Source organism: Phytohabitans houttuyneae, from assembly GCF_011764425.1.
GTDB lineage: Bacteria > Actinomycetota > Actinomycetes > Mycobacteriales > Micromonosporaceae > Phytohabitans > Phytohabitans houttuyneae.
The window spans coordinates 284,154-340,572 of sequence record NZ_BLPF01000003.1 but is presented as its reverse complement, the minus strand read 5'-3'; the positions used below and the strand labels follow the sequence as shown (position 1 = coordinate 340,572).

The following is a 56,419-nucleotide window of genomic DNA, read 5'->3' as shown; positions in this document are numbered from 1 at the left end:
AGGTCTCGGCGGGATCGCTGCCGCTGGCGGCGAGGTTGGCCGCCTTCCACTTGTCGGTGTTGACCGCGGCGTAGTCCTCGTTGATCTCGGTGAAGTTGAGCTTCTGCATCTCGGTCTGCGCGTTGACGCAGGCGGCGTCGTTGTAGCCGTCGGCGCCGCACGTCTCGCCGCCGACCATCTTGTTGTGCCCGGTCGAGGTGGCCAGGTCGTACATCCACTGCTTCTTCTGCTCGACGTAGAACCAGCCCATCCAGGACGGGTTGTCGTAGGTGCCCATGTCGTTGTAGTCGGCGAGGAAGCAGTCGTTGTGGAAGCTGACCCGGTCCTTCTGCGCCTGGGTGAGCGTGCAGCCTTCGGGGACGACGCAGGTGGTGGGCTCGACCATCTCCTTGATGTAGATCGGGTAGCGCATCGCGAGCGGGATGCTCGCCGGTGTGGTGTCCGCGATCCTCTTCATGATCCGGTAGCGGGCGGGCGCCTCCTCGACCGAGGACGGGTTGGTCAGGCCGCCGGTGTGCCATTCGCCCCAGGCGCCGAGGTAGCCGGTCTCCAGGTGCAGCACGACGTCGGCGTTCGCGCTGATGACGGCGTTGATCTGGGTGATGTGGCCGAGGATCCGGGCTTCGTCGACGTTGACGTAGCCGTCCCAGGTGTAGGCCGGCCGCAGGACAGCCTTCATGCCCGCCGCGCGGACAGCCGCCAGCCCGGACGCCAGGTTGTCCAGCAGGGCCTGTGGCAGCGGCTGGGTCTTGTACTTGTCCAGGTGCACGTAGCTGTGGATGAGCGTGTTGCCGTTGGCCTTGGCGCGGGCGAAGGTCCGGTCGAGCAGGTCGGGGTTGAATCCGGGGATCGTGGCGGCGTTGACGTAGTCGTTGACCGCCGGGTCGTTGATGATCTCGTATCTGTTGTGGTAGCCGCGTTCCGGGTTGGCGAACGCGGTGCCGAGGTCGGCCTCGTAGGTGACGGTGGCGGCGTGCGCGGGCGAGGCACCGACCGCCACCGCTCCCAGGCCGGCGAGCAGGACGGCCGCGGCGAGCGTGCGCAGGGTTCGTGTCAGCATTGTCCCTTCCCTCTACTGGAAGGTGATCTGGTCGATGGTGATGGTGGAGCTGCCGCCGTACCAGAAGCCCATCGCCAGCTGAGACGGCGAGTTGCGACTGATCCCGTTCGCCACCAACGGAATCCGGATGTCCTGATAGCCGGTGGTGATCACCGGACGGCCACCACCATCCACAGTGAAGTCACCGAACACCTTCGTCACCCCACCCAGCCCGAGGTTGAAGTGGGCCTGCTCTCCCCCGGCCGCACCCTTAACCCGCACCACCAGATAGGTGTAGCCGCTCAGATCCACCCCCACGTCAGAGCCGAACCAACCACAGTTGTTGTACCGCAAACTCAGGGCACCACCGCTCACCACACCCGAGCCGCCACCGTCCAGGAAGCAGTTGCCACCGGTCCACTTCCCCAGGTCATTCTGTGAAGCCGACGGATAGGCCGGGGTGCCGTCGAAGTTGTCCAGCACCAGTCCGGTCGTCACCGCGTTGGTCGTGACCGTGACGGTGTTGCTGGCCGCCGACCGGTTGCCCGCCGCGTCACGCGCCCGCACCGTGTAGCCATAACTGGTCGACGCGCCGAGACCGATGTCGGTAAACGACGTCCCAGTCGGACTGCCCACCAACGTCGACCCGCGGAACACCTCATAGCCCGTCACGCCAACGTTGTCCGAAGCAGCCGTCCACGACAACGACACCGACGTGTCCGTCTTGCCCGGCGACGACAGCACCGGCGCCGACGGCGCCGTGCAGTCCCCGGAACAACCACTCGTCGTCGCCGACACCGCAGCCGACGAACCGGACACGTTACCCGCGGCATCCACCGCACGCACCGCGTACTGATACGACTGACCCGGCGAACGACCCGAGTCCGTGAACGACGTACCAGACGGCGAACCCGCAAGCACACCGTCACGCCACACCTGATAACCCGTCACACCAACGTTGTCCGAAGACGCCGACCACGACAACGACACACTCGTGTTCGTCACCCCCGACACCACAAGACCCGACGGCACCGACGGCGCCACACAGTCACCCGTGCAGGAGCCGGTGGTCAGCGAGCCCAGGTTGACCCAGCCGTCGGCGCCCTGGTTAGTGTTGGCGAACGACAGCGGGATCGCCGGGCGCCACTGGTCGATGATCCAGTCGGTCAGCCGGCTCGCGGCGGGCCGGGCGCGCAGCACGTCCGGGGTGACCGCTTCGAGGGGGTTGCGGACCTTGAGCACGAGGCTGTACGAGCCGGCGGGAACACCAGCGGTGCTGAGGTTGGCCGAGAAGTTGACCGGGCGGCCGAAGTCCAGGTAGGTGGGGTCGGCGCCCACGCCCCAGTCGGGGAAGGCCCGGATCCGCAGCGGCTGTACCTGGCGCAGGTCCCAGCTCGTGTCCCAGGTCTTGACGATCGTGCCGGCGGAGTTGCGCAGGCCGATCACGGTGGTCCACGGGTAGTAGAACGGTGCGACGCCGTTGTTCTGCATCGTGACGCCGACCTTGAAGGTGCCGGACGCGGTGGCGTTGAAGTTGGCCTGCGGGATGTGCAGGTTGTAGCCCAGCTTGCGGACGCCCGCGGCCACCTTCGGGTCACTGGTGCTGTACCCACCGGCCCCGGTCTGGTTGATCATCCAAGTGATGTGGGTGAGCTCGGTGGCGGCGAGCACGTCGTCGACCTGCCCGGAGCCGCCGGGCCAGTTGGCGTACAGGCTCCCCTGGATCTCCGGGCGGGCCTCGCCGCCGATCGACTGGGTGACCCACCGGTTTTCGGTGCCGGTGTTGAGCTGGAGCTGGAGGAACGCGTCGTCCCAGCCGTTCATCGAGGCCGGCAGGGTCATGCTCTTGAGCTGGCCGCCGCGAAACTCCTTGTACGGCCAGGAGTCGTCGTGGAAGCCGATGTTCGCGTTCTCGGTGCCGGCGAGCGGGTAGCGGACCTCGAGCTGGATGTTGTCGAACGCGCTGTCGTACGCGCCGATGAGCGTGCGGATCGTGGTGTCGGTGGGCATCAGGTTGGGGTAGCCGTCGGCCGGGTCGCGGTCGTACGGCCAGGTGTGCCACTCACCCCACAGGCCGACCAGACCCAGCGACATGAACCCGACACGCGGGTCGGCGGTGCCGCCGGGACCGGCGTGGTCGTAGCGCTGGGCGAAGGCGTTGATGAAGCTGGTGAGCGCGGCGATGACGTCGGGGTCGTCGTAGTCGGGGCTGACCGTGCCCCAGAAGCCGTTGGTGCGCAGCGCCATCTTGCCGTTCAGGCAGGGCGGGATGCCGTTGCCGGGGTGGGTGCCGCTGCCGCCGGGGTACTCGACGTAGAAGCGGAACGCGACCTGCCGGCCCCAGACGGCGGCCTCGTCCAGCGCCTTCTCGAAGACGCTCCAGTCGAAGACCGAACAGCTGTTGGGGTCCTTCATCACCTCGTTGAGGGCGAAGTAGCTCCACACCAGGCCGCCGGGAAACTTCGTGGACAGGTTGTCGCCGGGGAACAGGTACGGCGCGATGCCCTTCAGCGGCTGGCCGATCGGGGCCTCGGCGTAGGCGTAGGTGTGGGTGGCGAGGCTCGTGTCGGGGCCGGGTCCTGCCGGCGGGCGGGTGGGTGGACCGGCGGGCGCCGCGGCCGCGCCGGTGGAGACCAGGACGAGGGCCGTTGCGGCCGCGGTGGTGGCGAGCAGCAGCTTGCGTACCGATGGCATGAACCGTGCTCCCTTCATCGGGTGGTGACGGTGCCGAGGTTGAGCCAGCCGGAGTGGTTGTCCTGTGCGGTGTTCGCGAAGCGCAGCGGGATGCCGCCGCGCAGCGGGTTCGCCACCCGCATGACGAGGTCGTAGTCGCCTGCGCGCAGGCCGCGGGTGTCGATGCGGGTGGACAGCTGCGCGGGGTCCTGGCCGGGCTGGATGCCGGCCACGCTCCAGGAGGTGTGCCAGCGCCGGACGATCCGCCCCTGGCTGTCGACGGCGGCCAGCTCGGCGGGCCAGTCGTAGTAGAACGGCGCGGCGCCGCGGTTGGCCACGCGCACCGACACCCGGTCGCGGGACAGGGCCGCCTCGGTGACGGTCAGCTCGTAGCCGAGGGACTTGGAGGCGGCCAGGGCGCGGAAGTACTTGTCGCCGGTGAAGCCCTCGCCGGCGAACGCCGCGTGGCTGATCAGCCAGGAGGCGTGGGTCTGCGCGACGGACTCGGCGTAGTCCTCGTACTGCCCGCAGCTGACCGGCTGGTCCCACAGGCAGGACTGGATCTCGGGGCGCAGCTCGCCGCCGATCGGCTCCTGGCGCCACTTCTCGGTGACGCCCTGGTCGATGAGGCGCTGCACGAAGTGCCACGACGTGGGTGGCAGCGTCTCGAACGCGAACGAGTCGTCGTGGTACCCGATCGCCAGGTCCTTGTTTTCCGGGCTCGGGTAGCGGGCCAGCAGCCGGGTCCTGTCGAACGCGGCCTCGTAGCGGCCGAGCAGGCTGGTGAGTATCTCGGTGCTGGGCATCCAGTTTTCGGGCTGGGTCCAGCCGTCGTAGGGCCAGGTGTGCCACTCACCCCAGAAGCCGATCAGGCCCAGGGTGATGAACCCGATGCGCGGGTCGCCGTCGTACCGGCGGCCGAGGGCGGTGACGAACGTTTCCAGGGCGGAGACGAGCCGCGGGTCGCTGTAGTCGGGGGCGACGCTGACCCCGTTGTTGCCGAAGTCGGGGTAGGGGCGGGTGAGCAGGCCCTGGTCCAGCAGGTACTGCGGGATGCCGGTGGGCTTGCCCGGGTAGTCGACGTAGAACCGGAAGACGGCCTGGTGGCCGCGGGCGGCCACGTCGTTGAGCTGCCGTTCGAGGGCGTCCCAGCGAAACTGCCTCGGCCCGGTCATGACGTCGCGAAGCGGCAGGTAGAACCACTCCATGCTGTACGGGAAGGTCTGGTAGCTGCCGGCGTACGGCATGAAGCCCTTGAGCGGGTTGTCGGCCGGCGCGGGCGCGTAGGACAGCTGCTTCCACTGTGGACCGGAGGCGACCGCGGGGGTGCCGGACGCGAGGGTGAGGGCCGCCAGCGCGGCGACCGCGAGGCGCACTGATCTTCTCATGGTGGGGTTCCTTCGGGGCTTCAGGTGACGGTGATGCGGTCGATGTCGGGTGCCCAGCCGGTGGGGTTGGCGATGGTGACCGTGTTGCCGCCGGCAGCGACGGTGACCGTGACGGTGGTGGAGCCGAGCGTGTCCCAGCTGCCGGTCGGGGCGAAGCTGACCGACTGGCCGTTCACGAGCGCGGTACGCGCCACGGCCGACAGGTAGTGGATGGTGACGCTCCGGGTGCCGGCGGGGACACCGTTGACGACAAGCGTGGCGCCGTTGCCGATGTAGCCGACCTTCGCGCCGCCCGAGCAGGCGCCGCAGGTGGCCACGACCGCGCCGCCGGTGCGGGTGTTGCCGGACGCCTCGGCCTCGTACGTGACGGGGGTGCCGCCGCCGGTGCCGACGGTGACGGAGCCGAGGCCGAGCCAGCCGTCGGCCTGCTGCGTGGCGTTGGCGAAGCGCAGCTTCTTGGCGCTGGCGCTCACCGCCTCGAGCGGGTTCTTGACCCGCATCACCCACTGGTAGCCGCCCTGCGCGACGCCGGACAGGTCGACGGTGTGCTGGAAGTACTGCCGGTAGCCGAAGTCGCGGTAGCTGGGGTCGGCGCCGGCGTTCCACTCGGGGAAGTTGCGGATCGTCAGCGGCTGTACCGTGCGCAGGTTCCAGGGTGTGTCCCAGGTGCGCACGACGGTGCCGGCGCTGTTCTTCAGGCCGAGGGTGACCGTCCACGGGTAGTAGAACGGGGCCACGCCGCTGTTGCCGATCTGCACGCCGACGCTTGTGGTACCGCTGGCGGTGTTCCTGAAGTAGGCATTGTGGACGGTGAGGTTGTAGCCCATGAGCCGGACGGCGGCGCCCACGTTCGCGTCGCCGGCCGGGTAGTTGCCGCTCTGCTCGTTGATCATCCAGGTGGCGTGCTCGAGCTCGACGCACGCCTTGAGGTTGTCGACGTTGCCGGCGCCGCCCGGCCAGTGCTGGAAGGCCGTGGCCTGGATCTCCGGCCGGACCTCGCCCCCATCGAGCTGGTGGTCCATTTGTTTTCGGTGCCGGCGGCGAGGGTGCGTTGCAGCTGCGCGTAGGAGGCGCCGCCCAGAGACGCGGGCAGGGTGACGCCCTGCAGCGGTGAGCCTTCCCGGTAGCAGAACGAGTCGTCGTGGTAGCCGATCTCGCGGCTGTTCGCCGCTCCCCCGGCCACGTCCGGGTACCTGATCTCCAGCTTGGTGGTGTTGAACGCACTGTCGAACGCGGCCACGAGCTGGGCGCCGTTGGCGTCGCTGGGCATGTAGTTGGGGCGCCCGTCGGCGGTGTCGCTGTCGTACGGCCAGGTGTGCCACTCGCCCCACAGCCCGACAAGTCCCATGTGGATGAAGCCGAGCCGGGGGTCGCCGTCGTAGCGGGCGCCGAACGCCGCGATGAAGCTTCTCAGAGCGTTGAGCAGGAACGGGCTGTTGTAGTCGGGATGGGTGACGTTCCAGTAGGTGTCGGCGCGGTTGGCGACGTTGCCGTTGAAACAGGGCGGGATCGCGTTGGCGGGGTGGCTGCCGGTACCGCCTGGATAGGTCATGTAGATGCGGATCGCGGCCTGGTTGCCATAGCCGGCGGTCTCGGCCAGCATGCTGTCCACGATGGACCAGTTGTACGCGGCGCAGTTCGACGCGCTGGTCATGATCTCGGACAGGCCGAAGTAGCCCCAGGTCAGCGAGTGGGGGTAGCCGGCGTTCTGGTTGGCGCCGGGTGAGTAGAACCTCGCCCAGCCCTTGAGCGGGTTGTCCAGCGGTCCGGGGGCCGCGGTCAGCGGGTGGACCTGCAGCGCCGGGTCGGGGCTGGCCGGTGGCGCGGGGCGTGGTGGCGGGCCGGCCGGTGCCGCCTGAGCCGGGACGGAGCCGGCGAGCACCAGGGCGGCGCCGGCGATGGCGGCGCCGAGTACGCGGAAGTTCATGACTGGTCACCCTCCTGGCGTTACCGAAGCAATACGAAGAGGTGTTGACAAAATTTCGAAGGACTACATCATTATTCGAGAGCGGGGCGGCTGGCAAGAGCCAACCCGGACACCGGATCAGAGGCGAGGATCGGACCAGAGGCGAGGATGAGGTCGACAAAACGGCGCGACGACCGTCGCGCGGCGTGGTGGTTCCTGCTGCCCGTGCTGCTCGGGTTCGCCATCTTCTACGGCTACCCGGCCGCCCGCGGCATCTGGTACTCGGTGACCGACTACACCATGCTCAACACGCCCTCGTTCGTGGGCGCGGACAACTACGTCAAGCTCGCGCACGACAGCCAGTTCTGGAACGCGCTGCTCGTCACGGCCTGGTACGTGGTGCTCAACATCGGGTCGCAGACGGTGCTGGCCCTCGGCATCGCGGCGCTGATGCACCGGCTGACCCGGTCGGTCGTGCTGCGCGCCACGCTGCTGCTGCCGTGGCTGGTCCCCAACGTCACCGTCGGCCTGCTGTGGATGTGGCTGCTCGACACCAACCTCGGCTTCGTCAACCACCTGCTCAACGCGTTCGGCGCGGGCCCGGTCGGCTTCTTCGTCGACGCGACCTGGGCGATGCCGTCCATCGCCGCCGTCAACACCTGGGCGTACACCGGCTACACCGCACTGCTGCTGTACGCCGGGATGCTGCAGATCCCGCAGTACCTCTACGAAGGCGCCGCCATCGACGGCGCCGGCGAGTGGCGGATGTTCCGCCGCATCACACTGCCCCTGCTGCGCCCGGTCCTGGCGCTGGTGCTGGTGGTCTCCCTGATCGGGTCGTTCCAGATCTTCGACACCGTCGCGGTGACCACGTTCGGCGGACCGGTCTCCGCCACCCGCGTCATCTACTACTACATCTACCAGCAGGCATTCACGTACTTCCACATGGGCTACGCCTCCGCCGCGGCCATCTGCCTCGCGCTCATCCTCGGCGTACTCACCGCGATACAGATGCGCCTGCTGCGCGCGTCCCGGTCGGATCTGGCGTAGGAGGCCTGACGCATGCGCCGCAAGAAACTCACCCCCGGCCGGCTGCTGGCGTGGGCCGTCCTCGTCGCGGTCATCGTGGTCACCATCTTCCCGTTCTGGTGGATGGTCCGCACCGCGCTCACCCCCGCCGCCGACCTCTACACCGACAACGCCGGCCTGCTGCCGCGCGACCCGACGCTCGTCAACTTCGCCCGGGTGCTCGGCCTGACCACCGAGGCCGAGGCGCGCGCCGCCGGCGGCTCCGGCGCGCACATCAACTTCGCCCGCTACCTGCTCAACTCGATCGTCTACTGCGGACTGATCGCGTCGTTCCAGACGCTGTTCTGCGCGATGGCCGGCTACGCCTTCGCCCGGCTGCGCTTCCCCGGCCGCGACCTTGTCTTCGCGATCGTCATCGGCGCGCTCATGGTGCCGCCGATCTTCACGCTCCTGCCCAACTTCATCCTGGTCAAGGAGCTCGGCCTGATGAACACGATGGCCGGCATGGTCGCGCCGACCATCCTGATGACCCCGTTCGCCGTGTTCTTCCTGCGCCAGTTCTTCCTGTCGCTGCCGCGCGACGTCGAGGAGGCGGCGATCCTCGACGGCAACGGCGCATGGGGATCTTCTGGCGGATCGCGCTGCCGATGAGCCGCGGCCCGCTGATCACCATCGGGCTCACCACCACCGTGTGGGCCTGGAAGGACTTCCTCTGGCCCTTGCTGGTCGGCCGCGGCGAGCAGAACCGCCTCGTCACCGTCGCACTCGGCGTCTTCCGGCAGCAGTCACCCAACACCCAACCGGACTGGACCGGCCTGATGGCCGCCTCGACGCTGTCCGTCATCCCCGTCCTGGTCCTGCTCATCTTCGTGGGCAAGCGGCTGGTCCAGTCCCTCAACTTCACCGGCAGCAAATGAACCCCGCACCGCTCCCATCGATTCCACCGCTCCCCAGAGAAGAGGAACCATGATTCGCAGATCACGCGCCGGGGCAGCGTTGCTGTCGCTGGCCGTCACGGCCGGCCTGGCCGCATGCTCCGAGTCCGGCGGCGGCGACTCCGGCGGAAACGTGACCCTCGACTACTGGCTGTGGGACGACAACCAGAAGGCGTCGTACCAGGCCTGCGCGGACGCGTTCCACACCGCCAACCCCACCATCACCGTCCAGATCTCGCAGTCGGCGTGGGACCAGTACTGGCAGAACCTCACCACCCAGCTCGCCGCCGGCGAGCCGCCGGACGTGTGGACCAACCAGGGCTCGTACTACCCGCAGTTCGTCACCTCGGGACAGATCCTGGACATCCAGCCCTATGTGGACGCCGACGGCGTCGACCTGTCCCAGTACCAGGCGGGCCTGGCCGACCTGTTCACCAAGGACGGCAAGCGGTACGGCCTGCCGAAGGACTGGGACACCATGGCGATCGTCTACAACACCGACCACTTCAAGGCGCAGGGCATCGACCCGGCCCAGCTGAAGGATCTGACCTGGAACCCCACCGACGGCGGCACCTTCCAGCAGGTGATCGCCAAGGCCACGGTCGACGCCAACGGCCGCAACGGCCTCGACCCCGCCTTCGACAAGACCAAGGTCAAGATTTACGGGTACCAGCCGGAGTGGAAGGACGGCTCGCAGGGCCAGAACGGCTGGGGCAACCTCGCCGCCTCCCTCGGCTTCACCTACCTGGACAAGAACCCGTGGGGCACGCAGTACAAGTACGACGACCCGCGGCTGGCGCAGACCATCGACTGGTTCAAGTCGTTGATTGCCAAGGGCTACAGCCCGCCGCTGGACAAGGCGTCGACGCTCGGCATCGACGCGCTGCTCAACGCCGGCAAGTCCGCGATGACCATCTCCGGCTCGTGGACGATCAACACGTACCTCGGTGACTCGGCGAAGGCGAAGTTCGCGTTCGCACCGCTGCCGGCCGGGCCGCAGGGCCGCAAGTCCGCGATCAACGGCCTCTCCGACGCGATCTGGGCCGGCACCGAGCACAAGGACGCCGCCTGGAAGTGGGTCAAGTTCCTCGCCTCGCCCGACTGCCAGAACATCGTCGGCGGCAACGGTGTCGTCTTCCCCGCCATCAAGGCGGCCAGCGACAAGGCCCTGGCCGCGCATCAGAGCAAGGGCCGCGACGTGCAGCCGTTCATCGACGAGGCCACCGCGCCCGGCGGCACCTTCTTCCTGCCCATCACCGAACACGGCACCGAGATCAGCCAGATCGTGCAGGACGCCATCCAGTCGTCGGTGCTCGGCCAGACCGACTCGGCCACCGCCCTGAAGAAGGCCAACGAGCAGGTCAACGCCCTCTTCAAGTAGGTAGCTCCCGGTTACGACTCCACCCGTCCCCGGCCCTCGCGGCCGGGGACGGGCTCTCAACCGCCAAGGAGAACAATGGCACTGCTCATCGCGCTCGCCGGGCGCACCTTCGCCCTCGAACACGACGGCCCCGGCAGCCCGCAAGCAGCCGACGGGGGCCTGATCCTACCCCCGGTCGGGTCGCCCTACTGCACGGACTGGGCGACGCCTTGTTCTACCGGCACGGGCAGAACTCGTGGAGCCCCTGCGGATGGCGGCGCCTGGCCGAGCCGCCGCTGCGCATCGCCGACCCGCGGCGCCGCGTCACCGCCGACGACGACACCTGGGACGACCCGGCCCGCCACCACTCCTCCGCCGTGGCTGCCATCGACGCCGGCGACGGCAACGTGCTGCTGCTCGGCGCGCTCGGCCTCGGCACGCCGCGGCTGTCCGCCGACCGCGACACCATCGCCGGCTGGTACGAGCACGGCGCCCAGCCGTGGTTCGCCGCGTACGGGCCGGAGGACGAGGTGTTCGCCGCGTACGCCCGGCAGCTGGCCGACCGGCTGGGCAGCCGCACCCGCCGCGCCGGCAACGTCTGGTGCTCCTGGTACGCGTACTACGAGACGATCACCGAGCAGCAGCTCGCCAAGGACGTCGACGACCTGCGGGGCCTGCCCTTCGACGTCGTCCAGGTCGACGACGGCTGGGAGCGGCTGGTCGGCGACTGGCAGCCCAACCACAAGTTCCCGTCCGGCATGCGGGCACTGGCCGACCGCATTACCGACGCGGGCATGACGCCGGGGCTGTGGCTGGCCCCGTTCATCGCGCTGCCGGGTTCGCAGCTCGCCCAACGGTACCCGTCGCTGCTGCTGCGGGACGCCCGCGGCGAGCCGGTGGTCGCGGGCCACAACTGGGGCGGCGGCTACCACGCCCTCGACCTGTCCCTGCCGGCCACCCGCGACTTCCTCGCCGAGCTGACCCAGCGGGTCGTGCACGAGTGGGGCTTCCGGTACCTGAAGCTCGACTTCGTCAACGCCGGCGCGGTGCCCGGGGTGCGCGCCGGCGGCGGCGAGCGCGAGCAGAGCTACCGCGACGCACTCGCGCTCATCCGCGAGGTCGCCGGAGACGACGTGTACCTGCTGGGCAGCGGCGCGATCCTGCTGCCCTCGCTGGGCATCCTGGACGGGCTGCGCAGCGGCCCCGACGTCGCGCCCATGTGGCAGAACTACGCCAGCGACGACCCCTCCGACGCCATGGCCCGCAACGCCGTCGTCAACACGCTGCACCGCCTGTGGCACCAGCCGCTGGCCGAGGTCGACCCCGACGTCGTGTACTTCCGCAGCCGGCTCAACCTGCTCACCGACCAGCAGCTGGCCTGGCTGCGCGACCTCGCGGACATCTGCCGCTTCCGCGCGGTCTCCGACCCGCCGAGCTGGCTGTCCCCCACCGAGCTGGAGGACATGGCCGGCTACCTGTCGGCGCGGCCGGAGATCCGGCGGCTGGGCCGGTACCGGTACACCGTCGACGGGCGGGAGGCCGACTTCACCGCGGCGATCTCACCGGCGGCGCAGGCCTACCCAATCTCCTGACAACTATTTGTAAAGATCGAAGCGTATTATGCGGAGCGTACCTGCCCGCAAAGCAAGGGACCGAACGTGACCGAACAGGCAACAACCGGGACGGACCTGCCGCGCCTGCGCGAGCTCAACTCCCTGAGCATCGTCCGCGCGCTGCGCGACCACCCGCCGTCCACCGTCACCGAGCTGTCCCAGCGCACCGGACTGTCCCGCCCCGCCGTCGACGTCATCGCCCAGGGGCTCGTCGCCGACGGCTGGGCCACCGTCCTGGAACCCGGCGCGAGCAGCGCGGTCGGTCGCCCCGCGCGCCGGTACCAGTTTCGCGCCGGGGCGGGCCACGTGCTCGGCGTCGACGTGGGCGTACACAAGATCCTGGCCCTGCTCTGCGACCTCGACGGCAACATCGTGCAGAGCGTGCGCCAGTCCGTCGACGCCGAAGCCGAGCCCGCCGAGCGCCTCGCCGAGCTCGACAACGTCATCGACGCCTGCGTGGCCAAGGCCGGCATGACGCCGCCCGACATCTGGGCCGTCACGGTCGGGGTCACCGGCGCCGTCGACAAGGACGGCCGGACCCGCTTCTTCACGCCGCTGCCCGGCTGGAAGAGCGTCGACCTCGTCGCGCACCTGGGCGACCGGTTCGCCTGCCCGGTCCTTGTGGAGAACGACTGCAAGCTCGCCGCCCTCGCCGAACGCTGGAAGGGCGCCGCCAGGGACGCCGACGACATCGTCTACCTGCTCGGCGGCATGCGTAACGGCGCCGGTCTCATCATCGACGGGGTACTGCGCCGCGGCTTCGGCGGCGCGGCCGGCGAGATCGGCGCGCTCAGGCACGTACGGTGGCTCAACGCCCCCGCCCACCTGCAAAACTGCCCCGGCGTCCCAGCCACCGTCAGCCCCGACGACGCCGCCGCCTGGGTCTTCAACGCCGCCCGCGAGGGCGACCGCGCCGCCCGCGGCGCCGTCAACCGCTACGTCAAGGACCTGGCGGTGGGCGCGGCCGCGCTCGTACTCACCCTCGACCCCCAGGTGGTCGTCTACGGCGGCGGCTTCTCCCGCTCGGCCGACCTTGTGCTCGACCCGCTGCGCAACGAGCTGCAACGCCTGTGCCTGCGCATGCCGGAGGTCCGCGCCTCCACGCTGGGCGCGGACTCGGTCGCGTTGGGCGCGCTGAAGCTTTCCCTCAACGAGGTGGACGCCCGCCTCTTCAGCGCCGGCCTCTCCGCACCGGTCGCCCCCCGCCGCGACTAGCGACCTCCGGGTCCGCGACCGCGCCGCCTTCGAAAAGCCAGCCCGACAAGCTCTGAGCTGCCGCGGTGTCCGCGGTGGTCCGGACCGTTGCTCCCGCGGCCTCACCCTCCGCGCCACCAGACCCCGCGGCCGACCGCTTCCGCCCTCGACGCGGTAGCCTGCGCGGGTTCCCACACGGCCGAAAGGGGATCGAGCCATGCATCCGCAGCACCAGCAGCCGCCCGCGGCGGCGCGGCGACGGCGGAAGGTGGTGACCGTGCTCGCGGTCGTCGGCGGCGTGCTCGGCTTGGGCCTCGTCATCGTCGCGGCGTTGGCGGTGCTGGGCGGTGGCGAGGAGCAGGGCACCGCCGGACCGCCCGCGGCGACCACCGCGACCACCACGGCCGCAGCCACCGTCGCGGCGGCTGCGGCGGGCGGGGTTCCGCCGGAGCCGGACCAGAAGACGTGGGACGCCTACATCGCCGACCTGAACGCCATCAGCCCGCTGATCGTCGGCGGCGACAAGCGCAAGGACGAGGAGAAGGCCGTCGACCGCGGCCGCGACCAGTGTGCGAACGTCGCCGACGGGTTTGACGACCAGAAGCTCGTTGACCTCGTGATCCAGCGGTTTACGTCGCCGGCGCGCCCGGACGGGTTTGACCGGTCGACCGCCACGAGGATCCTTCTCGTGGTGCGCCAGCACATCTGCCCGTCCTACTGACGCTCAGCGTTCCGCGGGCAGCCAGGCGTCGAGCGGGGGTCAGGTCGTGGCGGGCTGGGGTGCGGCGGGCTGGTCGAGGGGGGCGACGTCGTCGACGGCGAAGGCGTGGACGGTCAGGTCGGCGTCGAGGCGGACCTGGTACCCCATCAATGGGCCGGCCGCCGGCCAGCGGACGCCGACCACCGTGCCGGTGAGGTCGCGCGAAGGGCCGGACAGGACGCGGACCCGCGTGCCGGGTGGATGGCCCTCGTACGCGGCGACGAGCAGCGCGTCCAGGATGTGCCGGACGCCGTCGAGCGAGCCGCGCAGGCTCACCGAGCGCAGCTCGCGGCCGAGCGTCCGGGCCGCGTCGCGCACGCGCCAGTCCGCATTGGACTGACCGGCGGCGAGCGCGGCGTCGACGCGGGTCCACAGCCGCCACCTGTCGTCGTCCAGCAGCAGGCGGGCGGCGCGGTCCAGCGCGTCGCAGGTGATGTCGACGGCGGTCTCCTCGCCGAGCTCGGCGACCCAGGCCAGCTCGTCCGCCGAGGGGACGAGGGCCGGCGACTCGTGCGCCACCACGGCGTACAGCATGGCGAGGGTGGTCTGGCGGCCGGCGCCGTCGTACATGCGCTGTGCCCGCCACGGTGGGAACCGCTCGGTCAGGTGCGTGGCCCGCCCCAGCGGCAGGTCGGTGGCCAGGCGCGTGTCGGAGACCCGGGAGTGGAACGTGCGGTGTTCGCGCAAAGCGAACACCGACCGCCAGTGCTCGTCGATGCTGAGCGGCCGGACAGCGGGCGCGTCCTGCGCGTCGAGCAGGCGGGCGGCGACCGAATACGCCACGCCGAGCCGCGCCGCGAGCGCGCGGATCGCCCGCCTGCGGGCCCGATCGGGCACGGGTCGTCGTTGCTTGCCACCGGCCATCGCGGTCCTCCCTCGGCTCATCGTAGGCCCAAGGGCGGCAATGTTCGGGCCGAGCCATCAGGCCCTGAGCGAACGCCGGCGCGGCCCCGCGGGTACCCCGTTCGTTGTACGCTGGACCGGCAGCGCGCCTGCACGAGCGTAGCGAGGCCCCCCACGCGGGCCGCGCGTCGACGCCAAGAGGCTCTGACTCAGCGCACACCACCTCCGCCCTTGTCGTGCGCACACGTGCGTCTGTCGGGCGGGGTGCGTGGGGCCCCGCCGCGAGGACGTGAGAGTCGTGTTCGAGCGATTTACAGACCGCGCCCGTCGGGTTGTCGTCCTGGCTCAGGAAGAAGCCCGGATGCTCAACCACAACTACATCGGCACGGAGCACATCCTGCTGGGCCTGATCCACGAAGGTGAAGGCGTCGCCGCCAAGGCATTGGAAAGCCTGGGTATCTCGTTGGAGGGCGTCCGCCAGCAGGTGGAGGAGATCATCGGGCAGGGTCAGCAGGCGCCGAGCGGGCATATTCCGTTCACGCCGCGGGCCAAGAAGGTGTTGGAGCTGTCGCTGCGTGAGGCGTTGCAGCTCGGCCACAACTACATCGGCACCGAGCACATCCTGCTGGGCCTGATCCGGGAGGGTGAGGGCGTCGCCGCCCAGGTGCTGGTCAAGCTCGGCGCCGACCTCAACCGGGTGCGGCAGCAGGTCATCCAGCTGCTGTCCGGCCACGTGGAGAAGGCACCGGCCGGCGAGCCCGCCCCGCCCACCTCCACGGTGCTCGACCAGTTCGGGCAGAACCTCACAAACGACGCCCGCACCGGAAAGCTCGACCCGGTCATCGACCGGGACCACGAGATCGAGCAGGTCATGATCGTGCTGTCCTGCCGCACCAAGAACAACCCCGTGCTGGTCGGCGAGCCCGGCGTCGGCAAGACCGCCGTCGTGGAAGGGCTGTGCCAACGGATCGTCAAGGGCGAGGTGCCCGAGACGCTCAAGCACAAACAGGTGTACACATTGGACCTCTCGGCGCTGGTGGCCGGCTCCCGCTACCGCGGCGACTTCGAGGAACGCCTCAAGAAGGTGGTCAAGGAGTGCCGCACGCGCGGCGACGTCATCCTCTTCATCGACGAGATCCACACGCTCGTGGGCGCGGGAGCGGCGGAGGGTGCGATCGACGCGGCCTCGATTTTGAAGCCGATGCTGGCCCGAGGCGAGCTGCAGACGATCGGCGCGACCACCATCGGCGAGTACCAGAAGTACTTCGAGAAGGACGCGGCACTGGCCCGTCGCTTCCAGTCCGTCCAGGTCGACGAGCCGACGCAGACGCAGGCGATCGAGATCCTCAAAGGGCTGCGGGACCGGTACGAGGCACACCACCGGGTCACGATCACCGACGCCGCCATCGTCGCCGCGGCCACCCTCGCCGACCGCTACATCGCCGACCGTTTCCTGCCCGACAAGGCCATCGACCTCATCGACCAGGCGGGTGCGCGGATGCGGATCCGTCGGATGACGGCGCCGCCGGACCTGCGGGACTTCGATGAGCGGATCGCTCAGGTGCGCAGGGACAAGGAGTCCGCGATCGACGCGCAGGACTTTGAGCGGGCGGCGCAGCTGCGGGACAAGGAGAAGCAGCTGCTGGGTCAGAAGGCGCAGCGGGAGAAGGAGTGGAAGGCCGGCGACCTCGATGTGGTGTCCGAGGTTGATGACGAGCAGATCGCTGAGGTGTTGGCGAACTGGACCGGTATTCCGGTGTACAAGCTGACCGAGGAGGAGACCTCGCGGCTGCTGCGGATGGAAGACGAGCTGCACAAGCGGGTCGTCGGGCAGGAAGACGCGGTCAAGGCGGTGTCCAAGGCGATCCGCCGCACGAGGGCTGGGTTGAAGGACCCGAAGCGGCCTTCTGGTTCGTTCATCTTCGCCGGGCCGTCGGGTGTGGGTAAGACCGAGTTGTCCAAAGCCCTGGCCGAGTTCCTGTTCGGGTCCGAGGACGCGTTGATTCAGCTGGACATGTCGGAGTTCCACGACCGGTACACGGTGTCCCGGCTGGTCGGTGCCCCACCCGGGTATGTCGGCTACGACGAGGGTGGTCAGCTGACCGAGAAGGTCCGCCGGCGGCCGTTCTCGGTGGTGCTGTTCGACGAGATCGAAAAGGCCCACCCGGACGTGTTCAACACGCTGCTGCAGATCCTGGAGGACGGGCGGCTGACCGATGGTCAGGGCCGGATCGTCGACTTCAAGAACACGGTGATCATCCTGACCACCAACCTCGGCACCCGCGACGTCGCCAAAGCCGTCAGCTTGGGGTTCCAGGCTTCGGAGGACTCCGAGTCGAACTACGAGCGGATGAAGCAGAAGGTCAACGACGAGCTCAAGCAGCACTTCCGGCCCGAGTTCCTGAACCGGATCGACGACACGATCGTCTTTCCCCAGCTCACCCAGCGCGAAATGCTCCACATCGTCGACATCATGGTGGCCCGCGTCGAGACCCAGCTGCGCGGCAAGGACATGGGCCTCACGCTGACCGACAAAGCCAGGCGGTACCTGGCGACAAAGGGTTTCGACCCGTCGTTGGGCGCGCGGCCGCTGCGCCGCACCGTCCAGCGGGAGGTCGAGGACAGCCTGGCCGAACGGATCCTCTTCAACGACCTGCGACCGGGTCAGATCGTCGTCATCGACTGCGACGGCGAGCCCGAGGCGGACGGCGCGGCGCTGACGTTCCGCACCGCCGACCAGCCTGTCGACGTCCCCCTGACGGTCGACTAGCGGATCTGTACCGGATCACGAGGGGGGCCGCGATACGTTGTCCACAGAGGAGCGTGGGCGATGGCCGGCTGGTCGCAGGTGCGGGAAACCCGGACGATCCGGGCGGGTCACCGGCCCGGCACGATCGTCCGATGTGGGCTGATGGACACGACGCTGGCCGACCTGCCGGTGTCGGTCGTGTTCCTCTTCGCACACGCCCTCGACGAGGCACGCCTGGCCGGTGGGCTGGCCCGCGCGCTCGCCCACCTGCCGGTCTTCGCCGGCCGGCTGCGCACCCGCGCCGGGAGATTGGAGATCGTCTGCGACGACGCCGGCGTACCGATGACGTTCGTCGACCTCGACGAACCGCTCGCCGGGGCCGTCGGCCGGGTCACGCTGCCCGCGTCGGGCCTGGTCACGCACGTCGACGCGGCCGGTGCGCGGCACGGCGGGCAGCCGCTGCTCACCGTGCAGGTCAGCCGGCTGGCCGGCGGCGGTACCGCGATCGGCTGCTCGTGGCACCACGCGGTGGGCGACATCAGCACGTTCATGCTGCTGATGCGGGCCTGGTCGGCGGCGGTGGAGGGCACCCCGCCACCCGAAGTGCGGATCGTCGAGGACCGGGAGGCCTACCTGGACGAGGTGCTCCCGCGCGAGGACTCCGGCCGGCCGGGCCTGCGCCTGCCCGATCCCGCCGAGGCCGTCGAGCTGAAGCGGCAGCTGGAGGCGGCGGCCCGGTCCAGCCGGACCGTGCAGGTCTACCTCGGCGACGCGGAGGTCGGCCGGATGCGGGAGGAGCTCAGCGCCGCCGCCGGGCAAAACCTCTCGCGAAACGGCGCGCTCTGCGCCCACCTCGTCAGCACGCTGCGGCACCTGGACGGCGACACGCAGACCCGCGTCCTCACGCTGCCGGTCGAGCTGCGCCGCCGGTACGCACTGCCGCCCGGCGTGGTCGGCAACGTGCTCAGCGAGGTCAGCCTGCCCTGGTCGCCCGCCGGCGGCCCGGCCACGCTCGCGGTCGCCATCCGGGCCGCGCTGGACGACTTCACCCGCTCGCACCTGAGCTTCCGGGCCAACCGCGCGTTCGTCGACAGCATCGGCACATCGCGCATCGGCGAATGCGTCTCGGTCGGCTTCGACCCGGCCAACCGTGCCATCTCGGTCTCCAACTGGAGCCGGCTCGGGGCGTACGGCATCGCGTTCGACGGCCACCACCCGGCCGCCTTCTCCCCCGCCACGACGTTCCAGCTGCCCTGGGTCTCGTGGCTGGTGGAGGGCTTCGGCAACAGCGGCTTCCTCTACACGATCGCGGTGCCCTCCACTCTCGCCGGCCGGCTGCGCGGGCCGGAGGGGCGCGCGGCCCTGCACCGCTTCCGCCGCCCGGAGGACCCGCTGCCACCCCTGGCCACCGAGGTCCGCAAGCTCCTCTGATCAGCCGCAGAAGGCGTCGTCGAGGAAGGCTTCGACGGTGTCGTCCAGGTCGGCGCTGAAGTTCGGCGTGAGCGCGAGCGTGACCTGGCGGCCCGGCGTCATGAACGACCACGACTGGTAGGCGAGGGCATCGCCGTCGTTGCCGTAGACCCGCAGCCCGCACGTGGTGTCCCACCAGGCCAGGCCGAGCCCGTAGCGGCGGCCCTCGACGCCCGGCGTGCGCATCTGGTCGAGCAGGTGGGCCGGCAGCAGGCGGCCGCCGAGCAGGGCCTCGAAGAAGCGGTTGAGGTCGGCGGCCGTGGAGATGAGCTCGCCGCCCGCGCCGAAGACCGACGGGTTCATGCGCGTGTAGTCGACGAGGTTGCCCTCGGTGTCGCGCGGCACGTACCCGTGCGGGTGCGGGCCGGGGATGTGCGGTGAGGTGCCCGGCAGGGAGGTGCCGTGCAGGCGCAGCGGGCGGAGGAGCCGGCGTTCGATCTCGACGCCGTAGGGCCGGCCGGTTGCCTTCTCCACGACCTGGCCGAGCAGGGCGTAGCCGGTGTTGGAGTACCCGAAGGTCGTCCCCGGCCGCTCGGACGTCGGCGGGTGGGCCACCGCCCGCGCGACAAGCTCCGACGCGGTCCAGGTGCGCCACCGGTTGGCGAAGAACTCCTGGCTGGGCGGCATGGGCAGGGTGCGCACGACGTCGTACAGGCCGCTGGTGTGGTTGAGCAGGTGGCGCAGGGTGATGCTGTCGCCGTCCGGGACCGCGCCGGGCAGCCACGCCTCGACCGGGTCGTCCAGGCGCAGCCGCCCCTCGGCGGCCAGCTGGAGCACGACCGTCGCCACGAACGTCTTGGTGATGCTGCCCGCCCGGAACCGGCCTTCCGCCGGGACCGGCCGCGCTTTGCCCAGCTCGGCGACGCCGCTTGTCACGCGCCACACGCCGCGCTCGTCGCGCACCTCCACGAGTGCGCCCACCGCGCCGGCGGCGACCACGCCGTCCAGCCCGCGCCGCAACTCCCCGCGGTCCTCGCCGCCCGCGGCGGCGCCGGCCGTCGCCGCGACCACCGCCAGCGCTGCCACCGCGGTCATCACTACCTTCATCCCAAACCCCCGTGAGTAGCTGTCCACGATCGAGCCTCACGGAGAACCAGCGAAGATCATATCCGGGAACGCCCTTAATCTGCCCCGACGTTGGGGCTCGCTGCGCCCGCCTGGTACCCCCGGGAAACCTCGCCCCTCGCAGCCGGCACGCCGGTCGTAGGATGGGTGGCGGCTGCCAGGGAGCCACCGGTCCGCGGAAACGGGCTCAGCCCGCCTGGGGTGTGCGTCGCGTGTCGCCATCGTTCTCCTTTCGGCCTGACCGAGCGGACATCAGGCAGACGAAAGGAGGCCGCCGTGCCCACTCTGGACCTGCCCGACCGCCCCCACCTCGACAGCCTGCGCCGCCAGGCGCGTGCCCTGCAGCGGGCGGCCCGTGCCGGCGAGCCCGAGGCCGTCGCCCGCCTGGACCGCCACCACCCCGGCGGAGCGCCGGCCGACCCCGCCGCGCTGCCGCTCAGCGCCGCGCAGCTCGTCGTCGCCCGCGAGTACGGGTTCGGCAGCTGGCCCCGACTCACCCGCTACCTGCGGACCGTCGAGGAGCACGGCTGGTACACCGCGCTCGGCGCCGCGCCGGCGGACGACCCGGCGGACGAGTTCTGCCGGCTGGCCTGCCTCACGTACGGCGCCGAGGACGGGCCGGCCCGCTGGGCGCAGGCCCGCGCGCTGCTCGCCCGCCATCCCGACCTCACCGCGGCGAACATCTGGGCCGCCGCCGCGGCCGCCCGCCCCGACGACGTCGGCCGCCTGCTGGCCGCGCGGCCGGGCGCGGCGACCGCGCGAGGCGGGCCGTTCCGGTGGCGGCCGCTGTTCTACCTCGTGTACTCGCGCTTCGACCCCGCCGTGCCCGCCGAGCCGGTGCTCGCGGTCGCCCGGATGCTGCTGGACGCCGGCGCGGACCCCGACGAGGGGTACCTGTTCGACGCGCTGCCGTCCCCGTTCACGCTGCTGACCGGGGTGTTCGGCCACGGCGAGCAGGGCCGGCCGAGGCAGCCGAGCCACCCGCACTGGCGCGAGCTGGGCCGGATGCTGCTTGCGGCCGGCGCCGACCCGAACGACGCGCAGGCGCTGTACAACCGCATGTTCGAGCCGGACGACGGCCATCTGGAGCTGCTGTTCGAGTACGGGCTGGGCACCGGCGACGGCGGCCCGTGGAAGGCCCGGATCGCCGACCTCACGCCGCCCGCGCGGATGCTGCGGATCCAGCTGCGGTGGGCGATCGAACACCACCAGCGCGCCCGGGTACGGCTGCTGGTCGAGCACGGCGTCGACTTTCGCTCGCCGTTCGAGGGCAGCGGACCGGCGTGGAGCCCCGGCGACGGCCGTACGCCGGTAGAGCTGGCCTGGCTCAACGGCGACACCGAGATCGCCGACTACCTCGTCGCCCAGGGCGCCACGCCGCTCGGCCCCGACCCGGTGCGGGAGCTGATCGCGGCGGCGTTCCGCGCCGACCGGTCCACTGTGGAACGCATCAGCGCCGAGCACCCCGACGCCGTGGCCGAGGCCCGCCGCACCCGTCCGGGCCTCATGGTGTGGGCGGCCACCCAGGCACCCATCGAGACGGCCACGCTGCTGGCCGGGCTCGGCTTCGACGTGAACGCCTACGGCCGCGGCGACGCACCGGTCGAGGAGCCGTGGGAGACCGCGCTGCACCAGAGCGCGGTCCACGGCAACGTCGAGCTCACCCGCCGCCTGCTGGCGCTGGGCGCCGATCCGAGCCTGCGCGACCGCCGCTTCGACGCCACTCCCCTGGACTGGGCCCGCCACTTCCACCAACTCTCGACGGCGGCCATCCTCAGCGAGCTCACCTAGCGATGATGGTCAGGTCGTCGCGCGTGTAGGGCCGCTCGCGCGGGAGCAGGTCGGTCGCGGGATGGGCGGCGCGGAACCGGGACAGCGCCGCCCACGTGACCGCGGTGTCGACCAGGTCGAGGTGGCTCAGCTCGTACCGCTCCAGCAGGGGAAGGATGGCGTCGCTGACCGGTGTTCCGCGCAGGCTCAGGGTCCGCAGGCCGGCCACGCTCTCCAGCAGCGCCGCGACCTGCTCGTCCGTGCCCTGGCCGAGGCGGACGCTCAAATGGTCGAAGCGCTCCGGAAGGCGGGTCTTTCCCGCGACGGTGGCGGCGCCAAGGCCGATGTCGCGCACCGACGGTCCGAAGCCGCCGTCCAGCCAGAGCGTCTGGGCGGCGGTGAGCTCCACGCGGGTCAGGCCGGGCGCGAGCGTGGCGAGCGCGTCGAACCCCCACGGCCGCGGCGGCAGGCCGGCGATCGTCATGCTCGTGAGTGTGTCGAGACGCTGGTCGGCGGCGCTGACCCGAAAGCCGGTCGGTGTGGCCAGCCGCAGGTGGAGCCTCGCCAGCTTCGGCAGGCGGGCGAAGGCAGACATGGCCCCGGGTCCGAGGGAGCACGCGCGGTGTTCGAAGAGCGCGACGTTCGGCAGGTGCGGCAGGGCGCGCAGCTGGTCGCCGTCGAAGTCGCCGGTCATCAGCACGAACGACCACACGTTGGCGGCCACGCGCGCCAAGTGGTCGAGGTCCGCGCGATCCCAGCACTCGCTGCGGGTGTGGATGCTGAACGGGCTCCCGTCGTGAAGCGGCGGCAGCGCCGGACCGAGGACGTGAAACGGCGCTCGGCCTTCCCGCAGGTGGTACAGGTGCGCGTCGTCGCCGGTGAAGCGGCCGCAGCACACAAGCTCGACCACGGTCGCGTCGCCGGTCTCGCCGACCACGGCGACGTTGACCCACTCGGGCACGCGGCCGTCGCGCCAGAGCTCGCCCACGGCGGTCGCCGCGTCGCAGCGGCGCAACGCGGCAGCGCGGTCGGCGGCGCCGTCGCCGGGATAGCGCCGCTCACCCGGGCGCCGCGGGTGCCCGTCGTAGGACTGGTTCAGCCGGACCCGGAACACCAGCCGGGACGGCAGGTCCTCGCGGACCAGTGACCGCGCGAACGTCCACGCCGCCTCGGCCGACGCGTCCAGCCGCGCCGCGAACACGTCCCGTTCCACCTCGCCATCCTCGCGCACCGCTGCGGGCCGCGCGGCGGGCGGCCATGATGGGTGGATGCTCCGGAAGATCGACTGCGTGATGGTCAGGGTCGCGGATCTGGCGGCGGCGAGCGAGTTCTACGGCCGGGTGTTCGGGCTGCGGCCGCTCTGGCAGGACGAGACCTCGGTCGGCATGGGCATGCCCGAGACCGACGCGGAGATCGTGCTGCACACGCTGGACCTGCCGGCCGAGCGCAGCGTCTACTACCTGGTCGACGACGTGCCCGGCGCGGTGCTCACCGCCGAGGCTGCCGGCTGTGTCGTCGCCGAGGGACCGTTCGACATCGCGATCGGCAAGTGCGCGGTCCTGCGGGACCCGTTCGGCAACACGGTCGGGCTGCTGGACATGAGCAAGGGCCCGCGGACCGCCGGGCCTTCCTGACCCGGACCGCTCCGGCGGCGGTCAGTCGTGCAGTTCGGTGCGTTCGATCTCGGCGAACGCCGCCGTCAGGTACCCCGTGAAAGGCTGTGGTGTCGCGGCCAGCAGGTGCGCGACAAGCAGTGCCGCGTGGCGGGCCAGCACCTCGGGGTCCGGGCGCGGCGCCTGCTCGTCCGGGTCGTGCACGCCCAGCGCGCCGGCCAGCAGGATGAGCAGCACGTGCGGGTCGACGGCCGGCTCCCACGCGGCGGCGGCGCGGGTGCACTGCTCGATCACGTGGCGCACGTCGTCGCCGGCCAGGCCGTCCGGGTGTGCCTCCTCCAGCAGGAGGCGGACGGCGGTACCCAGGACAAGGCCGGACCCCTCGGCGGCGGCGAGCGGGCCGGCGGCGGCCGCGAGCCCGTCCCGGTCGTGCGCCTGTGCGGCGGCGACCGCGTCCGTGGCGGTGACCGCGATCGCCCGGGCGGAGGTGGGCAGGTGGCGCCAAGTGGTACTCATCGGACCCTTCCGTCGCGGGAAGTGTCCATCATGGCAAAGCGTCACCGGTGCGGCTGGACGAGTCCCGCGTCGTACACGAAGACGATCGCGGCGGCCCGGTCGCGGGCGCCGAGCTTCTGGAAGAGCGCGCCCGCGTGGGTCTTCACGGTGGTCTCGGCGAGGAACAGCCGCTCGCGATCTCCCGGTTGGAGGCGCCGCGGGCCGTGAGGCGCAGGACGTCGAGCTCGCGTTCGGTGAGGGCGCCGAGCCGGTCGTGGTGGCGGGCGCGCGGCGGGGCCAGCTGGCGGTAGGAATCGCGGCGGGTGGCCTCGACGCCGTCGGTGCCGGGCATGCGCACGTCCATGCAGACGACCGTCGGCGCGTGCTCGGCCACCGCCCGTACGACCTCGCCGCCGTCGTCGCGCTCCCCCACGACCTGGTGGCCGCCGGCGAGTGCCACGGGTCAACCGGTGCGGCCGACGAAGGCGTCCAGGCCGTCGAGGATGCGCGCCAGCCCGAACTCGAACGCGAACCAGTGGTCGGCCTCGCGGTCACCCGTGCCGCTCGGGTCTTCGGCCCACTCCACGTACGGGCGGTGCGCGGCCCACCACTCCCGCTCCGTGATGCCCGACTCGCGCTCGGTGCGGGCCGCCTCCACCGACGCGCGGGCGGCACCGTGCACATAGGACGCCAGCGTCATGAGCACCGCGTTGCGCTCGGCCGGCGTGAGGGTGGTGCCGTCCATCGCGCGCAGGTCCTGCTGGTACTTGGCCACCACGTTCGGCCCGAACGGTGGGCGGCGGGTCGCCACCTCCAGCAGCCACGGGTGGCGGTGGTACCGGTCCCAGTCGCGGTGCGCCACCCGCTCCAGGCGGGCGCGCCACGCGGGCGCGTCGGGCTCGTCGGTGCCCTCGCCGCAGGCGCGGTCGAGCATCAGCACCTCGAGCTCGGGCTTGCCGGGCACGTGCGTGTAAAGGCTCATCGTGCCCACCTCCAGCCGCGCGGCGACCGAACGCATCGTCACCGCCGCCAGCCCGTCGGCGTCGGCGAGCTCGACCGCGGCCGTGACGATGCGGTCGACGGAGAGGTCGTTGCCGCGGCGGGTGGCGCGCTCGGCGCGGCGCCACAGCAGCGCGAGGGAGCGGGTGGGGTCGGCGGGCATGGGCACGGGGTTCACCATACCGTGCCGTACCATGTACGGTACGACGTACGGCAACGACCCAGGGAGGACCCACATGCGTTACGCCGTCATCGCGCCCGGAGGCGCCGAGGGCAGGCTTCTCACAGTCGCGCCCGCGGCCGGCGGGCTCGCGGTCACCGAGGAGGCGGCCCCACCCGCGCTGCTGGCGACCGTGCGGGAAGCCGGCTTCACGCGGGGTGCGGTCATCCTCGACACGTCGGCCGACCCACTGAGCGCCGACTCAGTGGACGACCCGGTCGCCCAGCTCACCTACGCCGGCCCGGCCGCCGACGCCCTCCACGCGGAGCACGCCGCGCGCGGCCTCGTCGACGACCGCGCGCCCACCCGGGCGCAAGGGCAGATCACGATCCAGGCCCCACCGGAACGGGTGTTCGCCGTCCTCGCCGACGTCGAGACCTGGCCCGCCATCCGCGCGGACATCTCCGACGCGCACGCGGAAGGGCCGGCCGCGCCCGGGGTGCGGTTCACGTGGCGCGGCGGCGCAAACCTCTTCACCTCGCGGTGGGGCATCGTCACCCCGGGCGAGCGGCTGACCTGGACCAGCGTGGTGCCCGGCGCGCGGGCCGCGCACGTCTACGACTTCACGCCCGACGGCGCAGGCGGCACGCTGCTTCGCTGCCGCGAGTCGCTGGCCGCGCCGGTGCTGGCCCGCTTCATCTCCAGCGCCGTGCTGCAGGCCGGCGTCGACTCCTGGCTGGCCGGCGTGAAGGCGGTCGCCGAGACAGCTACGTGACCGCGACCGGCGCCTACCAGCGAGGGCCGTAGAGTCCCCAGTACGCGGCTGTGAGCAGGAGCACGGCGCTGGTGCCCAGCGATACGGCCAGCGTGGCCCGTTGCGCCCCGGTCGCGCTCCAGCCGTCTGCCCGGGCCACGATCAGCTCCCTTGTGGCGAGCACCGCGAGCACCACGGCGCCCAGCGCGGCGAATCTCAGGACGCCCCAGCCGGCGTGGAACAGCACCGCCGAACCGTTGCGGGTGTAGCCGAGGCCGACAAGGAGTCCGATGTAGACCCAGAGACCGATGAACGTCGCCGTGCTGGATCGGGCGAGGATCCGCGTTCGGGCCTCCACCGCCGGCCACGGCCCGCCACCGGCGCGGGCCCGGCGCCGAAGGATCCCCGGCACGACGAGGTAACCCACCACCATCAGGCCGATGGTCACCGCAAGGGCCGGGATGCCACCGTACCAACGTGGTTCGGGCAACGGCACCGACGCGAACCGCTGTCGCGGCGCCGGCCCGGTCACCCGCCCGCCCGTCGCGCCGCTGGCCGGCAGGCCCGTGATCCAGTCGGTTATCGTGCGCAGGTACCCCGGTGCGCGCTTTCCGTCGACCCGCAGTCCGTGGTCGGCGCCGCCGAAGAACGCGACCGTGTACGAGGTGTTTCCGCCGCGGCGCAGCCCGTCCGCCACCGCGCGGGTGCTCTCCGCCGGCGGGACCAGGAAGTCCTCGGTCCCGTATACGAGGAGAACGGGTTGGCGCACCTTCTCCCAGGTGTCCTGTGGCGGATCCAGGTGGAGGGTGGCGATGCGTCCGGCGCCGAGCACCTGCGCGGCGAGCCGCCGGGCGCCGGACGGAGATCCGGCTCTGGCAAGTCCTTCTTGGACAGACCATATCGTGTTGCGCAGCGGACCGCGCACGGCTCCGGAGACGACGACCGCGAACCCGATCTCGGCGTGCCGCGAGGCGGCCAGCGGGACGACCCGGCCACCCTCGCTGAGCCCCCACAGCCCGGCCCGCGCCGGGTCGACGTCCGGGCGCCTCCGGAGCATCGCCGCCACCGCGGCGGCGTCCTCGGCCAGCTGGTCGAAGTCGCGGTTGCCGAGGTACGAGTAGTCGGAGCGCTTGTCGTACGCGACCGCGACGATGCCGGCGCGCGCGAAGTCCTCGGCCATGCCGAGGAAGGCGTTGCGGCCGTTGGACCCGGCACCCTGGACGAACGCCACCGCGGGATGGCGCCCGGGGGTGGCGGGCGCGAACACGGTGGCGGCCAGCCGCGCGCCGCGCACCGGCACTTCAGTGTCCTCCCGCCGTACCTCAAAGGACGCCGCCGGCTCGGTGTCCGCGACCGGCTGGTCCGACCCGCCGGGCGGGCTCGCCAGGGGCTCCCCGCGGTACGGCGCAGTCCGCCACGTGGGCGCGAGCGCCTCACCGACGACGCTGAGCACGACCACACCGGCGGCGCATGCGACGGCGAGGGACGCCACCGAGCGGAGCATCGCGGCGTTCACCGGTGTGGCCCCCAACCGCCACCGCGGCGAGCGCGGTGGTGACGACGAGGTTGTCGAGCGCCGCCATGTCAGCCGGTCGGCAGTGCGGTCAGCTCGTGGATCGTCCGCTCCACCCGGCGCGCCTCGGCCGCTGAGTGGGCGGTCAGGTCCGGATACATGCGCCGGCAGATGCCGGTCAGCACCCGGCCCGGACCCACCTCGACGAACGTGTCGATGCCGTGGTCGACCAGCCGCTGTAGCGACTGTCGCCAGTGGACGGCACCGACCAACTGCTGGCGCAGGGCACCGCGGGCGGCCTCGCCGGTCTGTATGACCGTGGCCGAGACGTTGGCCACCACCGGCACGCGCGGGTCGTGGAAGCGCACGCGGCTCAGCTCAGCGTCCAGGTGTTCCTGCGCGGCGCGCATGAGCGAGCAGTGGAACGGAGCCCCGACGTTCAGCGGGACCACCTTCGCGGACCGGCCTCGGGCGCGCACGGCGGCGGCTGCCACTCCCGCCAAGGTTCCGGAGATGACGTGCTGGGTATCGTCGTTGTAGTTGGCCACCTCGACCACCTCTCCAGTGGTGACCATCGCCTCCCCGCAGCACTTGATCACGTCCAGGGTGGACAGACCGATGATCGCGACCATGGCGCCGGGCGTCCGGTCGTTGACGGCCGCCATCAGCTCCCCCCGCCGGCGGACGAGCCGCAGCGCGTCTGTCCAGTCGAGCACGCCAGCGGCGACCAGCGCCGTGTACTCGCCGAGGCTGTGCCCGGCGACCATGCCCGGCTCGGGCAGGCTCCGTTCCAGCAGCCGCAGCGCGGCGATGCTGGCGACGAAGACGGCGGGCTGGGTTATCTCGGTGCGTTGCAGCTCGGCGGCCGGCCCGTCCCAGCACAGCCGCGACAGCGGCAGGCCCAGTACGTCGTCGGCGGCAGCGAACACCTCGCCGCACACCTCGGGGTAGCGCTCGGCCAGGTCGCGGCCCATGCCGGGGCGCTGCGAACCCTGTCCAGGGAAAAGGTAGGCGGTGGTGGTCATGTGTCCTCCCGGTCCGGTGCGTGGTGGTCGACGAAGTACCAGTTGCGCGTGGCGGGCGCGACGAACCCGGTCCGCTGCCGGAACGTGCGAGGCAGGGTCTTGCCGATGTCGTTGCCGAGGTGCTCAAGGACCGCCTTGGCGCTGGTGAAACCGGACGTGATGGCGCGGTACGAGGAGCACCCCTCTTCGGTCCAGTGGCCCGACAGGTAGAGGCCCTGTACCGGGGTGCTGTGCGGGAGCCGCTTGTTGGCGAACTGGTTCGCCGTGTTCTCCCAGCCGTACATCGCGGCCCGCGTCCCCCGGGTGAACCGGTGCATGGTGATCGGCGTGCCGATCTCGCGGTAGGTGAGGTGGTCGGAGAGACCCGGCACGACCCGGTCGAACTGGCGGATCATCGTGTCCGCGAAGCTCTCCTTGATCTCGTGCCACGGCTGGCCGGGGTCCCACGGCGCGAGGGCGGTCAGGATCGCGGTGTGCTCGCCGGCGGGCGCGAGACCGGGGTCGCAGAGGGTCGTGTTGGACATCCAGGCCGAGGCAGGGCGGCCGGCGAGGACGTCCCGCCAGTTCTCCTCGTGGTCCCAGTGCGGGTGCAGGAACGTCTCGTGTGCCAGCCCGAGCGAGCCCAGGTCGAGGTCGGTGGCGGCGAACACGGTGAACGCCGACAGCGACGGCGTCATGCGGCGCAGCCGCCGCAGGTAGGGCTCGGGCAGGTGCTCCTCACCCAGCATCCCGGTCAGCGTCGTCGTGGCGTCCGCGTTGGACACCACCACCCGCGCCCGCCGCGTGACGCCGTCGGCGGTGCGCACGCCGGTGACCCGGTCTCCGGCGACGAGGATGCGCTCGACCGGCGTACCGACGTGGATCTCCCCGCCGTACCGGGTGACAGCCGCGGCGAACGCGTCGGCGAGCTTCTGGAATGACCCGAGCGGGTATCGCACGCCCTCCAGGTAGGTGTTCAGCATCTGGGCGAAGTTGAGCAGCGAAAGCCGGGACGGCGGCGTGCCCAGGAACGGCCAGGCGGCGGTGCAGACGGCCCGGGCCAGCGGGCTCGGCACGTAGTCGTCCAGGGCGTCGCTGACCGGGCTGGACCGGTACCGGGCGAAGGTGGGCCGCTCCGCCATCATCGTCGCGAGCGCGCGCGGGTCGGCCCGCATCTGGAGCCAGGCCATCTCGTCCAGCACGTCGCGGAGCACCTGGAAGAAGCGGCGCACCTGGGCGCCCTCGGCCCCGCCGAGCAGGTCGGCGTTGGTCTCCACGAAGGCGTCCCAGCCGGCCGGCGCGCACACCGTGACGCCGTCCGGGAAGGCCGCGCCGTAGAAGTGCGGCGACAGCACGTACGGGCACAGATCGTCGACGCCAAGGTACTCCAGCAGGTTCCAGACGATCTCCCCGGACTGGATGCCGTGCACCGCCGGGTCGAAGGTGTACCCGCCGCGCACGAAAGCGTGGGCGAGGCCGCCCACCCCCTCGCCCTGTTCCAGCACGGCGACCCGTTCGCCGCTGTGCGCGAGCAGCGCGGCCACCGACAGCCCGCCCAGGCCGGCGCCGACCACGACGACGTCGTACTCCGCCTCGGTCTTCACCCCGCACCCCCGTCCGGTCCGGCCAGCGTCCAGTCGACGAGCACGCCGGCGTGCACCCACTTGCTGCTCTCCACGCCCACCAGCAGCACGCGCTGGCCCGGCTTGACCAGTCCGGCGCGCCAGCCGTCGTCGAGGCAGACCAGCGGGCCGGCGCAGCCCAGGGCGCCGCGCCGGGACAGGCTGTCCACGAACTCGCCGTCGAGCCGCCGCCACTCGTCCCGGTCCAGGTCGGCGCTGGCCAGCGCGTCGCGCATCCACCCGGCGTTGCCCTCCGGCACCACGCACACGTCCACGCTCTCCGGCGCCGCACCGCAGCGCTCCAGCGTCTCGCCGATGGCGGCGGCGACGAGCGCCGGGGCGTACGCGCCCGCGGAGACCACGTCGACGGTGAGGGTGACCAGCCGCTTGGCCGCCTGCTGCCGGTGGATGGGGCGTGCGTGCCGCCGCCGACCACCTTGATGCCGGGTGCCCGACCGGGTCCGACCGCGCTGGTGGCCCCGCCGAGCAGCCCGCCGGGACCGCTGTCGTCCCGGCGCAGGACCACGGCGCCGGCGCCGTCGCCGAACATGAAGGCCGGGATGCGCTCGCGGATCCGGACCTTCTGCGGCGGTACGCCGAGGAAGATCGGCGCGAGCGCGGGCGAGCTTGCCTCGCTGCCAATGACCAGCGCGGTGCGGTAGGCGCCAGTGCTCAGGTACAGCCGGGCGATCTCCATCGCCTGCACCGCGCCGGCGCCGGCCGAACGGAGCTCGATGGTGGCGCACCGGCCGGCGCCGAGCCGATCCTGGACCAGGTTGACGGTGGGCGGCAGTGGAAACTCCGGGGTCGCGGTGGCAACCAGCAGCAGGTCGATGTCGTCGGCCGTGAGCCCGGCCGCACGCAGCGCCGCCCGGCCCGCCTTCTCGCACATACCCGAGTTGCTGTCCAGATGCTCGCCGGTGGACGGGTCGATCAGCCAGTGCCGCGATTCGACGCAGATGTCCCGCGCGACCTCGTCCGGCAGCGGGCCGACCAGCTCCTCGACCCGCGCGCTGCTGATCGGCTCGCCCGGCAGGTGGCTGCCGACGCCCACCACCCGCACGCCGGCGCTCACCACTTCGACCGCCCGAGGCCCAGGCCGGCCATGCCGCCACCGTCCACATTGAGCAGGACGCCGGTGAGGTAGTTGGACTCCGGTCCGGAGAGGAAGCGGATCGCCCCGGCGACCTCCTCCACCATCGCGAAGCGGCGCATCGGGATCTGGCGCTTCATGTGCTTGGCCGCCTCGCCCTCGGACAGCCCGGCCACCAGGTCGGTGGGGACGAAGCCGGGCAGCACCGCGTTGACCCGGATGCCGAACCGGGCCAGCTCGACGGCGCTGGCCCGGGTGAAGGCGTCGATCGCGCCCTTGGACGCGGCGTAGTTCGACTCGCCGGTCCAGCCCCGCTCACCCATCACCGAGGAGACGTTCACGATGACCCCGTCGCGGGTGACCATGAAGTGCTCCAGGACGCTCTTGGTGCAGTTGAACGTGCCCCCGAAGTTGACCTTCATGACGTCGAGCCAGTCCTCCGGCTCCATGTGGTAGATCAGCGCGTCCTTGGCGATGCCCGCGTTGTTGACCAGGATGTGCAGGTCGCCGAACGCCTCGATGACCTCCTGCACCAACCCGCGCGCCTCCTCGTACACGGACACGTCGGCGGCGAAGGCCGCGGCCCGGCCACCGGCTGCCTCGATCGCCTCGACCACTTCGTGGGCGGAGTCCTTGCCGGCGCGGTAGTTCACCGCCACTGTGGCACCGTCCGCCGCGAGGGCCAGCGCCGTGGAGCGGCCAATGCCGCGGGACGCACCGGTGACGAGCGCGACGCGCTCGGTCAGCTTCATCGAACCTCCTCGTGGGTTGCCGTGCGAAGCAGTAGGGAGACGCTGGCGCCGCCCAGCGACATGGAGTTGACCAGCGCGGGGCCGGTGTCCGGGTCGGCCGTGGCGAGATCGGCGGCGGCGAGCGCGAAGCAGAGCGCGCCGCTCGCCCCGAGTGGCTCACCAAGCACGGACTTGGGCGCGTGCCGCGCCGGCATCCGGTCGCCGAACAGCGCCTGCGCCGCCCGCCGCTCGGCCTGGTCGGCGACGCTGAGCCCGGCCGCGGCCAGCCACAGCGCCGACACGTCGGCCGGCTCGGCACCCCCGTCGGCGAGTGCGGCGCGCATCGCCCGGCCGGTGGCGACGCCGTCCCGGTCCCAGTCCACACCGGGTACGACGTGGGTGGCGGCGCCGTACCCGGTGATCTCGGCGAGAACGCGCGCGCTGCGTGCCTGGGCGTGCCGGCGGCGCTCCAGCACCACGGCGACGCTGCCCTCGGCCAGAGGCAACCGGTGGTCGCCGGGCGTCAGGGAGAGCAGCCCGAGGTCCCGGTAGGCCCGTACGACCAAGTCGTCGACGATGTCGGTGGCGGTGCACACCAGCGCCTCGCAGTGCCCGAGCCGCAGCAGGTCGTAGCCGTAGGCCAGCGCGGTGGCGCCCGAGGCGTGACCGGTGCTCACCGTGGACGTCGGGCCGCGCAGGCCCAGATGCTGGGCGACCTGGCCGGCGGCCTGGTTGTAGACGGTGTTGGGAAACCAGCCGGGATCGGCGGCCGCCGCGCCTTCGGCCAGCAGTGGCCGGGTGAACCGTGCCATCGCCTCCACCGGGCCGGCGCCGGTGCCGAAGACGATGCCGGCCGGCGACTCCACATCCGCCCCGGACGGCAGCTTCGCGTCCGCGAGGGCCTTCGCCGACGCGACGATGCTGGCCACGGTGAGCCGGTCCATGCGCCGCCGCGCCTTGCGGCTCAGGTACGGCTCCGGGTCGAGCGCCATCGTGCCGACCCGGACCCCGGCCACCTCGCCGGTCAGCGGCGCCTTGCGCGACACCGCCTCCTGGGCCGCGGCGACCCCGTCGCCGGCCGGACCGAGCACCGCCAGGCCGGTGACCACCACCGCGTCCAGGTCAGGCGCAGGCGGCCGCCGCCCCGAACCGGCCCGGGTCAGCGCCAGGCAGGCGTTGGACCCACCGAACGCGAAGTTGTTGGAGAGCGCCACGTCGGTGCGGACCGGCCGCGCGTCGATCGGCACGTAGTCCAGGTCGCAGTCGCGGTCAGGGCCGAGGTAGGAGGCGGTCGGCGGAGCGACGCCGCAGGCGAGGGCGCGCGCGGTGACCAGGGCCTCCGCCGCGCCGGCGGCGCCGAGCAGGTGGCCGATGACGGACTTGGTGCTGCTCACCGCCAAACCGTTGGCGGCCTCGCCGAGCGCGAGCCGGATCGCCTTTGTCTCGGCCGGGTCGTTCTTGTCGGTGCCGGTGCCGTGGCCGTTGAGGTAGCCCACATCGGCGGGGGCCACGCCGGCCAGGCGCATGGCGGTCCGGATCGCCCGAGCCGCGCCGCTGCCGTCGGGCCGCGGGCGGTCGGGTGGTAACCGTCGGCGGACAGGCCGTAGCCGGCCACGTACGCGATCGGCGCCGGACCGTGCGCCGCGGCCAGGTCGGCGCGGGCCAGCAGCAGGAACACACCACCCTCGCCGAGCGACAGCCCTTGACGCCCCCGCGAGTACGGCCGCGCCGGCTCGCTGGCCAGCGCCTCCAGCGAGCTGAATCCGGCGAAGCAGACGTCGGAGAGGGCGTCCGCGCCGCCCGCGAGCATCAGGTCGGCCCGGCCGGTGCGGATCAGGTCGGCGGCCCAGCCGATCGCGTTGGCGCCCGAGGCGCACGCCGTGTTCACCGACAGCACCGGACCGCCCAGGCCGAACGCGCCGGCCAGCGCCTCCGCGGTCGCCTGCGGCGGTACGAGTGTGGCCAGCAGTGGGTCCGGCCGATCGTCGCGTTCCAGGGCGGCCAGCCACTCGCGGCCGGCGATCAGCCCGGCGTTGCAGGTGCCGAAGACGACCCCGGCACGCTCGCCGCCGGCCGCCGCCACCAGGGCCGGGGCCTCATCCAGCGCCTCGGCGGCGGCATGCAGCGCGAGCTCGACGACGCGCTCCCGGAAACCCTCCGGCCGGCGGTACGCGTGTGGCGCCTCCTCCAGGTCGGTCACCTCGCCGGCGAGCTTGGTGCCGTACCCGGACATGTCGAGCCCGGTCACCGGGCGGATCGCCACCCGGCCGGCGCGGGCGCCGTCCCACAGCGAGGACGCGCCCCGCCCCTGCGCGGTGACTGCCCCGGCGGCAACGATGGCCACGTCGTGGTGCTGCATCACAGTCCCCTCATCCCCCATTCGCTCCTGCGTGCCGTCAGACGCCCGCGAGCGCCAACGCGACGTTCTGCCCGTGCAGGCCCCGGGCGAGCGCGAGCGCCCGCCGTACCGGAATCTGGCGGGCCTGGCCGGGAACCCAGTCGAACGCGCAACGCGGGTCCGGGTCTTCGAGGTTCAGCGTCGGCGGCACGACGTCCTCGCGGACCGCGAGCGCCGCCACCGCCACGTTGACCGCGCCGGCCGCGGCGACGAGGTGGCCGACCGCTGGCTTCACACTGCTGGCGACCGTGTCGGCCCCGGCGCCGAGCGCGGCGCGCAGCCCGGCGTGCTCGCTGGCGTCGCCGAGCACCGTGGCGCACCCGTGGGTGGCCACGTAGTCGGGTCCGCCGGAGGGGAACCGCGCGTCACGCATGGCCGCGACGATGGCCGCGGTCAGCGCCTCACCGTCGCGTTCCGGGGTGACCATCGCACCGACGTCGAACGCGCTGCCCGCGCCGGCCAGCTCGGCGTAGATCCGGGCGCCGCGGCGGCGGGCCGCACTGTACTCCTCCAGGACGAGCATCGCCGCCCCCTCCCGAGCAGCGATCCGCTGCGCTCGCGGTCGTACGGGCGGAATGCGCGCTCGCCGAGGTCGTTGCGGTCGGTCAGCACGCCGAGACCGTCCATCTTGGACATGGCCCAGAAGGAGACGCCGGAGTCGAAGCCGCCGCAGATGGCCACTGTGGACTCGCCTCGCCGCACGGAGCGGTACGCCCGCGCTATCGCCGTGGCACCGGCGTCGGCCGTGCCGTGGAAGTAGGCGTTGGCGCCCATCGCCCGGTATCGCTGGGAGACGTGGAACAGCGACGCCGCCTGCAGGCCTTCGACGTAGAACAGGGGGTAGAAGCTCGACTCCATCCGCTCTCCGAGCACCCGCTCCTCGGCTCGGCCCCGCTCGTCGCGGACCGCCAACGCGCCGTCGATGAGGTGCTGTGGCCGGGAGATGTCCTTGTTTCCGCCGAGGAACACCCCCAACCGGCTGACGTCCGCCGTGTTCAGGTCCAGGCCGCTGTCCTCCACCGCGAGCTGTACGCCGGCGAGCGCGAGCTGGTCCTCCCGGGTGGTGCTGCGCAGAGTGCGCCGGGAGGCGAACAGCCCGGGGTCGAAGTCCCTGAGCTCCGCACCGAACCGGGTGTTCAGGCAGGTCGGGTCGAACCCCTTGAGGTATCCGATGCCGGTGCGGCCGGCCAGCATCGCCTGCCAGGTCGGCGCGACGCCGGTGCCGACCGGGGTGAGCAGTCCGATGCCGGTGACCGCGACGCGGTTCATCGGACCACCCCGGCGGGAGCCCACCGTGTCCACCGCACGCGAAGCTCGGCGACGGTGGCGACGGTCCGGCCGTCCACGCGTACGGTGCCGCTGAACGCGGGGTCGCCTTCGGCGCCGCCCAGCCGGACGACGGTCAGCTCGACGCAGTCTCCGGGCTGGACGAAGTGGCGCCAGCGCACCCGGCGGGCGCCGGTCAGCGACCAGTCGCCGCGATCGGGTCCGGTCGTGGCGGCGTCCGCGACAAGCCCGGCGAGGGTGGCGAGGTCGTCCAGGATGAGCACGCCGGGCATCACGGGCTTGCGCGGGAAGTGAGTGGCCAGCAGCGGCCACGTCGCCGGGACGTTGCGGACGGCGGTGCCGGCCTGGCCGGGGGCGAGGTCCAGCAGCCGGTCGAGGCCGCCGCGCTCGGCGGCGCGCAGCAGCTGCTCGACGGATACGGCGGGCGCCGGTGGCGGCGGCGCGGCGGCGGTGGGTGCCGGTAACGGCTCTTCCGCGACGGCGGCGCCCAGGCCAGCCGGTCCGGCCGGCTCGGGCGTGCGTACCACCAGGCAGGCGTTGGTGCCGCCGAACGCGAACGCGTTGACCATCGCGGCGCGGACCGGCTGGCGCCGCGCGACGCCCGGCACGTAGTCGAGGTCGAGCCTCGGGTCGGGGTGGGTGAGGTTGATGGTCGGCGGTACCACCTGGTCGGCAATGGCGCCCAGCGCGGCGAGCAGGTTGAGCCCGGCGGCCGCGGAGGTCAGGTGCCCGGCCATCGACTTCGGTGAGCTGATCGCCAGGTCGTAGGCGTGCGCGCCGAAGACCTCCTTGATCGCGACGGTCTCGCTGCTGTCGTTGCCGGGCGTCCCGGTGCCGTGGCTGACCACGTAGTCGATGTCGGTGGGCCGGAGCCCGGACTCGGCGAGCGCCTCGCGCATGGCGATGATGCAGCCACCTCCATCGGGTGGTGAGTCGGTGATCCGGTACGCGTTGAGACTCGAGCCGTAGCCGACCAGCTCGCCGAGGGCAGCCGCGCCTCGGGCCAGCGCGTGGTCGCGCTCCTCCAGGACGGCCATCACCGCCCCCTCGCCCAGCACGAAGCCGGAACGCCGGGCGTCAAACGGCTTGGAGGCCCGCTCGGGCGCGTCGGCGTCGTCCGCGGTGAGCGCGCCGAGGAGGCAGAAGCCGAGCACGTCCATCCAGGTGGTCAGCGCGTCGGTGCCACCGGCGACCATCATGTCGGCGTCGCCTTCCTGCACCAGCCGGTACGCCTCGCCGATCGCGTGTCCGGCGCCGGCACACGCGGTGCTGACGCTGACGTACGGGCCGCGGCAGTCGCCGAGCCGGGCGATGACGGCGGGGCCGACATTCTGGTCGCGCGCGAGGACCTCGTTCGGCGACTGGCGGAAGATCTGGCTGTGCTTGGTGGACTCGAGCAACCAGGACATGTCGGCCAGCTCCTGGAGCTCGACGCGGCCGACCGTACCGCCGACCGAGACCCCGCGCCGCCACGGGTCGGTGCCGTCCAGGTCCCCCGCCTGGCGCAGCGCCTCCAGCGCGGCGGCGACGCCGTATCCGGCGGAGCGGGACAGGTGCCGCCGGTCGCGGCGGTCCGGCACCGCCTCGGCGACTGAGAACCCCTCCACCTGCCCGGCGATGCGGACCGGAAAGGTGCTCGCATCGAACGTCGCGATCTCGCGTACGCCGCTGCGCCCGGCCATCAGCGAACGCCAGGTGCTGGGCGCGTTGTTACCCAGCGGGGTGACGGCGCCGATGCCGGTGACGACGACCCGCCTCACCGCGGCCCTCCCTGCCCCACGAGCCGGTCCAGCTGGAGCCGGGTCACCTCCGGGTCGTCGAGCTGCGCGACGTCGACCAGGGCACACATCACGTCGGTGGCGCGCAGCACCACCCGGCCGTCGACGGTGGCCACACCCGACATCACCGCGGCCTCGTCGGACATCGACTCGACCCAGGCGTCCACATCCAGCACGTCGCCCGGGCGCACCGGGCCGGTGACCTCGACTTCGGCGACGGACAGCAGAGCGGCCCGCCGGCGCACCCCGGTGCTGAGCATGACCAGCCACGCGCCGGCCTGGCACAGGGCCTCCAGGACCAGCGCCGGCGGCATCACCGGCCCGCCGGCCGAATCGCGCCAGTAGGTCTCCAGCCGGGACGTGACCTTGCGGGTGCGTATCGACTCGTCGGGGACGTGGCCGAGGATCCGGTCGGTCAGGTGGAACCGCATCACGGAGCCTCCGCTTCCGGCGGCGATCCCCATGGTCAGCCAACCGGCGCAGCGTGGCGGGCGAGGATCAAGTCGACCAGGTTGCCGACCGTGAACAGGCCCATGACCTCCTCGGCGGGCAGCTTGCCCCGCAGGTCGTCGACGGCGATCTGCGGCATGACCTTCTTCAGCTGGGTGAGCCCGAGGTCGGAGACCACGCCCTCGGGGGTGCCGAACTCCTCCTCGGTGTACTCGCCCTGGATGTGGTTGGCGAGATCGCCCGCGGTCACCTTGATGCCGAGGGTCCGCTCGAGCCGAAACAGGATGTCCAGCAGATCGATGGACTCGGCGCCAAGGTCACCGAGGAGCGTCGCATCGAGGAGCACCTCCTCGGGTTCGACGCCGAGTGCGTCGACCATCGCCGCGTTTACGGCTTCCACGACAACTTCGCGCGTGACGGCCATTGGTGGCCTCCTTCTCTAAGGCATCGGTGAATGCGCTTTTGACGACCTCGCATAGATGACCCTGGCCGAGCCGCGATTCGTACAGGGTCGGCGAGATTTTCTCGACGAAATTGCGCCGGGCACGTTCCGGATCACCGAATGGCTCGAGCACGGAATCGCAGCGGCATTGGCCAGGCCGGTAACATTCGCTTAACATGAATCCGAACGGTACGAAACCCGCCACTGGGACTACCGATCCGCGGTCGGGAGGGCAGCGCATGGAGGCGGACGAGATACCCGACGACATGCTCCTCGAGGAGCTACGCCGGGCGCTCGGCGGAGCCGTGAACGGACCCGAGGTCGCACTGGCCGTGGACATCCCACGGACCATGCCGCCACGACGGTGCGGGGAGACACCCGGCGGGCCGGCGGCAGCCCGCTCCGGCGAGCCGGCGGCGGGCATGCCCGGCGAAGAGTCGGCGAGTGGGGGCTAGCTCACCGCGCGTCGCGGGCCAAGACTCCGGACCTGGTCCAGGTGCCGGACACACCCGGGCCTGCTCTGGGAGGGCGCGCCGGACGGTGTCCGGCACCGCGACTCGCCAGCGGCGGCATCGAGCTCTCCGAGGGCCTGCCGCAGCCGCTCCAGGCAGCGTGAACGCACCGGGCCGACCGAGCCGGCCGCCAGCCCCATCGCGTCGCTGACCTCGGCGTAGCTCCGCCCTTCGACCAGCAGCGCCAGCAGGTGCTGGCACTGCGCCGGCAGTGACCGGAACGCAGCACGCAGCCGCGTCGCGAACTCGCGCGAGACGACCACTTCCTCGGCCGACACCTCGTGCCGGCCCCGCTCCAACAGCACGAGGTCTCCGGTGGGCGCGGGCGGCTGCTTCGCGCCGACGTGGCGCAGTGCCTCGCGCCGGGCGACCATGGACAGCCACTCGGTGAGCAACTCCGGTTGGCGGAGCCCGTCGAGCCCGCGCCACAGGCGCACCCAGGTGGCCTGGCTGACGTCCTCGCAGTCGGCCGCATTGAGCCCGTACGACCGGGCGATGGCTCCGACCAGCGGCGCGAACCGCCGCACCAGCGTCGCCCACGCACGCTCGTCGCCGGTCCGGCAGTCCCGCACCAGCAACTCGGTGTTTCCTACCCTCTCCACAAAGCCTCCCCGAATCCAATGTGAAAGAAGTACGCGTCCCTCGTGCGAAAGAGACCTTTCGTCCAGATGCGCCGTGCGCCCTCTAAAACGCGACCAGCATTTGATGCGGCAACTATTGCCCCTCATGCCGAACAGCCATGCTGATGGTCGCCGAAAAGACTCGCGTTAACGAATACCCTTTCCCCCTCACCCGCGAGCGTCGTGTCGTTGATCGGGAGGTGAAGGCGAATCCTCCCGATGACTTCAGCGCACGGCCAGATTCCGCAGACGGTCGCGCCGAGCGACCCCGACCGGTGGGACCGGTGTCGGGCAGCCCTCGGCGATCTCGTCCGCCGTGACAAGTCCGTCCTCGATCGCCCGCACCAACATGTCGGCTTTGGTCGGAGCCGCTCGGCCCACCTGTGCGTACTTGAGCCGCGCTCGCCGGATGTACATGTCGACGGTGTGCGGCGAGATGCCCATACGGCTGGCGACGGACGCCTTGGACATCGACTGGAACCACCACAACAGCGCGGTGCGTTCGCGCTCGGACAGGATCGGAGCGTCCGGGCGCCGATCGCTGGCAAGGACCCCGGCCGCCGTCGGCGTGACGTACGGCCGGCCCTCGGCGACCGCGAAGACCGTCGTCAAGAGGTGGTCCGCCCCCTCGCTCTTGGCGACGAACGCGTACGCGCCGGCGTCCAATGTGGACAGCACCAGCTCCTCCTCGGTGAACTGGGAGAACGCGATGACGCGCTGCCCCACCTCGGCCAGCGCCGCGATGTCGTCGACCACCAGGCGCCCGTCCAGGTTCAGGTCGATGATGACCACGTCGACCTCGGACCTGTAGGGCGGCACCCGGTGCCCCACGTGTTCTATGTGGACCCGGGGCTCCACGCTCAGCCAGGCGCGGATCCCCTCAATGACGACCGGGTGGTCGTCGATGATGCTGACCCGGACAGGTTCGGCGGTTTTCGCCATCGGACCTCCACCCACAACTGGTTCGCGTCCTGATCGTGGACGACCGACACGGGCAGGACCTCCCGCAGGTCGTCCAGCACATCGGCGGGAGCGTCGGCGATCACGCTCACGATCACTTCGGCGGCGTCGGCCACGACAGTCAGCCGGGCCCGGCTCACGGCCGAGGCGAGGACGAGCAGGACCACCTCGGTGAGATAGCGCCGGGCCACCGTGGGTACCTCGGGCAGCCGGCCGCAGTTGAAGAACGTGACCTCCACGCCGCGCCGTTCGGCCAGGTCCGTGCAGGCACGCAGCTCGTGCAGCAGTGGATCGGCCGAGTCGTCGGTCTCGGCGAAGAGCCGTCGCAGCCGCGCCGCCTCCACCCCGGCGATCCGCCGCACCTCCGGGGCGACCGGGTCAAGCGTCCCGTCAGCCAGGCCCCGCACGATCGGCTCGATCCGCTCCCGGACCTCGCGGTAGCGGCGTTGCCGCTCGGCGTGCACCGCCTCGTCGATCGCGGCGCGGGCCTGGTGGTCCGCCCGAGCCAGGGTCAGCTCGGTCGCCCGCCGGGCAACGCCGTTCAGATGGTGACTGACCACGGCGAACAGCATCTGCACTCCCACGGTGGCGTAGCCGACAATGACAAGTCGTCCAGTCATGACGCGGTCGAGCGAACCGTCGGCGGCGACCGCGACGACCGTGATCGCGGCGTTCGCGGCCTGCATGACGACCAGCTCCCACAGCGGCCGGTGCATCAGCAGCAGCACCCCGCACCAGCCGACCGTGTTCCATGCCCAGCTCAAGTCGCTCAGTGCCTGACCCGGTGGGTAGGAGAAGATCGCGAGAACGCTTGCGCCGACCGCCGCGGCGGCGAGCAGGCGGTCGACGTGGGCGGCGGCGCCCGAGCCGCGCAGCAGAAGGACCGACCCGACGACCTGCACGACGGAGACGATCAACCAGGCGCCCACCGCGGCCGGGCGTGAGGTGTACTCCGACCAGCTCCGAACGATGATCAATACGTCATAGCAGAAGTGCCAGACCAGCATGATCGCGACGACGCCGACCCGCATGGCAGCGGCGTACCGGGCGGCCACGGAGTCGCCCGCCGGCGGGCTAGCCATCCGGCCACCGCAGGACCACCCGGGTGCCGGTGCCCGAACCTGACCGCACCCTGGCCGAGCCACCGATGGAACGCATGCGACCTTCGATGGACTCCCGCACCCCCCGGCGGTGGGGCGGGACGGCGGTGATGTCGAATCCCACACCGTTGTCGCTGACGGTGACGCTGACACCGTCGTCGTGCGCCCGCGCGGCCAGGTGTGCCTCGCCCGTGTCGGCGTGCCGGGCGACGTTGGTGAGCGCCTCGGCGACGCACTGCGCCATCGCGGTCGCCACGTCGGCCGGCAGCTCCACGGGCGAGATGTCGGTCGACACGTCGAGCGGCGTACCGCCGAGCTGCGGCCGTACCGTGCCGAAGCGCAGCATCAGGTCCAGGCGCACCATCGGTCGCCCCGGCTCGTCCGCGCTCGCCGGACGGGCCCGCAGCCCTTCGATGACGGCCAGGTCGGCGGCGGCGCATTCGCGCAGCGCTGTGGATTCGCTGGCGATGCCACCGGTGTGCACCATGGTCAGCGTGGCCAGCACCGTGTCGTGCAGGTGCCGCTGGTGGTCGCGCTCGTCGGAGCGGACGGCGGCCCGGACGATCGCCGCGTGACGGCGGTCGGCCGCGTCCGCCAGCACAGCGTCCGCGGTGTCCGCGCTGCGGCGGAGCGCCGTCACGAGGCCGGCGGCGAGCACGGCCCCGACGGCCAGATGTAGCGGTGCTTCGCGCACCTGGCCGTCGCCGACCGCGTAGGCCGCGGCGACGAGGAAGCCAACCGCCAGACCGAACGGCTGCCGGAGCCCGAACTGCGCGATCCACACGCTGGCGCCGGCGATGATGTCAACCCAGCCGGTGCCGGCGCTGACCGCCCGTACCTCCGCCGGGACGAGCCACGGGTGCGCGAGCAGGAGCAGCATGACCACGAGGACATCAGCGCACGTCAGCAGCGGCGACGGGCCGCGGCGTAACATCTGGAGCGCGAACAGCCCGCTCCACAGCAGGATCCCCAGGCTGCCGGCGATCACCCAACCGGGGCGGGCCGGCGGCGCGAGGCCGACCATGGCCACCACGGCGCCCACAACCCCGCTCGACAGCCGCACCGTCACCATGAGCGGTGTCAGCATCCGGCGGACGCCCATGCTGGCGAGGGTCGCCAGCGCGTCGTCGGCTCCGAAGCCGCGGAAGGCGACGAATCCCATTTATAAGACCCACATTCGAGTGGCGTGAAGACCAGCCTGGGGTGTCGAACTTCGCTGATCGTATCGACGGAAGCGGACGCACGCATGACCCGCGTTCAGGGAACAGCGCACGCGCGCCGGAACGCCGGGGCTGCGCCGCGGGGTGACGGGTTGTGGCCGTCACCATGCCGGAGGCCTGCGGGTCACCGACGGCGACCGTGACCGATCCGGACGGCAGGACCTCCTCGCCGATGTTCGACCTGGTCCCGGTCCAGAGTGGACTCTCGTTGGACGGCGCTGACCCGACCGGGTTCATCCGTTCGTCCGAGGCCGTACATCGCTACTACCAGCCGGTACTTTCCGTAATCGCTGGGGCGCTCGCCATTGTCGGTGGCGCGTATGGCTATGGCGGATCTCCGACGGCACGTCCGGGTCGTCCGCGGTGGCGACGTCATCGCGGCGGGCGCAGAGGCGGTCGAGGGCGGCCAGCTCCGGCTCGGCCTTCGCCGCAGCCGGCGGCCCGCGGACGCGGGTGGGGTTCAGGCGAGGATGCGGGCGAGCGTGCGCTGGCCCATGCGACTCATGGTGGGGTTGGTCTCGCGGTAGTACCAGACGGTCCCCATCGCCTGCACGAACGCCCACGCCTTGCCGCGCTCCCACTCCAGGTCGGTGGGGCCCAGGTGGGTGCGGAGGGCGTGCCGCGGCCCGGCCTCGAGCAGGTGCCAGGCGCCCACCAGGTCGAGCGCGGGGTCGGCCGGGCCGAAGCCGCCGACGTCCAGCACGCCGGCGAGGCGGCCGGCGGCGACCAGGATGTTGCCGGGGATGAGGTCGGTGTGGCTCATCACGTCCGGTGCGGCACCGCGGGGCAGCGTGCGCAGGTCCGACCACATCCGCCGCAGGCGGGGCACGTCGAGCAGGCCCTCGCTGTGCCGGAAGCAGGTGTCCATCCACCCGTCGTGGGTGGGCAGCTCGCCGCCCCGGCCGCCGCCGCGGAAGGTCCGGCCGCGGGTGTCGATCGCCCGCACGTCGGCGATGAACGCGGCCAGGTCCTCCGCGAACCCCACCGACTCCCCCGGGTCGTCGTCGGTCGCCACCACGCCCGGCAGCCAGGTCTGGACGGACCACGGCAGCGGGTACCCGCGGCCGGGCTCGCCGAGCGCGACCGGCTCGGGCGTGGGAAAGCGGGTGCGCCCGGCCAGCTCGGCGGCCGCCTCCGCCTCGGCCGCGAGCCACGCCCGCTTGGCGCCGACGTCGCCGGGCTCCAGCGGAAACCGCGCCGCCAGCCGCTCGCCGATCCGGAAGATCGCGTTGACGGTGCCGCTGGACGGCAACGCACGGACCGGCAGGTCACGCCACCGCGGAAACTGGTCCCCAACCAGCTCCCGCACCGTCTCCAGCGAGATCGTCAGTTGATCGGCATGCATCCGCACGTGTCGCAGCGTCGCCGGTCGCCCGCGCGTCCGGCAACCGACTTTCGCCGCCGGTGCCCTAGATCAGGGACGGTGCGCGCTCCGGCACCTCGACGTCGTCGTGCTCGCCGTGCGCGCACATGCACACGCCCAGCTCGACGACCAGGCGGGCGCGCGCCGGCGTGTACTCGTTCTTGTGCAGCGCCGGCAGCGGACGGTCGCACAGGTCGCAGCGGCGGACGCCGGTCTGGGTGCCGGCGCGGATGTCGGTCATCGGAGAGCCTCCTCGTGGGTCGGGCACGCCGCGCCCCTGAGGGTCGGGGCGCCACGTGCGGACCCTCCACGATTACCCTCCGCACCCCACCGATGCCAATGGGTGGATCACTGGTGACCCAGTTCACGCACAAACGGCTACCGAGTCCGACCAGTGCCTCGACGCTCTCGCGCCCCCTCAGCGGTCGGGTTCCTCCGCCCACCAGAGGACATCTCGCCAGTCCCGCTCCGCGGCCTCCACGTACTCCTGGAGCTGGTGCGCATCGCCATCGGCGAGGTCGAGCAGGGCGTGGAGTACCCGCTCATAGAGCCGATCATGTTGACGGTCCATGATCAACGCGTCGACCGGGGGCAGCAGGTGCCGCGCGGACCGCGCGTACTCAACCGGAAGACCTGAGAGACGTTCCTCGACCGAGGCTGGAAACGGGCGCACGTGTCCCATGGTGCCGCGACTCCACCCGCCCTAGGAGGTCGGGCGCCTCGCGCGCGCTGGCGGGCCACCCCAGCGGACCGCGTCCGGCGGCTCGCCACTGGCCAGGTACGACAGGGCGAGCGCGCGCAGCTGCTCCGGGGTGATGCGGGTCTCGGCCGGGTGGAACGGCGTGGCCGTGCCGTCGAAGTCGAAGGCCAGGTCGCGGTGCCAGGGGCGCACCCCGCGGTGGACCGCGTAGCCCGTGGTCGGGCGGCCGTACGGGAAGGCGAAGCCCCGCTTCTCGTGCCCCACGCCGAGGTGGAGTCCCCGGGTGACGTGCCGGCCACACACGTCCACCCGGGCCTCCAGCGTGACGACCACCGGCTTGTGGCTTTCGTGGATCGACACCAGGAGCGGAACGACGTCCTCTGCGCGGTCGAGGTCGTAACGGTGACCGTCGGCCCAGGTGGCCAGGTACTGCGCAGTCATCGATCGGACGCCCTTTCCGAACGGCACTCACATTTTGTCGAGCACCGTCAGTAAAGTCGAGCGTGCTGCGGCGTCACAACGCGCTGATACCAGTCCGGCCCGCGGATACCGGCAGCTCTGCCCTAAGGACTCACCAGGCCCTCGCGCGCGACCTGGTCCAGCCGCGCGCGGACCTCGCGGGCGGTGGCGTGGCCGAGCACGTCGAGCAGCCGCAGCGCACGCTGCCACGCCTCCCGCGCGGCCGCCGCGTCGCCCAGCTCGCGGTGGCAGTCACCCAGGTGGACCAGGGCGTCGGCCTCGTTGTACCGGTCGCCCAGCTCCAGGAACATCTCCACCGCCCGCGTGTACGCCGCCACCGCCTCGCGCCGCTCCCCCAGCCCGGCGTGGATGAAGCCCAGGCTGTCCCAGGTGCTGGCCACGGCGTTGGAGATGCCGAGCTCGCTGAGCGCGTCGAGCGCCTGCCGGCAGTACGTCAGCGCCTGCCCGAAGTCGCCGAGCATCGCGTGGCACCAGCCGGTGTCGTTCAGCGCGCTGGCCACGCCGCCCGCGTCGTCGGCCGCCCGGTACAGCTCCAGCGCCCGCTGGCTCGCGGCGAGCGCCAGGTCGTACCTGCCCTGCTGGCCATGCAGGTAGGCCAGGCCGCGGTGGCTGCGCCCCTGGTTGGCGCGGTCGCCGACCGCCTCGAACAGCTCCAGCGAGCTGAGCAGGTGTTCCTGCGCGGCGTCGAGCTGGTTGAGGCGGGCGTACGCGCTGCCGAGGCTGCGGTGCGCGGCGGCACGTACGCCGAGGTCGCCGACCCGCCGCCCGGCGGCCAGCGCGAGGGTCTGCATGGCCACCTGGTCGCGCCAGTGCCCGTGCCGCTGGAAGATGTCGGAGAGCGTGGCGGCCAGGCGGACCAGGTGGTTGTCGAGCTCGTGTTCGGCCGCCAGCTCCACCGCGGCGATGGCCGAGTGGTGCTCGACGGTCAGCCAGGTGCGGGCCGCCTCGGCGTCCGTGATCTCCACCGGCGCCACACCGTCCACCGTGGACGGATCGGGTTCGAGGTCCCACTGCGGGTCGAGCAGCTGTACCGCCGCCCGCGCCGTACGCGTGTAGTGCTCCAGCATCCGGGCCAGCGCGGCCCGCCGCTCCGGCTCGGGGTCGGTGTCCTGGGTCCGCTCCGCCGCGTACGCGCGGACGAGGTCGTGCAGCAGGTACCGTCCCGGCGACGGCTCGCGGGCGAGGCTGGCGTGCATCAGCTCGTCGAGCCCCGCGCGGACCTGGCGGACCGGCGCGCCGGCGAGGCTCGCCACGGTGGCCGGCGCGACGTCCGGGCCCGGGTGCAGCGCGAGCAGCCGCAGCAGGCGGGCGGCGAAGGGGCTGAGCCGCTCGTACGACCAAGAGAAGATGCTCTTGAGGTCGATCGCCGGATCGTTGTCCACAAAGGAGTCGAGCGTGCCGTGGTCGGCCGTGAGCTGGGCGGCGAGGGCGGCGACCGAGCCGTTCGGGTTGAGCACGCTGCGGGCGGCGACGAGGCTCAACGCGAGCGGGAGGCCACCACATAGACGGACAACGTTGTCTACCGCGGCGTCGTCCTCCGCTCCCACCTGCGTGCCGAGGCGGCTGCGCAGGTACGCCCGGGCGTCGTCGTCGGGCAGCACGCACAGCTTCGTCGGCCGGGCCTGCTCGATCGCCACGAGGCTGGGCATCTGGTGCCGGCTGGTCACGATCACCAGGCAGCCACGCGAACCGGGCAGCAGCGGGCGCACCTGGTCGGCGTCCCGCGCGTTGTCGAACAGCAGCAGCATCCGGCGGCCGGCCATCAGGCTGCGGTACAGCGCGGCCTGCGCGTCGAGCCCGTCGGGCAGCTGCCGCGGGTCGACACCGAGCGCGTCGAAGACCGCACGGAGCGCCTCCAGCGGGCTCATCACCACGCCGGACGGGTGGAAGCCGCGCAGGTTGAGGTAGATCTGCCCGTCCGGAAAGCGGCCGGCGATGCGGTGTCCCCAGTGGACGGCCAGCGCGGTCTTGCCGGTGCCGGCCATGCCGTGGATGGTGCTGATCAGCATCGCCGGTGCGGGCGCGTCCCCCGGCGGCAGCAGCGCGTCGAGGCCAGCCAGCTCGGCCGTGCGGCCGATGAAGTCGGGCAGGTCGGCCGGCAGCTGCGCGGGCGTCGCCTGGCTCGTCCGCTGGCGGGCGAGCGTCAGCGTGGCCACCGGCTCGACCTCGCGCTCCGGCGCGGAGCGCTGCGCCGGCACTGGCGGGTCCGCCCGCAGGATCTGCAGGTGCAGGGCCTGCAGCTGCGGCCCCGGGTCGACGCCCAGCTCAGCCGCGAGCGCGTCCCGCGCGTCCTGGTACACGGAGAGCGCCTCGGCCTGCTGCCCCGAGCGCCACAGCGCGAGCATCAGCAGCCGGCGGAAGCGCTCGTCCAGCGGGTGCTCGGACACGAGAGAGGCGAGCTGGTCGCCTGCCGAGACGTACGCCCCCAGGTCGATCTCCGCCGCCAGCAGCGCCTCCAGCGCGTTGAGCCGCAGCTTGGCGAGGTTGGCCCGGTACCGCTCCATCGGGTGGCCGGGCAGCCCGGCGAGCGGCTCCCCGTTCCACAGCGCGAGGCCGCGGCGCAGCAGGTCGGCCGCGCCAACGGTGTCGGACTCCCGCCGGGCCACCTCGGCCGCGCCGATCAGCTGCCGGAACGTGGCCAGGTCGAGCTCCTCCGGCCGGATGTCCGCGAGATAACCGGCGCCGGCCGACCGGATCACCGGCGTGCCGGCACCGACCGGGGTGAGGACGCGACGCAACCGGTACACATACGTCCGGATGGTCGCCTCCGCCGACCGGGGCGCGTCATCGTCCCACAGCGTCTCCATGAGCTGCTGGATCGAGACCGGCATGCCGGCCTGGAGCAGCAACGCGGCCAGCACGGCTCGCTGCTGAGGCGAGCCGAGCTCAAGCTCCGTCGGTCCACGGCGGGCCCCCACCGGCCCGAGCAGCGTGAACCATAAACGGTCATCCACGCATTCCCCCGAATGCATCTGCCGTCGAATCCGGACGTGGAAGGACGCCCCCCGCGTGCCCAGTCCCGGAGGCCCGCCATGCTACCCGGGTCCGACCGTCCGGCGTGGACCCGTGGCGGCCTTCTGCCCCCCAGACCATCGATCGATGCCCCACCGGCAGTACTCACGGCGGCGTGCTACCGGAAGCCGGTCCGGCAACCGTCAACAAAGGGGCCGGAAACTGCTCAGCTCCCGCCGCCGCCTCCTCCTCCGCCGCCGTCGCTTCCGCCGCTGAACCCGCCGCTGAACCCGCCACCGTCGCTGCCGCCGCCGAATCCGCCGTCGTGCTGATGGAACGTGGCGCCCGCCGTCGGTCCACCGTCGCCGTGGGGTTCGGTCTCAAACCCGACGTCGTAGTCGTACCGGCGGCGAACGGCAGACCGTCCTGGTCGTCGCGCCACAACGGCGGCGACCGCCACGACCCCCGCGATCAACGCGACGAAGAGAAGATTCTCCATGTGATCACCTCAGGCCGCATTGTGAGGGAGTGGGGCAATACAGGTCGCTGGGCAGCGGCCGACCGCAGCGCGTCCTACAGGGCGCCGGTGCGGATGGCGTACGCGACCGCGTGTGTGCGGTTGCGCAGCCCGAACCTCGTCATCACGCCGTAGATGATGTTCTTGACGGTGCGCTGGGAGTAGTTCAGCTTCACCGCGACCTCCCCCGTGTCCAGGCCCTCCGCGAGCAGGCGCAGCACCTCAAGCTCGCGTTCGGTGAAGCCGCTGATCGTCAGGCCGCGCGGGCCGAGCACGTCGCGCTGTACCGTGCGCAGTTGCTCCAGAAGGCGGCGGGTGACGGCCGCGGGCAGCTCGGCGCGCCCGGACGCGGCGCCCACGACGGCGCGGGTGATCTGCTCGAAGCCGGCCTCCCGGCGGTGCAGCAGCGCCGCCAGGCCGAGCTCGACCGCGCGCAGGACGTGGTGCTCGCGGATCTCGTTGGCGACCAGGACGACGGCCGGTTCGCGGTGGCGGGTGCCGCGCCCGAAGCGTTCGATCCCGGCCAGCACCTCGTCGGTGACCTGGTCAGCGACCGCGAGCAGCACCCGCGCCGCGCTCTGCCGCTCGCCGGTGAGCACCTCGACGGCGGGATGGGATGCGAGGCCGGCCACGACCCCGTCGCGGGTGAGCTGGTCGCCGGCGAGCACCGCGACCCCGACGGCTTCCATCCATCCATCAAGCACCGGCCGCGTCGACAACGGATCAACACCCGATAGACGGTGGTCGTGCGGTCACAGCCGGAACATGCGGTACTCGGCGACCTGCTCGAATCCCATGTCGCGGTACACCCGTGCGCCGGGGTCGCTGGCCTGGAGGGTGGCCACCTTCAGCCCTCGCCATCGCGTGATCCGCAACGCGACGCCGGTGAGGGCGGCCGCGACGCCGCGACGGCGGTACGCCTCGGCGGTGGTGACCGTGTGGATGCCCGCGACGCCGGCCTCGTCGAGCAGGGCGGCGGTGCCGACGATCCGCCCGTCGAGCCGCCCGGCGAACCGGGCCAGCGTGCGCCCGCCGGCCGGGTGCGCCGCCTCCCGCGCGAGCATCGGGTCAACCAGGTCCGGCGCCATGCCGCACACGTCCGCGCAGGCGGCGACCCACTCGCGCAGGTCGCCGGGGTCGCGCACGTCGTCGATGAGCAGGTCCGGCGGGCCGGGCAGCTCGGTGACCCGGTCGACGTGTACCGCCATCACCGCCAGCGGCCCCACCTCGGTCGCGCCGCGGCCGCGCAGGTCGGCGGCGAGCTCGGGGTAGCTGTCCACGCCGACCCACCACAGCCAGGGCAGGCCGTCGAGTCGCCCGGCCTCGACGAGCGCGGCGTCCAAGCCGCCGGGCCCGACCCGCAGTATGCCGTTGAACATGGGGTGGTCCACGCCGCTGCGGTATGCCGTGACCACGCCGTCCAGCCGCCCGGCCCAGCCGTATCCGAGCTTGTAGGCGCGGAGGTTGGCCAGCTGCGGGTGGACGTCGTAGATCGAGCTCACCGACTGGGTCGTGGTACCGGCGTTCGTCACGCCGGCAGCATGGCGAGGCCCGATAGACGCTCGCTCGTCACGCGGTAGACCGGGTGGTCAGAAGCCGACGACCTCGCGGACCAGGATGACGTGGACGCGGCCGGGCAGTTCCTGGTGGATCTCCAGGACCTTGCCGATGTAGCTGTGCTGCCCGTACGCCGCCTGCGCCCGCGCGTCCTCCAGCTTGAGCGAGTGCTGGTAGAGCCGCTCGCGGGCGGCTTCCAGCGTGGGCACCAGCTTCTGCGCGCCCGCCACGAGGATCACGTTGGCCGCGCCCCAGGCGTACGAGGCGAGCTGGCTGCCGGAGGCGGAGGCGATCACCAGCGTGCCGTCTCGGGTGATCGCGTGCACGCTGCCCAGCGCGTAGTCGGGCTGGCCGGCGATCTCCTTCATCTGCTGTACCTGCGTCTGGTAGTCGAGGGCGAGCATCTTGTTGCGGGCCGACTCGTACGGCCCGCCGCCGTTGACCGCCTCCTCGATGCCGGTCTCGGCGAGCGTGACCGAGGTGTTGGTCATCACCGTCGAGCCGTGCGGGATGCGGGCCAGCGCCGCCTTGCGCGCGGCCTCGAGGTCGTCGACGACCTCGACGCTGAAGCCGTGCTCCTCCAGCGCGACGACGGTCGCCGAGAGCGTCGCCTCGTCCGGCAGCGTGGTGAAGCGTTCCGTGGTCATGGTTTCTCCTCTATGACAGAGCGCCGACGTAAACGGACTTTACCCCGCTTCCGTGGGCTGTCGATAGGGTGAGCAGTGTGAAACGGACCGACCTGGCGTGGGGTGCGCCACAGACCGAGCGCGCCGACGCGGCCCGCAACCGGCAGCACCTGATCGCGACCGCCCGCGAGATGCTCGCCGAGCTGGGCGCGGAACGGATCACCATGGACGCGCTCGCCGAGCGGTCCGGGCTGGGCAAGGGCACGGTGTTCCGCCGGTTCGGCACCCGGGCCGGCATCTTCGCGGCGCTGCTGGACGACGGCGAGCGGGCCTTCCAGGAGCGGGTGCTGACCGGGCCGCCGCCGCTGGGGCCGGGCGCGCCGGCGTTCGACAGGTTGGTCGCCTACGGGCAGGCCCGGATCCGCTTCCTGCTGGAGCACCAGGAGGTCGCCAGGGCCGCGCTGGACGGCCGCCAGCCGATCCCGGCCGGCGCGCAGACTCCCCTGTCGCAGACCCACATCCGGATGCTGCTGGCGCAGGTCGACCTCGGCCCGGCCGACCTCGACCTGCTGTCGGTCCAGCTCACCGCCGCTCTCGACGGGCCCCTGCTGCTGTACATGCAGCCGACCGCGGAGGCGCCGCTGTCCGCACAGGTGGAGCGGCAGCTGGCGGAGAGCTGGCAAGACCTGATCCGCCGGGTCTGCCGCCCGTGACCGCTACCCCCGCAGCCGATCGGCCCGCTCGCGCAGCTGTGGCGGCACGAGGTCGAGCAGCTGGTCGGGGCGCAGCGGCAGGTCGAGCAGGCTGAGCTTGACCCGGTTGCGGCGCAGGTGGCGGTCGGCGTCGAACCGTACGATGTGGACCGCGTCCGGCCGAAGCCGCAGGTGCAGGGCGGCACCGGCGTCGAGCGGCTCGGCCGCCGTCCCGTCGACGACGAAGCGCAGCGCGGCGCCGTCGCCCGGGTTGCGCAGCTCGACGTCGTCGCTGTCGCCGAAGACCACCGACCGGCTGATCCCCGACATCGGCGCCACCGGGGTCAGCGCGATCGACGGGGTGGACGGCGACAAGACCGGGCCGCCGGCCGCGTAGTTGTAGGCGGTCGACCCGATGGGGTACAGACGACGACCGCGTCACCGCGGTAGTAGCCGTGGGCGGCGCCGTTGACGAACAGGTCGACCACCGCGGACTTCAGCTGCGCCGAGGCGGTCACCACCACGTCGTTGAACGCGGTGAACGACCGGCCGCCGGACTCCACGTCCAGGCAGCTGTGCGGCTCCACGGCGTAGTCGCCGGCCACCATGCGGTCCAGTGCCGCCGGAAGGCCGGCCGGCGGCACTTCGACGAGGAAGCCGAGGTCGCCGTGGTTGACCCCGAGGATCGGGATTCGCCGCCCCACGAGCAGCCGCATCGCGCCCAGCATCGTGCCGTCGCCGCCGAGGCTGACCACCGCGTCGACCATGTCCACGAACGCGTCGGCCGCGACCGTCTCCACCCCGGCCCCACCCGCCCGGCGTCGGCCTCGCGGGCCACCACGCGTCCCCCGTACCGGTGCGCGAACCCGATGATGGTCTCCACCGACTCGCGCACCGGCCGGGTCGGGTGAACCACCAGACCAACCGCGTACCCCGCCTCTCCCATTCCGCCATCCTGCCGCGTGGCGGCGGTGCACGCAGGCGTTCAGCGGCGCGCGCCGCCGCAGACCGGCTCCCGGACCGGCGCCAGCCGGTGCTGGCCGTCGAGGGCGAGGGCGGCACGCACCCCGGACTCGATCGCGCCCTCGACGGATGAGCGCCGCAGCGAGGTGTGCTCGCCGGCGAAGTGCAGCGCGCCGGCCGCTGCCACGCCGGCCAGGTGGTGCGCGGTGAGCTGGCCGGGCGCGAGCACCGCCTCACCGTCGGCCCAGCTGCCGGTGGCGCCGTGTCCGGTGTAGAACGCCTCGATCCGGTTGCCGTACACCTCCTGCAGCCCGCGCAGCGCCCGCGCGTACCGGTCGTCGGGCGTCATCGCCTCCCACCGGGTCGCGCCGCCGCCCCGCGCGTGGCTGGCCAGCACGACGCCGCCGTCGCTGCCGGGCACCGGGCCGGCCGGAAACGACGCGAGGCGGTTCGTCCCGCCCGCCGGCGCCGACCGGTGCGCCGGCGGCTGCCCGTACCGGTCGTACAGGCCGGGGGCGAGCGCGTCCAGCTCGCGCCGCCACCGTTCCTCGTCGAACTCCCACCAACGCCGGTCGAACTCCAGCCGCACGGTGGTGACCGGCTCGTACCGCAGCGCCATCACCGCGCGGCGCTTGGCGGCCGGCAGCGACGGCTCGACCCGCACCTGGCGCAGCGCCGCGAACGGCAGCGTGACGACCGCCGCGTCGGCCAGGTACCCCTGCCGCCGTCCGCGGCCGGACACCGTCTCCACCCACACGCGCGGTCCCTCGGCGGCGACGTGCGTGTAGGCGGCGGCCGGGCGGGCCGGGTCGTGGTACTCGATCCGGGTCACGCGCCGGTCGAGGTCGACCATGTCGTGGAGCACCGGACCCAACGCGTACGGCAGCCGCCAGCTCCCACCCTCGATCTCCCAGCGCGCCACGCGCGGTCCGGCGTGCAGGTGGCGCAGGTAGAAGTCCACAAAGGACATGGGCATGCGGTACCCGGCGTGCTCCAGCCGCCCGATCGCGGTGACCGCCGCCGTGTCCAGCCCCGCCCACTCGGTCAGGAACCGCCCCAGCGACAGGTGGTCCAGGTCGTGCAGCAGCCGCGCCCATCCCACTACGCGGCCGTCCGGCGTGTCCGCCTCGTGGTACTCGCCCACCGCGTCCAGCACCGCCTCGAGCAGGTCCACCGCCGAGTACCCGGCCGGGACGGCGGCCGGCGCGGCGGGGCGGCGGCGCAGCCCCAGACCGTCCACCAGGGACAGGGTCAGCGGGTGGGTGTCCGGGATGGACACCCCGGCCGCGTCCGCGTAGAGCAGCGGATCCCGGAACGGGCTGCGCGGCGGCGCCGCCAGCCGCCCGCCGATCCGGTCCGGGTCCGCCTCCAGGACCCGCACGTCGTGGCCGGCCCGGCGCAGCACGTACGCCGCGCAGAGCCCCGCGACGCCCGCACCGAGCACGAGAATCCGCAACGGCCGCTCTGCCGGTGACGGTCCGTCACCGAGCAACACCTCCAGGTACCGGCGGCGCGTCTCCGCCCCGTCCGGTCCCATCGCGGCAAGCTCCTGCCCCAACCGCAGGCAGCGCTGCCATTTGTCATCGGCGTCGCCGCCCCCACGGCGCTCGCCATCCCCCCACGTACGCATCTCGGATGCCTCCCCCTTCACCGTCCCCACCGGACGGCCGTCACCCAGAGTGTCCGGGAGGCATAGACACCGGATAGACGTCCGCTAGCACCGGCGATTCAGGCGGCCTGGCGGGCGACCACCGCGGATGGGGCGACCGACGCGTACCGGCCCTCGTGGTAGAGCAGCGGGGCGGCACCGTGCGCGTAGTGGCCCAGCAGCGGCTCGGCCAGCACGATCGCGTGGTCGCCGGCCGTCACGCGTTCGGTGACGCGGCACAGCAGCCACGCGACCGGCGAGTCGAGCAGGGGCACGCCGTGCGGGCCGTACCGCCAGCCGGTGTGCGCGGCGAACCGGTCGATGCCGCTCGTCGCGAACGTCCGCGCCACCTCGTGCTGGTCCTCGCCCAGCAGGTGCACGCCGACGTGCGCGGCGCGCTCCAGCGTGGGCCAGCTCGACGAGCCACGGTCCAGGCAGAAGGAGACCAGCGGCGGGCGTAGCGACACCGACGTGAACGAGGTGGCCGTGAAGCCGGCCGGTGGCGAGCCGGGCGCGGTGACCACGGTGACCGTGGCGGCCTGGCGGCGCAGCAGCGTGCGGAAGGTGTCCGCGTCCAGCGATCCCATCGTCCTCACCAGCTGCTCGACTCGACGTGTACGACCGGGGTGAGCGGCGCGGGCCCGCGCACCGCCTCCAGGAACGCGACCACCTCCGCGGCCACGGAGCGGTGCTGCAGGTCGTTGAGGACGTCGTGGTGCGCGCCGCGCACGACCGACAGCCGCACGGCCGGCAGCGACTTGGCGAGGCGGGCCAGGTCGGCGCGGCTGGCGAGCGGGTCCGCGTCACCGACCAGCAGCAGGTGCGGCTGCTCGGCGGTGCTGCCGTACGCGGCGTCGAGCAGGGCGGCGGGGACGCTCGACGCCAGCGCTCCACGTTGGACGGTGGTGTCGCCGGTCAGCACGCCGCGGTGCGCCGGGCAGTGGGTGCGGGCGTCGAGCTCGTCGTCCCACCCGGCGGCGGTGTGCGCGTCGTAGCCGGGCAGTCCGGCCAGTACCACGGCGTCCGGCCACCAGTCGGCCTCGGGCCGCGCCGTCGCGACCAGCGCGGCCACCGCGGCGGCCCCGGTGTCCGCACCGGCAAGGACCAGCGGGTATACCAGGTCGGGGATGCCGGCGACCGCGGCGGCCAGTGCCTCGGCGGGGTCGCCGTCCGGCGCGGGCAGCACCCGGACCCGGTAGGCGTCGGCGGCGAGGCGGGCGCCGAAGCGGGCGTAGCTGGCCGGGGTCTCACCGCGGCCGGCCACCACCAGCACGGTGCCGCGCGTGCGCAGCCCGGCCGGTGCGGTGTAGTCACCGTAGAGCGAGGTCATGTGTGGCACCTTTCGAAAGGGCGGGAATGGCGGGCGCGGCGTGGCCGAGGACGCGGTCGAGCACCGCGCCCGCCCCGGCGGCGGGCAGTGCGGTGCCGCGCCACGCGACGTGCTGGTCGGGGCGGACGAGGACGTTGCCGGTGCCGTACACCCGGCGGGCCGCCTCGTCGGTGAGGTGGACGACGGTGAACGGCAGCGCGCGTTCCGCGGCCGCCGCGACGAACGCGTGCTCCACCGACCGGTCGGCGGTGAGCACGAGCAGCGCGAGGTCGTTGCCGATGCGGTCGTAGAGGGTGTCGCCCCACGGGTCGACGTAGCCGTCCGGCGCGCGGTGGCCGGGCCTGGGGTCGTCCTCGTACCGGTCGGGGTCCCACGGCGGCTCGCCGGTGAGCTGGCCGTCCTCGTACCACAGCACGCCCGAGGCGTCGTACCGCTCGTCGAACAGCACGCCGGGTGCCTCGCCCCGCTCCGCGGCGAGCAGCCCGCGGATCTGCTCGCGCCGGGCCTCCGCCGCGGCGCTGGTGTCGGCGTCGTCGGGCACGCCGGCGCGGCGGATCTCGGCGAGGCGTTCGCGGCCGCGGCGGGCCCGGTCGAGGGCGTGGTCGGCCACCCGCCAGTTGTGCGGCCGCCGCTCGTGGTCGTAGGAGTCGAGCAGCGCGTCGGCGGCGTGTCCACTCAGGACGGCGGCGAGCTTCCAGCCGAGGTTGACCACGTCGCCGAAGCCCTCGCCGAGGTTGCCGCCCGGGGTGCGCACGTGCGCGGCGTCGCCGGCCAGCAGCACCCGCCCCTTGCGGAACGTGGCCGCGATCCTCGTCGCCTGGTAGTACGTGGTGCAGGAGGCGATCTCCAGGTCGAGGTCGAAGCCGAACGCGGCCCGCGCGGTGGCCAGCAGCTCCCGCTCGGGCGGGTCGGCGTCCAGCGGGTACGGGCCGGCGTAGACCCGCCACTCGCGCGGGCTGATCGCGGCGAGGAAGCCGGACGCCCGCTGGTTGAGCACGATGTTGGTGCCGCTGGGCGGGGCGGCGCCGCGCTCGAAGACGTCGCCG

52 protein-coding genes and 4 pseudogenes (2 of these 56 only partly in view) are annotated in these 56,419 nt (G+C 72.3%); 13 read left to right on the top strand and 43 right to left on the bottom strand.

Annotated elements, in window-relative coordinates:
- The 5 genes in view from Phou_RS36565 to Phou_RS51580 are tightly spaced (at most 20 nt apart) and all read right to left on the bottom strand, a layout consistent with a single transcriptional unit that may run on beyond the window.
- On the bottom strand, positions 1 to 1,060 hold the beginning of the coding sequence (locus Phou_RS36565; RefSeq protein ID WP_173065847.1) for a DUF4832 domain-containing protein. The gene continues 1,448 nt to the left of window position 1, outside the view; the window shows 1,060 of its 2,508 coding nt (coding positions 1-1,060); the start codon lies at positions 1,058 to 1,060; its stop codon lies off the left edge, out of view.
- 12 nt (positions 1,061 to 1,072) lie between these two features.
- The gene (locus tag Phou_RS36560; RefSeq protein ID WP_173065845.1) at positions 1,073 to 3,733 is read right to left on the bottom strand and encodes a fibronectin type III domain-containing protein; all 2,661 of its coding nucleotides are present in this window, start codon (positions 3,731 to 3,733) and stop codon (positions 1,073 to 1,075) included.
- Between the two features lie 14 nt (positions 3,734 to 3,747).
- A complete protein-coding gene (locus tag Phou_RS36555; RefSeq protein WP_173065842.1) occupies positions 3,748 to 5,100 on the bottom strand; it encodes a DUF4832 domain-containing protein in 1,353 nt (450 codons plus the stop codon).
- Between the two features lie 20 nt (positions 5,101 to 5,120).
- Positions 5,121 to 5,993 (bottom strand): DUF4832 domain-containing protein, encoded by an 873-nt coding sequence (locus Phou_RS51585; protein ID WP_218579432.1) that lies wholly within the window; start codon positions 5,991 to 5,993, stop codon positions 5,121 to 5,123.
- The gene (locus tag Phou_RS51580; protein ID WP_218579431.1) at positions 5,990 to 7,027 is read right to left on the bottom strand and encodes a hypothetical protein; all 1,038 of its coding nucleotides are present in this window, start codon (positions 7,025 to 7,027) and stop codon (positions 5,990 to 5,992) included. Before Phou_RS51580 ends, Phou_RS51585 begins: the two co-directional genes overlap by 4 nt.
- A gap of 147 nt (positions 7,028 to 7,174) precedes the next feature.
- On the opposite strand from Phou_RS51580, the gene Phou_RS36545 reads away from it, so the two are divergent.
- From Phou_RS36545 to Phou_RS50720, 6 genes and pseudogenes are all read left to right on the top strand, one after another.
- Positions 7,175 to 8,056, top strand: coding sequence for a carbohydrate ABC transporter permease (locus Phou_RS36545; RefSeq protein WP_173065840.1), 882 nt, complete (start codon positions 7,175 to 7,177; stop codon positions 8,054 to 8,056).
- 12 nt (positions 8,057 to 8,068) lie between these two features.
- A pseudogene (locus Phou_RS36540) lies at positions 8,069 to 8,952 on the top strand (carbohydrate ABC transporter permease).
- A gap of 49 nt (positions 8,953 to 9,001) precedes the next feature.
- Complete coding sequence (locus tag Phou_RS36535; protein ID WP_173065837.1) at positions 9,002 to 10,351, top strand: ABC transporter substrate-binding protein; 1,350 nt, start codon at positions 9,002 to 9,004, stop codon at positions 10,349 to 10,351.
- A gap of 209 nt (positions 10,352 to 10,560) precedes the next feature.
- Positions 10,561 to 11,922 carry a glycoside hydrolase family 36 protein gene (locus tag Phou_RS36530; protein ID WP_218579430.1) on the top strand — a complete coding sequence of 454 codons (1,362 nt, stop codon included), beginning with the start codon at positions 10,561 to 10,563 and terminating at the stop codon, positions 11,920 to 11,922.
- Between the two features lie 66 nt (positions 11,923 to 11,988).
- A complete protein-coding gene (locus Phou_RS36525) occupies positions 11,989 to 13,158 on the top strand; it encodes an ROK family transcriptional regulator (protein WP_173065835.1) in 1,170 nt (389 codons plus the stop codon).
- Positions 13,159 to 13,354: 196 nt separating this feature from the next.
- Positions 13,355 to 13,858 carry a hypothetical protein gene (locus Phou_RS50720; protein WP_178134997.1) on the top strand — a complete coding sequence of 168 codons (504 nt, stop codon included), beginning with the start codon at positions 13,355 to 13,357 and terminating at the stop codon, positions 13,856 to 13,858.
- Between the two features lie 39 nt (positions 13,859 to 13,897).
- On the opposite strand, the gene Phou_RS36515 is transcribed toward Phou_RS50720, so the two are convergent.
- Positions 13,898 to 14,761, bottom strand: a complete 864-nt coding sequence (locus tag Phou_RS36515; RefSeq protein ID WP_173065832.1) for a hypothetical protein — start codon at positions 14,759 to 14,761, stop codon at positions 13,898 to 13,900.
- A gap of 277 nt (positions 14,762 to 15,038) precedes the next feature.
- Here Phou_RS36515 and Phou_RS36510 point away from each other — a divergent pair, with 277 nt between their 5' ends.
- Together Phou_RS36510 and Phou_RS36505 are read left to right on the top strand one after the other, a co-directional pair.
- Entirely contained in the window at positions 15,039 to 17,510 is a 2,472-nt protein-coding gene (locus tag Phou_RS36510) for an ATP-dependent Clp protease ATP-binding subunit (RefSeq protein ID WP_173065830.1), read from the top strand.
- 60 nt (positions 17,511 to 17,570) lie between these two features.
- Complete coding sequence (locus Phou_RS36505) at positions 17,571 to 18,920, top strand: acyltransferase (protein ID WP_173065828.1); 1,350 nt, start codon at positions 17,571 to 17,573, stop codon at positions 18,918 to 18,920.
- On the opposite strand, the gene Phou_RS36500 is transcribed toward Phou_RS36505, so the two are convergent.
- The gene (locus Phou_RS36500) at positions 18,921 to 19,994 is read right to left on the bottom strand and encodes a serine hydrolase domain-containing protein (RefSeq protein ID WP_173065825.1); all 1,074 of its coding nucleotides are present in this window, start codon (positions 19,992 to 19,994) and stop codon (positions 18,921 to 18,923) included.
- Between the two features lie 306 nt (positions 19,995 to 20,300).
- Between Phou_RS36500 and Phou_RS36495 the strand changes: the two genes are divergently transcribed.
- Entirely contained in the window at positions 20,301 to 21,815 is a 1,515-nt protein-coding gene (locus Phou_RS36495) for an ankyrin repeat domain-containing protein (protein WP_173065822.1), read from the top strand.
- On the opposite strand, the gene Phou_RS36490 is transcribed toward Phou_RS36495, so the two are convergent.
- Positions 21,808 to 23,007: a hypothetical protein gene (locus Phou_RS36490; protein WP_173065819.1), complete on the bottom strand. Its 1,200-nt coding sequence runs from the start codon at positions 23,005 to 23,007 to the stop codon at positions 21,808 to 21,810. The two genes, Phou_RS36495 and Phou_RS36490, sit on opposite strands and share 8 nt — an antisense overlap.
- A 55-nt stretch (positions 23,008 to 23,062) precedes the next feature.
- On the opposite strand from Phou_RS36490, the gene Phou_RS36485 reads away from it, so the two are divergent.
- Positions 23,063 to 23,428, top strand: a complete 366-nt coding sequence (locus Phou_RS36485) for a VOC family protein (RefSeq protein WP_173065816.1) — start codon at positions 23,063 to 23,065, stop codon at positions 23,426 to 23,428.
- A 21-nt stretch (positions 23,429 to 23,449) separates the two neighbouring features.
- Here the strand turns inward: Phou_RS36485 and Phou_RS36480 are convergent, their stop codons facing one another.
- The 3 genes and pseudogenes from Phou_RS36480 to Phou_RS36470 form a co-directional block, all read right to left on the bottom strand.
- Positions 23,450 to 23,923, bottom strand: a complete 474-nt coding sequence (locus tag Phou_RS36480; RefSeq protein WP_173065813.1) for a hypothetical protein — start codon at positions 23,921 to 23,923, stop codon at positions 23,450 to 23,452.
- Positions 23,924 to 23,964: 41 nt separating this feature from the next.
- Positions 23,965 to 24,254: pseudogene (locus Phou_RS36475) on the bottom strand (response regulator transcription factor).
- 111 nt (positions 24,255 to 24,365) lie between these two features.
- On the bottom strand, positions 24,366 to 25,064 hold the full coding sequence (locus tag Phou_RS36470) for a TetR/AcrR family transcriptional regulator C-terminal domain-containing protein (protein ID WP_246274397.1): 699 nt from the start codon (positions 25,062 to 25,064) through the stop codon (positions 24,366 to 24,368).
- Positions 25,065 to 25,137: 73 nt separating this feature from the next.
- Here Phou_RS36470 and Phou_RS36465 point away from each other — a divergent pair, with 73 nt between their 5' ends.
- Entirely contained in the window at positions 25,138 to 25,836 is a 699-nt protein-coding gene (locus Phou_RS36465; RefSeq protein WP_173065807.1) for an SRPBCC family protein, read from the top strand.
- A gap of 13 nt (positions 25,837 to 25,849) precedes the next feature.
- Here Phou_RS36465 and Phou_RS36460 read toward each other — a convergent pair whose 3' ends face one another.
- The 13 genes and pseudogenes from Phou_RS36460 to Phou_RS36410 all read right to left on the bottom strand — a co-directional run bounded on the left by Phou_RS36460 (position 25,850) and on the right by Phou_RS36410 (position 38,115).
- Positions 25,850 to 27,346: an alpha/beta hydrolase family protein gene (locus Phou_RS36460; RefSeq protein WP_173065804.1), complete on the bottom strand. Its 1,497-nt coding sequence runs from the start codon at positions 27,344 to 27,346 to the stop codon at positions 25,850 to 25,852.
- A gap of 53 nt (positions 27,347 to 27,399) precedes the next feature.
- On the bottom strand, positions 27,400 to 28,353 hold the full coding sequence (gene fabD, locus Phou_RS36455) for an ACP S-malonyltransferase (protein ID WP_173065801.1): 954 nt from the start codon (positions 28,351 to 28,353) through the stop codon (positions 27,400 to 27,402).
- Complete coding sequence (locus Phou_RS36450; RefSeq protein WP_173065798.1) at positions 28,350 to 29,936, bottom strand: phytoene desaturase family protein; 1,587 nt, start codon at positions 29,934 to 29,936, stop codon at positions 28,350 to 28,352. The genes fabD and Phou_RS36450 overlap by 4 nt, the downstream gene beginning before the upstream one ends.
- Positions 29,933 to 30,316 carry a hypothetical protein gene (locus tag Phou_RS36445; protein ID WP_173065795.1) on the bottom strand — a complete coding sequence of 128 codons (384 nt, stop codon included), beginning with the start codon at positions 30,314 to 30,316 and terminating at the stop codon, positions 29,933 to 29,935. The genes Phou_RS36450 and Phou_RS36445 overlap by 4 nt, the downstream gene beginning before the upstream one ends.
- Positions 30,317 to 30,465: 149 nt before the next feature.
- Positions 30,466 to 30,846, bottom strand: a pseudogene (locus Phou_RS55830) (3-oxoacyl-ACP synthase); the annotation flags it as partial.
- 179 nt (positions 30,847 to 31,025) lie between these two features.
- Positions 31,026 to 31,799, bottom strand: a complete 774-nt coding sequence (gene fabG, locus Phou_RS36435; RefSeq protein WP_173065792.1) for a 3-oxoacyl-ACP reductase FabG — start codon at positions 31,797 to 31,799, stop codon at positions 31,026 to 31,028.
- The gene (locus Phou_RS36430; protein ID WP_371872246.1) at positions 31,796 to 33,304 is read right to left on the bottom strand and encodes a beta-ketoacyl synthase N-terminal-like domain-containing protein; all 1,509 of its coding nucleotides are present in this window, start codon (positions 33,302 to 33,304) and stop codon (positions 31,796 to 31,798) included. Before Phou_RS36430 ends, fabG begins: the two co-directional genes overlap by 4 nt.
- 140 nt (positions 33,305 to 33,444) lie before the next feature.
- Positions 33,445 to 34,137: pseudogene (locus tag Phou_RS53555) on the bottom strand (beta-ketoacyl synthase N-terminal-like domain-containing protein); the annotation flags it as partial.
- 37 nt (positions 34,138 to 34,174) lie between these two features.
- Positions 34,175 to 34,603 (bottom strand): beta-ketoacyl-[acyl-carrier-protein] synthase family protein, encoded by a 429-nt coding sequence (locus tag Phou_RS51575; protein WP_218579566.1) that lies wholly within the window; start codon positions 34,601 to 34,603, stop codon positions 34,175 to 34,177.
- Entirely contained in the window at positions 34,570 to 35,445 is an 876-nt protein-coding gene (locus tag Phou_RS36425; RefSeq protein ID WP_218579428.1) for a beta-ketoacyl synthase N-terminal-like domain-containing protein, read from the bottom strand. The genes Phou_RS51575 and Phou_RS36425 overlap by 34 nt, the downstream gene beginning before the upstream one ends.
- Entirely contained in the window at positions 35,442 to 37,223 is a 1,782-nt protein-coding gene (locus Phou_RS36420; RefSeq protein ID WP_173065786.1) for a beta-ketoacyl-ACP synthase II, read from the bottom strand. The genes Phou_RS36425 and Phou_RS36420 overlap by 4 nt, the downstream gene beginning before the upstream one ends.
- Positions 37,220 to 37,672 carry a hotdog family protein gene (locus Phou_RS36415; protein WP_173068814.1) on the bottom strand — a complete coding sequence of 151 codons (453 nt, stop codon included), beginning with the start codon at positions 37,670 to 37,672 and terminating at the stop codon, positions 37,220 to 37,222. Before Phou_RS36415 ends, Phou_RS36420 begins: the two co-directional genes overlap by 4 nt.
- A 35-nt stretch (positions 37,673 to 37,707) precedes the next feature.
- The gene (locus Phou_RS36410) at positions 37,708 to 38,115 is read right to left on the bottom strand and encodes an acyl carrier protein (RefSeq protein ID WP_173065783.1); all 408 of its coding nucleotides are present in this window, start codon (positions 38,113 to 38,115) and stop codon (positions 37,708 to 37,710) included.
- A gap of 257 nt (positions 38,116 to 38,372) precedes the next feature.
- On the opposite strand from Phou_RS36410, the gene Phou_RS36405 reads away from it, so the two are divergent.
- Positions 38,373 to 38,588, top strand: a complete 216-nt coding sequence (locus tag Phou_RS36405) for a hypothetical protein (RefSeq protein ID WP_173065779.1) — start codon at positions 38,373 to 38,375, stop codon at positions 38,586 to 38,588.
- On the opposite strand, the gene Phou_RS36400 is transcribed toward Phou_RS36405, so the two are convergent.
- The 13 genes from Phou_RS36400 to Phou_RS36340 all read right to left on the bottom strand — a co-directional run bounded on the left by Phou_RS36400 (position 38,585) and on the right by Phou_RS36340 (position 50,761).
- Positions 38,585 to 39,247 (bottom strand): RNA polymerase sigma factor, encoded by a 663-nt coding sequence (locus tag Phou_RS36400; protein ID WP_173065776.1) that lies wholly within the window; start codon positions 39,245 to 39,247, stop codon positions 38,585 to 38,587. The genes Phou_RS36405 and Phou_RS36400 overlap by 4 nt on opposite strands.
- A gap of 243 nt (positions 39,248 to 39,490) precedes the next feature.
- A complete protein-coding gene (locus Phou_RS36395; RefSeq protein ID WP_173065773.1) occupies positions 39,491 to 40,207 on the bottom strand; it encodes a response regulator in 717 nt (238 codons plus the stop codon).
- Complete coding sequence (locus Phou_RS36390) at positions 40,126 to 41,307, bottom strand: hypothetical protein (protein WP_173065770.1); 1,182 nt, start codon at positions 41,305 to 41,307, stop codon at positions 40,126 to 40,128. Before Phou_RS36390 ends, Phou_RS36395 begins: the two co-directional genes overlap by 82 nt.
- Positions 41,300 to 42,487: a sensor histidine kinase gene (locus tag Phou_RS36385; protein WP_173065767.1), complete on the bottom strand. Its 1,188-nt coding sequence runs from the start codon at positions 42,485 to 42,487 to the stop codon at positions 41,300 to 41,302. The genes Phou_RS36390 and Phou_RS36385 overlap by 8 nt, the downstream gene beginning before the upstream one ends.
- 518 nt (positions 42,488 to 43,005) lie before the next feature.
- Positions 43,006 to 43,890, bottom strand: coding sequence for a phosphotransferase (locus Phou_RS36380; protein WP_173068811.1), 885 nt, complete (start codon positions 43,888 to 43,890; stop codon positions 43,006 to 43,008).
- Between the two features lie 64 nt (positions 43,891 to 43,954).
- Entirely contained in the window at positions 43,955 to 44,149 is a 195-nt protein-coding gene (locus Phou_RS36375) for a hypothetical protein (protein ID WP_173065764.1), read from the bottom strand.
- Between the two features lie 177 nt (positions 44,150 to 44,326).
- Positions 44,327 to 44,581 (bottom strand): hypothetical protein, encoded by a 255-nt coding sequence (locus Phou_RS36370; protein WP_173065761.1) that lies wholly within the window; start codon positions 44,579 to 44,581, stop codon positions 44,327 to 44,329.
- Positions 44,582 to 44,611: 30 nt separating this feature from the next.
- Positions 44,612 to 45,049 (bottom strand): Imm1 family immunity protein, encoded by a 438-nt coding sequence (locus Phou_RS36365; protein ID WP_173065758.1) that lies wholly within the window; start codon positions 45,047 to 45,049, stop codon positions 44,612 to 44,614.
- Positions 45,050 to 45,171: 122 nt separating this feature from the next.
- The gene (locus tag Phou_RS36360) at positions 45,172 to 48,042 is read right to left on the bottom strand and encodes an AfsR/SARP family transcriptional regulator (RefSeq protein ID WP_173065755.1); all 2,871 of its coding nucleotides are present in this window, start codon (positions 48,040 to 48,042) and stop codon (positions 45,172 to 45,174) included.
- A 224-nt stretch (positions 48,043 to 48,266) separates the two neighbouring features.
- Entirely contained in the window at positions 48,267 to 48,539 is a 273-nt protein-coding gene (locus Phou_RS36355) for a hypothetical protein (protein ID WP_173065752.1), read from the bottom strand.
- Positions 48,540 to 48,613: 74 nt separating this feature from the next.
- The gene (locus tag Phou_RS36350) at positions 48,614 to 49,246 is read right to left on the bottom strand and encodes a response regulator transcription factor (RefSeq protein WP_173065749.1); all 633 of its coding nucleotides are present in this window, start codon (positions 49,244 to 49,246) and stop codon (positions 48,614 to 48,616) included.
- A 63-nt stretch (positions 49,247 to 49,309) separates the two neighbouring features.
- On the bottom strand, positions 49,310 to 50,089 hold the full coding sequence (locus tag Phou_RS36345) for a GNAT family N-acetyltransferase (protein ID WP_173065746.1): 780 nt from the start codon (positions 50,087 to 50,089) through the stop codon (positions 49,310 to 49,312).
- A 57-nt stretch (positions 50,090 to 50,146) separates the two neighbouring features.
- Positions 50,147 to 50,761, bottom strand: coding sequence for an LUD domain-containing protein (locus Phou_RS36340; protein WP_173065743.1), 615 nt, complete (start codon positions 50,759 to 50,761; stop codon positions 50,147 to 50,149).
- A gap of 77 nt (positions 50,762 to 50,838) precedes the next feature.
- On the opposite strand from Phou_RS36340, the gene Phou_RS36335 reads away from it, so the two are divergent.
- A complete protein-coding gene (locus tag Phou_RS36335) occupies positions 50,839 to 51,453 on the top strand; it encodes a TetR/AcrR family transcriptional regulator (RefSeq protein WP_218579426.1) in 615 nt (204 codons plus the stop codon).
- Between the two features lie 3 nt (positions 51,454 to 51,456).
- On the opposite strand, the gene Phou_RS51570 is transcribed toward Phou_RS36335, so the two are convergent.
- The 6 genes from Phou_RS51570 to Phou_RS36310 form a co-directional block, all read right to left on the bottom strand.
- Complete coding sequence (locus Phou_RS51570) at positions 51,457 to 51,807, bottom strand: NAD(+)/NADH kinase (protein WP_246274131.1); 351 nt, start codon at positions 51,805 to 51,807, stop codon at positions 51,457 to 51,459.
- On the bottom strand, positions 51,777 to 52,232 hold the full coding sequence (locus Phou_RS51565; protein ID WP_218579425.1) for an NAD(+)/NADH kinase: 456 nt from the start codon (positions 52,230 to 52,232) through the stop codon (positions 51,777 to 51,779). Before Phou_RS51565 ends, Phou_RS51570 begins: the two co-directional genes overlap by 31 nt.
- 185 nt (positions 52,233 to 52,417) lie before the next feature.
- Positions 52,418 to 54,025, bottom strand: coding sequence for a flavin monoamine oxidase family protein (locus tag Phou_RS36325; RefSeq protein WP_173065740.1), 1,608 nt, complete (start codon positions 54,023 to 54,025; stop codon positions 52,418 to 52,420).
- Positions 54,026 to 54,123: 98 nt separating this feature from the next.
- Positions 54,124 to 54,630 (bottom strand): flavin reductase family protein, encoded by a 507-nt coding sequence (locus tag Phou_RS36320; RefSeq protein WP_173065737.1) that lies wholly within the window; start codon positions 54,628 to 54,630, stop codon positions 54,124 to 54,126.
- A gap of 5 nt (positions 54,631 to 54,635) precedes the next feature.
- Positions 54,636 to 55,373, bottom strand: a complete 738-nt coding sequence (locus Phou_RS36315) for an alpha/beta fold hydrolase (protein WP_173065734.1) — start codon at positions 55,371 to 55,373, stop codon at positions 54,636 to 54,638.
- Positions 55,354 to 56,419: the 3' portion of an FAD-dependent oxidoreductase gene (locus tag Phou_RS36310; protein ID WP_173065730.1), read on the bottom strand. 650 nt of this gene lie beyond the right edge of the window; 1,066 of the gene's 1,716 nt are visible here — the last part of the coding sequence; its start codon lies off the right edge, out of view — the gene reads right to left on this strand; its stop codon occupies positions 55,354 to 55,356. The genes Phou_RS36315 and Phou_RS36310 overlap by 20 nt, the downstream gene beginning before the upstream one ends.

Bases quoted from the DNA above. Each gene is read 5' to 3' on its own strand.
- Phou_RS36390 (WP_173065770.1), bottom strand. From the start codon at position 41,307: ATGGCTAGCCCGCCGGCGGGCGACTCCGTGGCCGCCCGGTACGCCGCT.
- Phou_RS36325 (WP_173065740.1), bottom strand. From the start codon at position 54,025: ATGCGTACGTGGGGGGATGGCGAGCGCCGTGGGGGCGGCGACGCCGAT.
- fabD (WP_173065801.1), bottom strand. From the start codon at position 28,353: ATGACCACCACCGCCTACCTTTTCCCTGGACAGGGTTCGCAGCGCCCC.
- Phou_RS36425 (WP_218579428.1), bottom strand. From the start codon at position 35,445: ATGAACCGCGTCGCGGTCACCGGCATCGGACTGCTCACCCCGGTCGGC.
- Phou_RS36340 (WP_173065743.1), bottom strand. From the start codon at position 50,761: ATGACCACGGAACGCTTCACCACGCTGCCGGACGAGGCGACGCTCTCG.
- Phou_RS51575 (WP_218579566.1), bottom strand. From the start codon at position 34,603: ATGGTCACCCCGGAACGCGACGGTGAGGCGCTGACCGCGGCCATCGTC.
- Phou_RS36545 (WP_173065840.1), top strand. From the start codon at position 7,175: ATGAGGTCGACAAAACGGCGCGACGACCGTCGCGCGGCGTGGTGGTTC.
- Phou_RS36355 (WP_173065752.1), bottom strand. From the start codon at position 48,539: ATGGAGAATCTTCTCTTCGTCGCGTTGATCGCGGGGGTCGTGGCGGTC.
- Phou_RS36560 (WP_173065845.1), bottom strand. From the start codon at position 3,733: ATGCCATCGGTACGCAAGCTGCTGCTCGCCACCACCGCGGCCGCAACG.
- Phou_RS36500 (WP_173065825.1), bottom strand. From the start codon at position 19,994: ATGACCGCGGTGGCAGCGCTGGCGGTGGTCGCGGCGACGGCCGGCGCC.
- Phou_RS36470 (WP_246274397.1), bottom strand. From the start codon at position 25,064: ATGCCCGCCGACCCCACCCGCTCCCTCGCGCTGCTGTGGCGCCGCGCC.
- Phou_RS36385 (WP_173065767.1), bottom strand. From the start codon at position 42,487: ATGGGATTCGTCGCCTTCCGCGGCTTCGGAGCCGACGACGCGCTGGCG.
- Phou_RS36380 (WP_173068811.1), bottom strand. From the start codon at position 43,890: ATGCATGCCGATCAACTGACGATCTCGCTGGAGACGGTGCGGGAGCTG.
- Phou_RS51585 (WP_218579432.1), bottom strand. From the start codon at position 5,993: ATGATCAACGAGCAGAGCGGCAACTACCCGGCCGGCGACGCGAACGTG.
- Phou_RS36465 (WP_173065807.1), top strand. From the start codon at position 25,138: ATGCGTTACGCCGTCATCGCGCCCGGAGGCGCCGAGGGCAGGCTTCTC.
- Phou_RS36480 (WP_173065813.1), bottom strand. From the start codon at position 23,923: ATGAGTACCACTTGGCGCCACCTGCCCACCTCCGCCCGGGCGATCGCG.
- Phou_RS36515 (WP_173065832.1), bottom strand. From the start codon at position 14,761: ATGGCCGGTGGCAAGCAACGACGACCCGTGCCCGATCGGGCCCGCAGG.
- Phou_RS36395 (WP_173065773.1), bottom strand. From the start codon at position 40,207: ATGGCGAAAACCGCCGAACCTGTCCGGGTCAGCATCATCGACGACCAC.
- Phou_RS36430 (WP_371872246.1), bottom strand. From the start codon at position 33,304: ATGCGCCTGGCCGGCGTGGCCCCCGCCGATGTGGGCTACCTCAACGGC.
- Phou_RS36315 (WP_173065734.1), bottom strand. From the start codon at position 55,373: ATGACCTCGCTCTACGGTGACTACACCGCACCGGCCGGGCTGCGCACG.
- Phou_RS36320 (WP_173065737.1), bottom strand. From the start codon at position 54,630: ATGGGATCGCTGGACGCGGACACCTTCCGCACGCTGCTGCGCCGCCAG.
- Phou_RS36350 (WP_173065749.1), bottom strand. From the start codon at position 49,246: ATGGAAGCCGTCGGGGTCGCGGTGCTCGCCGGCGACCAGCTCACCCGC.
- Phou_RS51580 (WP_218579431.1), bottom strand. From the start codon at position 7,027: ATGAACTTCCGCGTACTCGGCGCCGCCATCGCCGGCGCCGCCCTGGTG.
- Phou_RS36415 (WP_173068814.1), bottom strand. From the start codon at position 37,672: ATGCGGTTCCACCTGACCGACCGGATCCTCGGCCACGTCCCCGACGAG.
- Phou_RS36405 (WP_173065779.1), top strand. From the start codon at position 38,373: ATGGAGGCGGACGAGATACCCGACGACATGCTCCTCGAGGAGCTACGC.
- Phou_RS36555 (WP_173065842.1), bottom strand. From the start codon at position 5,100: ATGAGAAGATCAGTGCGCCTCGCGGTCGCCGCGCTGGCGGCCCTCACC.
- Phou_RS36365 (WP_173065758.1), bottom strand. From the start codon at position 45,049: ATGACTGCGCAGTACCTGGCCACCTGGGCCGACGGTCACCGTTACGAC.
- fabG (WP_173065792.1), bottom strand. From the start codon at position 31,799: ATGAAGCTGACCGAGCGCGTCGCGCTCGTCACCGGTGCGTCCCGCGGC.
- Phou_RS50720 (WP_178134997.1), top strand. From the start codon at position 13,355: ATGCATCCGCAGCACCAGCAGCCGCCCGCGGCGGCGCGGCGACGGCGG.
- Phou_RS36410 (WP_173065783.1), bottom strand. From the start codon at position 38,115: ATGGCCGTCACGCGCGAAGTTGTCGTGGAAGCCGTAAACGCGGCGATG.
- Phou_RS36535 (WP_173065837.1), top strand. From the start codon at position 9,002: ATGATTCGCAGATCACGCGCCGGGGCAGCGTTGCTGTCGCTGGCCGTC.
- Phou_RS36375 (WP_173065764.1), bottom strand. From the start codon at position 44,149: ATGACCGACATCCGCGCCGGCACCCAGACCGGCGTCCGCCGCTGCGAC.
- Phou_RS36505 (WP_173065828.1), top strand. From the start codon at position 17,571: ATGGCCGGCTGGTCGCAGGTGCGGGAAACCCGGACGATCCGGGCGGGT.
- Phou_RS36485 (WP_173065816.1), top strand. From the start codon at position 23,063: ATGCTCCGGAAGATCGACTGCGTGATGGTCAGGGTCGCGGATCTGGCG.